Source organism: Pseudokineococcus sp. 1T1Z-3, assembly GCF_037482365.1.
In the GTDB taxonomy this organism is placed as follows: domain Bacteria; phylum Actinomycetota; class Actinomycetes; order Actinomycetales; family Quadrisphaeraceae; genus Pseudokineococcus.
Genome location: NZ_JBBHZF010000004.1, coordinates 104998 through 162668, shown reverse-complemented (window position 1 = coordinate 162668; position 57671 = coordinate 104998). Strand labels below are relative to the sequence as shown.

47 protein-coding genes and 1 tRNA gene (1 of these 48 running past the window's edge) are annotated in these 57671 nt (G+C 76.5%); 31 read left to right on the top strand and 17 right to left on the bottom strand.

What is annotated here, in order from left to right:
- Window positions 1-586, top strand: partial view of a hypothetical protein gene (locus tag WDV86_RS02685; protein WP_339566045.1) — the 3' portion only. Its footprint begins 191 nt before the window's first position; 586 of the gene's 777 nt are visible here — the last part of the coding sequence; the start codon falls outside the window, past its left edge; it ends in the stop codon at window positions 584-586.
- A 159-nt stretch (window positions 587-745) separates the two neighbouring features.
- Entirely contained in the window at window positions 746-1006 is a 261-nt protein-coding gene (locus WDV86_RS02680) for a hypothetical protein (RefSeq protein WP_339566044.1), read from the top strand.
- A 55-nt stretch (window positions 1007-1061) separates the two neighbouring features.
- Here WDV86_RS02680 and WDV86_RS02675 read toward each other — a convergent pair whose 3' ends face one another.
- Window positions 1062-1280: a hypothetical protein gene (locus WDV86_RS02675; protein ID WP_339566043.1), complete on the bottom strand. Its 219-nt coding sequence runs from the start codon at window positions 1278-1280 to the stop codon at window positions 1062-1064.
- Window positions 1184-1480: a HEAT repeat domain-containing protein gene (locus tag WDV86_RS16190; RefSeq protein WP_445262915.1), complete on the bottom strand. Its 297-nt coding sequence runs from the start codon at window positions 1478-1480 to the stop codon at window positions 1184-1186. The genes WDV86_RS02675 and WDV86_RS16190 overlap by 97 nt, the downstream gene beginning before the upstream one ends.
- Before the next feature lie 494 nt (window positions 1481-1974).
- Between WDV86_RS16190 and WDV86_RS02670 the strand changes: the two genes are divergently transcribed.
- The 7 genes from WDV86_RS02670 to WDV86_RS02640 all read left to right on the top strand — a co-directional run bounded on the left by WDV86_RS02670 (window position 1975) and on the right by WDV86_RS02640 (window position 9567).
- The gene (locus tag WDV86_RS02670) at window positions 1975-3177 is read left to right on the top strand and encodes a glycosyltransferase (protein ID WP_339566042.1); all 1203 of its coding nucleotides are present in this window, start codon (window positions 1975-1977) and stop codon (window positions 3175-3177) included.
- 251 nt (window positions 3178-3428) lie between these two features.
- Window positions 3429-5501 (top strand): flagellar biosynthesis protein FlhA, encoded by a 2073-nt coding sequence (gene flhA, locus WDV86_RS02665; protein WP_339566041.1) that lies wholly within the window; start codon window positions 3429-3431, stop codon window positions 5499-5501.
- 4 nt (window positions 5502-5505) lie between these two features.
- The gene (locus WDV86_RS02660; RefSeq protein WP_339566040.1) at window positions 5506-7395 is read left to right on the top strand and encodes a hypothetical protein; all 1890 of its coding nucleotides are present in this window, start codon (window positions 5506-5508) and stop codon (window positions 7393-7395) included.
- Window positions 7392-7694, top strand: coding sequence for a hypothetical protein (locus tag WDV86_RS02655; RefSeq protein ID WP_339566039.1), 303 nt, complete (start codon window positions 7392-7394; stop codon window positions 7692-7694). The genes WDV86_RS02660 and WDV86_RS02655 overlap by 4 nt, the downstream gene beginning before the upstream one ends.
- A 62-nt stretch (window positions 7695-7756) precedes the next feature.
- Window positions 7757-8050 (top strand): carbon storage regulator CsrA, encoded by a 294-nt coding sequence (gene csrA, locus WDV86_RS02650; protein ID WP_339566038.1) that lies wholly within the window; start codon window positions 7757-7759, stop codon window positions 8048-8050.
- A gap of 69 nt (window positions 8051-8119) precedes the next feature.
- Window positions 8120-8878 (top strand): hypothetical protein, encoded by a 759-nt coding sequence (locus WDV86_RS02645; RefSeq protein ID WP_339566037.1) that lies wholly within the window; start codon window positions 8120-8122, stop codon window positions 8876-8878.
- Window positions 8875-9567, top strand: a complete 693-nt coding sequence (locus WDV86_RS02640) for a DUF4166 domain-containing protein (protein ID WP_339566036.1) — start codon at window positions 8875-8877, stop codon at window positions 9565-9567. Before WDV86_RS02645 ends, WDV86_RS02640 begins: the two co-directional genes overlap by 4 nt.
- An 85-nt stretch (window positions 9568-9652) precedes the next feature.
- Here the strand turns inward: WDV86_RS02640 and WDV86_RS02635 are convergent, their stop codons facing one another.
- Complete coding sequence (locus tag WDV86_RS02635; protein ID WP_339566035.1) at window positions 9653-10699, bottom strand: NAD(P)-dependent alcohol dehydrogenase; 1047 nt, start codon at window positions 10697-10699, stop codon at window positions 9653-9655.
- 271 nt (window positions 10700-10970) lie between these two features.
- Between WDV86_RS02635 and WDV86_RS02630 the strand changes: the two genes are divergently transcribed.
- A complete protein-coding gene (locus WDV86_RS02630; protein WP_339566034.1) occupies window positions 10971-11207 on the top strand; it encodes a hypothetical protein in 237 nt (78 codons plus the stop codon).
- 56 nt (window positions 11208-11263) lie between these two features.
- On the opposite strand, the gene WDV86_RS02625 is transcribed toward WDV86_RS02630, so the two are convergent.
- A complete protein-coding gene (locus WDV86_RS02625) occupies window positions 11264-11854 on the bottom strand; it encodes a molybdenum cofactor biosysynthesis protein (protein WP_445262914.1) in 591 nt (196 codons plus the stop codon).
- A gap of 164 nt (window positions 11855-12018) precedes the next feature.
- Here WDV86_RS02625 and WDV86_RS02620 point away from each other — a divergent pair, with 164 nt between their 5' ends.
- The 4 genes from WDV86_RS02620 (at window position 12019) to galE (ending at window position 15953) form a co-directional block, all read left to right on the top strand.
- Window positions 12019-12342, top strand: coding sequence for a hypothetical protein (locus WDV86_RS02620; protein ID WP_339566032.1), 324 nt, complete (start codon window positions 12019-12021; stop codon window positions 12340-12342).
- 152 nt (window positions 12343-12494) lie between these two features.
- On the top strand, window positions 12495-13046 hold the full coding sequence (locus WDV86_RS02615) for a hypothetical protein (RefSeq protein ID WP_339566031.1): 552 nt from the start codon (window positions 12495-12497) through the stop codon (window positions 13044-13046).
- The gene (locus WDV86_RS02610) at window positions 13043-14827 is read left to right on the top strand and encodes a hypothetical protein (protein WP_339566030.1); all 1785 of its coding nucleotides are present in this window, start codon (window positions 13043-13045) and stop codon (window positions 14825-14827) included. The genes WDV86_RS02615 and WDV86_RS02610 overlap by 4 nt, the downstream gene beginning before the upstream one ends.
- A gap of 160 nt (window positions 14828-14987) precedes the next feature.
- Complete coding sequence (galE, locus tag WDV86_RS02605; RefSeq protein WP_339566029.1) at window positions 14988-15953, top strand: UDP-glucose 4-epimerase GalE; 966 nt, start codon at window positions 14988-14990, stop codon at window positions 15951-15953.
- Window positions 15954-15974: 21 nt separating this feature from the next.
- Here the strand turns inward: galE and WDV86_RS02600 are convergent, their stop codons facing one another.
- Window positions 15975-16358 (bottom strand): phage holin family protein, encoded by a 384-nt coding sequence (locus WDV86_RS02600; protein WP_339566028.1) that lies wholly within the window; start codon window positions 16356-16358, stop codon window positions 15975-15977.
- Window positions 16359-16392: 34 nt separating this feature from the next.
- Between WDV86_RS02600 and WDV86_RS02595 the strand changes: the two genes are divergently transcribed.
- From WDV86_RS02595 to WDV86_RS02555, 9 genes are all read left to right on the top strand, one after another.
- Window positions 16393-17598, top strand: coding sequence for a histidinol-phosphate transaminase (locus tag WDV86_RS02595; RefSeq protein ID WP_339566027.1), 1206 nt, complete (start codon window positions 16393-16395; stop codon window positions 17596-17598).
- A gap of 142 nt (window positions 17599-17740) precedes the next feature.
- Entirely contained in the window at window positions 17741-18943 is a 1203-nt protein-coding gene (gene pdhA / locus WDV86_RS02590) for a pyruvate dehydrogenase (acetyl-transferring) E1 component subunit alpha (RefSeq protein ID WP_339566026.1), read from the top strand.
- Window positions 18940-19950 carry an alpha-ketoacid dehydrogenase subunit beta gene (locus WDV86_RS02585; RefSeq protein WP_339566025.1) on the top strand — a complete coding sequence of 337 codons (1011 nt, stop codon included), beginning with the start codon at window positions 18940-18942 and terminating at the stop codon, window positions 19948-19950. The genes pdhA and WDV86_RS02585 overlap by 4 nt, the downstream gene beginning before the upstream one ends.
- A gap of 67 nt (window positions 19951-20017) precedes the next feature.
- Window positions 20018-21382 carry a dihydrolipoamide acetyltransferase family protein gene (locus WDV86_RS02580; RefSeq protein WP_339566024.1) on the top strand — a complete coding sequence of 455 codons (1365 nt, stop codon included), beginning with the start codon at window positions 20018-20020 and terminating at the stop codon, window positions 21380-21382.
- A 25-nt stretch (window positions 21383-21407) separates the two neighbouring features.
- On the top strand, window positions 21408-22208 hold the full coding sequence (locus WDV86_RS02575; protein ID WP_339566023.1) for a nitrilase-related carbon-nitrogen hydrolase: 801 nt from the start codon (window positions 21408-21410) through the stop codon (window positions 22206-22208).
- A 223-nt stretch (window positions 22209-22431) separates the two neighbouring features.
- Window positions 22432-24525, top strand: coding sequence for a cytochrome c oxidase assembly protein (locus tag WDV86_RS02570; protein ID WP_339566022.1), 2094 nt, complete (start codon window positions 22432-22434; stop codon window positions 24523-24525).
- Window positions 24526-24636: 111 nt separating this feature from the next.
- Window positions 24637-26772 carry a S9 family peptidase gene (locus WDV86_RS02565; protein ID WP_339566021.1) on the top strand — a complete coding sequence of 712 codons (2136 nt, stop codon included), beginning with the start codon at window positions 24637-24639 and terminating at the stop codon, window positions 26770-26772.
- Between the two features lie 255 nt (window positions 26773-27027).
- Window positions 27028-29025 carry a thioredoxin-like domain-containing protein gene (locus WDV86_RS02560; protein ID WP_339566020.1) on the top strand — a complete coding sequence of 666 codons (1998 nt, stop codon included), beginning with the start codon at window positions 27028-27030 and terminating at the stop codon, window positions 29023-29025.
- On the top strand, window positions 29022-29960 hold the full coding sequence (locus tag WDV86_RS02555; protein ID WP_339566019.1) for a PfkB family carbohydrate kinase: 939 nt from the start codon (window positions 29022-29024) through the stop codon (window positions 29958-29960). The genes WDV86_RS02560 and WDV86_RS02555 overlap by 4 nt, the downstream gene beginning before the upstream one ends.
- Window positions 29961-29968: 8 nt before the next feature.
- On the opposite strand, the gene WDV86_RS02550 is transcribed toward WDV86_RS02555, so the two are convergent.
- Window positions 29969-30262 (bottom strand): hypothetical protein, encoded by a 294-nt coding sequence (locus WDV86_RS02550; RefSeq protein WP_339566018.1) that lies wholly within the window; start codon window positions 30260-30262, stop codon window positions 29969-29971.
- A 106-nt stretch (window positions 30263-30368) separates the two neighbouring features.
- On the opposite strand from WDV86_RS02550, the gene WDV86_RS02545 reads away from it, so the two are divergent.
- On the top strand, window positions 30369-31394 hold the full coding sequence (locus tag WDV86_RS02545) for an iron-siderophore ABC transporter substrate-binding protein (RefSeq protein WP_339566017.1): 1026 nt from the start codon (window positions 30369-30371) through the stop codon (window positions 31392-31394).
- Between the two features lie 31 nt (window positions 31395-31425).
- On the opposite strand, the gene WDV86_RS02540 is transcribed toward WDV86_RS02545, so the two are convergent.
- On the bottom strand, window positions 31426-32478 hold the full coding sequence (locus WDV86_RS02540; RefSeq protein ID WP_339566016.1) for a DNA polymerase domain-containing protein: 1053 nt from the start codon (window positions 32476-32478) through the stop codon (window positions 31426-31428).
- Window positions 32479-32775: 297 nt separating this feature from the next.
- Here WDV86_RS02540 and WDV86_RS02535 point away from each other — a divergent pair, with 297 nt between their 5' ends.
- The gene (locus WDV86_RS02535; protein WP_339566015.1) at window positions 32776-36987 is read left to right on the top strand and encodes an ExeM/NucH family extracellular endonuclease; all 4212 of its coding nucleotides are present in this window, start codon (window positions 32776-32778) and stop codon (window positions 36985-36987) included.
- Window positions 36988-37112: 125 nt separating this feature from the next.
- On the opposite strand, the gene WDV86_RS02530 is transcribed toward WDV86_RS02535, so the two are convergent.
- The 6 genes from WDV86_RS02530 to WDV86_RS02505 form a co-directional block, all read right to left on the bottom strand.
- A complete protein-coding gene (locus tag WDV86_RS02530; protein ID WP_339566014.1) occupies window positions 37113-37940 on the bottom strand; it encodes an ABC transporter permease subunit in 828 nt (275 codons plus the stop codon).
- Entirely contained in the window at window positions 37937-38884 is a 948-nt protein-coding gene (locus WDV86_RS02525) for an ABC transporter ATP-binding protein (RefSeq protein WP_339566013.1), read from the bottom strand. Before WDV86_RS02525 ends, WDV86_RS02530 begins: the two co-directional genes overlap by 4 nt.
- Window positions 38881-39564: a TetR family transcriptional regulator gene (locus WDV86_RS02520; protein WP_339566012.1), complete on the bottom strand. Its 684-nt coding sequence runs from the start codon at window positions 39562-39564 to the stop codon at window positions 38881-38883. The genes WDV86_RS02525 and WDV86_RS02520 overlap by 4 nt, the downstream gene beginning before the upstream one ends.
- 83 nt (window positions 39565-39647) lie before the next feature.
- Window positions 39648-40604 carry an ROK family protein gene (locus tag WDV86_RS02515; protein WP_339566011.1) on the bottom strand — a complete coding sequence of 319 codons (957 nt, stop codon included), beginning with the start codon at window positions 40602-40604 and terminating at the stop codon, window positions 39648-39650.
- Window positions 40605-40613: 9 nt separating this feature from the next.
- Window positions 40614-41759 (bottom strand): LacI family DNA-binding transcriptional regulator, encoded by a 1146-nt coding sequence (locus tag WDV86_RS02510; RefSeq protein ID WP_339566010.1) that lies wholly within the window; start codon window positions 41757-41759, stop codon window positions 40614-40616.
- A gap of 82 nt (window positions 41760-41841) precedes the next feature.
- Window positions 41842-42363: a hypothetical protein gene (locus tag WDV86_RS02505; protein ID WP_339566009.1), complete on the bottom strand. Its 522-nt coding sequence runs from the start codon at window positions 42361-42363 to the stop codon at window positions 41842-41844.
- A 224-nt stretch (window positions 42364-42587) separates the two neighbouring features.
- On the opposite strand from WDV86_RS02505, the gene WDV86_RS02500 reads away from it, so the two are divergent.
- A complete protein-coding gene (locus tag WDV86_RS02500; protein ID WP_339566008.1) occupies window positions 42588-42818 on the top strand; it encodes a DUF6458 family protein in 231 nt (76 codons plus the stop codon).
- 31 nt (window positions 42819-42849) lie between these two features.
- Here the strand turns inward: WDV86_RS02500 and recD are convergent, their stop codons facing one another.
- Genes recD through recC form a run of 3 tightly spaced genes read right to left on the bottom strand, consistent with a single transcriptional unit; the run spans window position 42850 to window position 52051 of the window.
- A complete protein-coding gene (recD, locus tag WDV86_RS02495; RefSeq protein ID WP_339566007.1) occupies window positions 42850-44838 on the bottom strand; it encodes an exodeoxyribonuclease V subunit alpha in 1989 nt (662 codons plus the stop codon).
- Window positions 44835-48536, bottom strand: coding sequence for a UvrD-helicase domain-containing protein (locus tag WDV86_RS02490; RefSeq protein WP_339566006.1), 3702 nt, complete (start codon window positions 48534-48536; stop codon window positions 44835-44837). The genes recD and WDV86_RS02490 overlap by 4 nt, the downstream gene beginning before the upstream one ends.
- On the bottom strand, window positions 48533-52051 hold the full coding sequence (gene recC, locus WDV86_RS02485; RefSeq protein ID WP_339566005.1) for an exodeoxyribonuclease V subunit gamma: 3519 nt from the start codon (window positions 52049-52051) through the stop codon (window positions 48533-48535). Before recC ends, WDV86_RS02490 begins: the two co-directional genes overlap by 4 nt.
- A 167-nt stretch (window positions 52052-52218) precedes the next feature.
- Here recC and WDV86_RS02480 point away from each other — a divergent pair, with 167 nt between their 5' ends.
- The 4 genes from WDV86_RS02480 (at window position 52219) to WDV86_RS02465 (ending at window position 56684) form a co-directional block, all read left to right on the top strand.
- Window positions 52219-54012, top strand: a complete 1794-nt coding sequence (locus WDV86_RS02480; protein WP_339566004.1) for an NAD(P)/FAD-dependent oxidoreductase — start codon at window positions 52219-52221, stop codon at window positions 54010-54012.
- A gap of 192 nt (window positions 54013-54204) precedes the next feature.
- Complete coding sequence (locus WDV86_RS02475; protein WP_339566003.1) at window positions 54205-55104, top strand: GTP-binding protein LepA; 900 nt, start codon at window positions 54205-54207, stop codon at window positions 55102-55104.
- 96 nt (window positions 55105-55200) lie between these two features.
- Entirely contained in the window at window positions 55201-56091 is an 891-nt protein-coding gene (locus tag WDV86_RS02470; RefSeq protein WP_339566002.1) for a hypothetical protein, read from the top strand.
- Window positions 56088-56684, top strand: coding sequence for a GntR family transcriptional regulator (locus WDV86_RS02465; protein ID WP_339566001.1), 597 nt, complete (start codon window positions 56088-56090; stop codon window positions 56682-56684). Before WDV86_RS02470 ends, WDV86_RS02465 begins: the two co-directional genes overlap by 4 nt.
- Here the strand turns inward: WDV86_RS02465 and WDV86_RS02460 are convergent.
- A tRNA-Gly gene (locus WDV86_RS02460) sits at window positions 56676-56746 on the bottom strand. The two genes, WDV86_RS02465 and WDV86_RS02460, sit on opposite strands and share 9 nt — an antisense overlap.
- 155 nt (window positions 56747-56901) lie before the next feature.
- On the opposite strand from WDV86_RS02460, the gene dcd reads away from it, so the two are divergent.
- A complete protein-coding gene (gene dcd / locus WDV86_RS02455) occupies window positions 56902-57477 on the top strand; it encodes a dCTP deaminase (protein ID WP_339566000.1) in 576 nt (191 codons plus the stop codon).
- Window positions 57478-57671 lie beyond the last annotated feature (194 nt).

Below are 57671 nucleotides of genomic sequence, written 5' to 3'. Positions count from 1 at the left end.
GACCCGCGCCACCACGAGACCAGCTCCCACGGCACTTGGTGACGTCCGCGCCCTGCTCGAGCTCGCGCTGGCCGTTCCCGGACGCCACCACGACGACGCCGTCGTCGCGGCCGCAGTCGCCATCTGCCGCCCCTGCCCCGGCGCCGACGTCGGGGACCTGCTCGCCGGCCTTCTCCCCGGGGTGCCCGTGGTGGGCGTGGATGCCCTCGACGTCATGGCCCGCGGCGCCGTCGTCGTCGGCGACGTCCTCGTGACCTTGGACGCCGGTATCGACGACCACGGAGACCCGCTGGTGCACTCGGCTCTCTACGACGACCTCGGCGTGCGCCTGCGCGATCCCCGCACCGACACGGTGAACGAGCTGGCCGCCCTCGTCCGCGAAGACACCCGCCTCGGCTGCCCCGCCAGCACGGGCATCAACCACGTCCTCGGTGACGCCGCCACCACGGTCGCCGCCCGCTTGTACGGCGCCCGCATCACCGGTGGCCCCTACGTCGGCGACCGCATCACGTCCTCAGCACCGCACCACCCCGACCCCGCAGCGGCCGTCGCAGCCGCCGCGGCCCGCCTCTCATGGCCACGCTGACCGCAGCTGCTCATCCCACAGCCGATCGCTGGCCGGCCAGCGCCCCGCTGACAAGCCCTCGTGACAGCAAGCCGACCTGCCGATGGACGAGACAGGGCCCGCCTCACGTGCAGTGCCAGCTGCGGGAGCGCACCCGATGACCGAAAGAAGGGACGGAGGATGCTCTACCACCACGTCGCGATCACGACCAAAGACTTGGAGTGCGAGGGTGGCGAGGCGCTGCTACACGCCAACTCGATCGCTCAGGTGGTCGGCGACCTCCGCGTGCTCGGCTTCGCCGACGTGCGCAGGAACAAGGTCACCAAGGTCCCGTCGGCCTCCTTCGCCCTGACGAGCCCCGACGCGGCTGCCCTCGACCGTGGACAGGTGCTCTACCGGTCGAATGCCGAAGGAAGCGTCTGGCAGGTCTTCGAGCGCTGACCCAGGGCTTCATACGCCAGGGATGTCTCCTGGTTACCCGGGCAGCCGACCCCGGTCACCAGAAGTGCCACCACCGTCGAGGACGGGATGCCGCCATGGCGGCATCGCGCGCCCACTCCTCGAGCGCCCAGAGCGCTCCTGCGCCGACGAGGGGGTCGGAGTCGTCAACCAACGACGTCAACTTCTCACCAGCTCCGCCCTCGACGCCGTAGGCGTACTCGATGGCGCCAACGATCCAGTAGGCCGCCCCGTCCTTGTCATCTCGGCCAAGCACCCCAGCAGCAGGCGCAGCCCCGCCTCTCCGCCAGTGGAGGCCAGCTCTTCGGCCACCTCCTGGGTGACCGACGTGTCGTCGGGGTCATCGACCAGCCGCCGAGGGGCCTGCTCGATCTCGCGATCGCCAATGCCAGCTACGAGAAGACGACCGGCCGCGGCGCGGACTTGGCAGTCGTCGGACCTGCTGGCCCTCAGCACGCTCGCGCCGACCGCGGCCAAGGCTTCCTGAGAGCTCACCCGGCGATCGTGGGGCTCGCGCGTGGAGCCCGCAGCACTCGCCCGTCCCACACACCGACCCTCAACCGGCGACGGCGCTGGTCACAGCACCGCCAGGACGTCGCCTCGCAAGCTGGGTCCCGGTAGCCCTGTCCGGAGACCTGTCCCGGTCAACGTGCGCCATGTGAAGCAGCGAAGGTGGCGATGCTCGACGTCCACAGCCGCGACGCGCGCCTCACCGTCAGTCCGGCACCAGCAGAGACACCGACGACGAGACAGCGTCGCCCGGTCGCCCTGAGGATCGTGACAAGACCACGAGACTCCGGTGCTGTCACGACCGCGAGACGCCGCAGATCAGGCACTTGGCCATGTGACAGGTCCGACGAGTCCCTACATCGTGCACGGGGCATGACGAGACCCCGCGGCAGGCAGGTCGCGGCCCGGTCCTCGCCCATGGGCGCGCCATGATGGGCGGCGTGCGGATCGCGCTGGTCTCCGAGGTCTGGGCCCCCGAGGTCGACGGGCTCGTCACGCGGCTGGAGAGCACCGTCCGTGAGCTGCGTGCGAGCGGCCACGACGTCCTCGTCGTCGCCCCCACGCGGGGCACGTCCGTGCCGGGGGTGCTCGAGACCCGGACCCGCGGGCTCAGCCTGTCCTTCCTCTACGGCGGGCGCCGGTGGGCGCTGCCGGACGGCGTCGTCCTCCGAGCGCTGCGGGCGTTCCGCCCCGACGTCGTCCACGTCGTCAACCCGGTGCTCATGGGCATCGTCGCGGCGCGGTGGGCCGGGCCCCGCCACCCGTTGGTCGTCAGCTACCACACCGACGTGGCCACCTACGCCGGTCACTACCACCTCGGTGCGTTCGAGGGGGCCGTCCACGCGATGATGCGCGCGGCCCACCGCCCCGCCGACGTCCGGCTCGCGACGTCGGTGGTCGGGCGGGAGCACCTGCGAGAGATCGGCATCGACGACGTCGGCCTCTGGGCGCGGGGGGTGGACACCCGCGCCTTCCGCCCTGGTCGCGACGGGTCGGCGCTGCGGGCGCGGCTGGGCGCCGCCCCGGCCGATGACCCCACCGGCGAGCGCGGCGGGGCGCGGACGGGCCCGCCGCTGGCCCTGCACGTCGGCCGCATCGCCACCGAGAAGGGGTGCGAGCGGCTGGTGCCGCTGGCGAGCGCAGACCCGCCGGTGCGCCTCGTGATGGTGGGCGAGGGCCCCGACCGCACGCGCCTGCAGCGTCTGCTCACCGGGCAGCGCGCCGTCTTCACCGGGCTGCTGCGGGGGGAGGTGCTGGCCGACACCTATGCCGCCGCCGACGTCCTCGTCTTCGCCTCGACGACCGACACGCTCGGCCTGGTGTTGCTGGAGGCCGCCGCGAGCGGGCTGCCCGTCGTCGCCCTCGACGGCCCGACGTCCCGGCAGACCCTCGCGGGGTACGGGCCCGTGACCTACGTCGACCCGTCCGCCCCGCCGGAGGCGTGGAACCGCGCCGTCGTCGCGGCCGCGCAGGCCGAGCGGGCCGCCGTGCTCGCCCGGGGCGGCGGCGCGGCGGGCCTGGCCGCCGTCCGGTCCGCCGCGTCCCGTCCCGCCGACGACTGGGCCGCCGCCACCAAGGCCCTCGTCGTCGACGCCTACGAGGAAGCCGTGCGGCTCGCGGCCGGGCGGCTCGGGCGGTCCTGACCCGCCAGCGGTGCGCAGATCTGACCGTGCACGGTCAGGTCTGCGCACCACCTCGCCCTCGGGCACCGGCCGGCCGCAGCACGAGATCGCCGCACCTGAGGCGCGACACGCCGGGGCGACCCGTCCGGCTCAAGGTCCTCACCCGTGCTGCCGACAACGCAGGAGCCAGGACGGCACTCCAGGGCGGACGGACCCGCACCTCGTGATCGCAGCACGCACCGGCTCACACCTGAGACCGGGGGAAGGACGACGTGGGCCGCATCTCCCGCCTGGCCGTCCCCGCCGGCGTCGTCGGCATCGTCCTGCTGCTCGTCGTGCCCGTGCCGGCGCCGCTCATCGACCTGCTCATCGCGACGAACATCGCCGCGGCGCTCGTCGTGCTCCTCACGGCGATGTACGTCAAGCGGCCGCTGGACTTCTCGATCTTCCCCGCGCTGCTGCTCGTGCTGACGCTCTTCCGCCTCGGCCTCAACGTGGCCTCGACGCGGCTGGTGCTCGCGGACGCCCACGCGGGCAAGGTGATCCAGGCGTTCGGCGAGTTCGTCATCTCCGGCTCGCTCGTCATCGGCCTCGTGATCTTCGTGATCCTCGTGATCATCCAGTTCGTCGTCATCACCAACGGCGCCGGCCGCGTCGCCGAGGTGGGAGCGCGCTTCACCCTCGACGCGATGCCCGGCAAGCAGATGGCCATCGACGCCGACCTCAACGCCGGCCTCATCGACGAGGCCACGGCGCGCCAGCGACGCGCGGACGTCACCGCCGAGGCCGACTTCTACGGCGCCATGGACGGTGGCTCGAAGTTCGTCAAGGGCGACGCCATCGCCGGCATCATCATCACCGTCATCAACCTCGTCGGCGGCTTCGTCATCGGCATGGTGCAGAAGGGGATGTCGGCCGGGGAGTCGCTGCAGACGTACAGCCTCCTGACGGTCGGCGACGGTCTCACCTCGCAGATCCCGGCGCTGCTGCTCGCGGTCGCCACTGGCCTCATCGTCACCCGCGCCACGTCGCAGGGAGACATGGGCTCCGACGCCGCGACGCAGCTGCTGCGCCAGCGACCGGCCCTGCTCATCGCGGGGGCCGGGCTCATCGCCATCGCCCTCGTGCCCGGCATGCCCAAGCTGCCCTTCATGCTCCTCGGCGCCCTCGTCCTCCTCGCCGGCCAGCGCGCCGGGAAGCGGGACGCGGCCGCGGCCCTCGCCGAGGCGGCGACGCCGGACCCGGCCGAGGGACCGAGCCCGGACAGCCCGCAGGGGCTGCTGACCCAGATGCGCGTCGACCCGCTCGAGGTGGTGCTCGCCCCGGACCTCGTCGACCTCGTCGACACCGGGGCCGGCGGCGACCTGCTGGACCGCGTCCGCGGGCTGCGCCGCAAGACGGCGCTCGAGCTGGGGCTCGTCGTCCCGCCCGTGCGCACCCGGGACAGCATCGACCTGCCGATGTCCTCCTACGCCATCCGCATCTCCGGGGTCGAGGTCGGCCGCGGGCAGGCGCCCCCCGGGCGCGTCCTGGCCCTCGGCGACGACCTCGACCACCTGCCGGGGACGCCGACGAGCGAGCCCGTCTTCGGCCTCGCCGGCCGCTGGGTGCCCGCCGAGCTGCAGCACCAGGCCGAGATGACGGGTGCGACGGTCGTCGACCGGGCGTCGGTGCTCGTCACCCACCTCGCCGAGGTCGTCCGGACCCACGCCGCCCGCCTGCTCTCCCGCGAGGACGTGCGCGCCCTCGTCGACGCCGTCAAGGTCGACGACCCGGCCGTCGTGGAGGAGCTCGTGCCCGGCGTCATGACGCTCGGGGAGGTGCAGCGCGTGCTGCGCGCCCTGCTCGAGGAGGGGGTCGCCATCCGCGACCTGCCGAGGATCTTCGAGGCGCTGTCGACCCGCGGCCGTGGCGGCGCCGACCTCGACGCGCTCGTCGAGGCGGCCCGCGGCGCGCTCGGGCCCGCCATCGCGGCGGCCGCAGCGCGCGACGGCGTCCTGCGGGTCATCACGCTCGACCCGATGCTGGAGCACCAGCTCGCCGAGGCGGTGCGCCCCGGCGAGGAGGGCGCGACCCTGGCACTGGACCCGCGCCGCGCCGAGACCGTCGTCGAGCAGGCGGACGCGGCGCTGCGGGCGGCCGAGGACCTCGGCTGGTCGCCCGTGCTCGTGTGCGCACCGGCGCTGCGAGCGCCGCTGCGCCGGCTCGTGGGGCTGGCCGTGCCGCGCCTGCCCGTCCTGTCCTACGCGGAAGCCGGTGGCGCAGGCGCCTCCGGCCCGCGCATCGAGACCGTCGGGAGCGTGAGCGGCGCCGCCGCCGTCCCGGCCGGCGCACTGGGAGCGTGAGGCGATGACGACCGTGGTCCTCGAGGGGGACGGGCTGGAGGAGCTGCTCGACCGCGTGAGCAGCGAGCACGGCCCGGGCGCCCGCGTCCTGCGCGCCGAGAAGGTGCGGGTCGGCGGGGTGGCGGGCTTCTTCGCCAAGGAGCGCTTCGAGGTCGTCGTCGAGCTCGACGACGACGACGCGGAGGCGCCCGCACCCGCGACAGAGTCGCCGCCGCCCCCTGTGGGACCTGCCCGGCCCACCCTGGGCCCGGCCATCCCGGCCATCCCGGCCAGCCAGACCACCCGCAGCCCGGCTGGCCCGACCAGCCCGGACCTGCACGACCACGACCAGGAGAGGCCCGGCCACACGGTCGGCGAGGAGGACGACGTGCTCGGACGACGCGGGGCCACCCCCACCCTGACCAGCCCCGACCCCGAGGGGGAGCAGCGGCGCGAGGAGCTGCTGGGCGAGATCTTCGACTCGCCCATCGCCCACACGCTGGTGCGCGCCAAGGTGCTCGACGACAGCGGCCGGGTGCGCGTGCCCCACCAGTCGGCGCGCCGGCCGAGCCAGGAGAGCACGGGGCTCAGCGCCCTGCTCGCGGCCGCCGACCTCGCGGAGTCCACGTCGGAGCAGCCCGCCCCGCCCACCCAGCCTGCCCAGCCCGCTGAGGCCGCCGCGGGCACCGCCGCGAAGCCCGGCCCGCGGCACGCCCGGCCGAGTGGCCCGCGCGAGCCGAGCCGCCCCCTGTCCACCGAGAGCGCGGCCTTCGCCGTCGTCCTCGACGCCGTGCGGGACGCGGCGCAGCCCGACGTCGGGCCGGACGCGCCGTCGGTGCTGGCGGACGTCGTCCCCCAGCTGTCCCTGCAGGCGCACGAGGAGCTCGCGAGCGCCGCAGCCGGGGAGCCCGTGCCGGCCGGAGCCGCCGTCGCCGAGCTCATGGGCCTGCTGGCCGCGCGGCACGCGGAGGCGGCGCTCGACCAGCGCGCCGCGGCCACCGGCCCCGTCGGTGCGGAGACGGCCGACGAGGTGCCCGCCGGCCCCGTGCCCGCCGGTGGTGCGGAGCGCCCGGCGGAGCAGGAGCCCGCCGTCGAGGAGCGGTGGGCGGCCGAGCACGAGGAGGACCGGTGGGCGCAGCACGAGCCGACGCCCGTCCACCCGCAGGCCGTCCACCCGCAGGCCCCTTCCGCGCAGGCCGCTCAGCCGCAGCCGTCGCAGGCCGGTGACGCCGTGCGCCAGCGCGCCGCCGCGGCCGGTCTGCCCGACTTCCTGCTGGACCGGCTGCCCGCCGGCGCGAGCGACCGTGACCTGCGGGACCTGCTCCTCCAGCTGCCGGCAGCGCCGGCGCTGCCCGACCGCGAGGGCGACCTCGTCGTCGTCGTCGGCGCGGCCCGGGACGCGCTCGGGGTGGCCCGCTCCCTCGCGACCCGGATGGGCCTCGGCCCCGAGGGCGTCGTCGTCGCCGCGCGCCCGGGCGGTGGGGTCGCCCGCCGCGAGGTCGTCCGTGACGCCGCCGCGGCCCGGCGTGCCGCCGCGACCGTTCGGCTCGGCGACGCCCCCGGCATCGTCGTCGTGCAGGCCGACTGCGACCCCGAGGACGTCCGCTGGGCGCGCGACGTCGTCTCGGCGCTGCAGGGCGACCAGGTGCACGCGGTCGTCGACGCCACGCGCAAGCTGGCCGACACCGACCGCTGGTTCGACTTCGTGCTGGTCGAGGACCCCGACGCCGTCCACGTGGTGCGCGCCGCCGGCAGCGCCGACGCGGGCAGCGTGCTCGGGCTGGGGCTGCCGGTCGCCGCGGTCGACGACGGCCGCAGCGACGCCGACACGTGGACGGACCTGCTCCTGCGCGAGCTGCCCGACGCCCCGGCGGGCTCGACCTCGCGGACCCGTCGCCGCCGCCCGACGCCGTGAGCGTCGGCGTCGTCGCAGGGCTCGCCGTCCTGCTCTCCCTGCCCGGCGTCGTCGGCCTGCTCACCGGCTCGACGTCGCCCTTCGAGGCGGCGGTCCGCCTGCTCGCGGCGCTCGTCGCGGCCATGGTCGTCGAGGGGGTGCTGCGCTTCCTGTTCACGGCGAGGGCGGAGCCCTCGCCGGCGCGGGGGGACGGGCCTGCCCGGCCGGGCTCCGCGCCGGGCGTGCCGCGCCAGCGGTCGGCCTCGGCGCAGCCGTTGCCGGAGCCGCTCGCCGAGCGGCTGGACACCCCGGGCGGCTGACGCACCTCCGGTCTGGGGACCGCTCCCCCTGACGGTGACGCAGACGCACCTATGATCACTGCGTGCTGGTCCTGACCCGCCGTGCGGGAGAGAGCATCGTCATCGGCGACGACGTCGTCGTGACGGTCGTCGAGGTCCGCGGCGAGGTCGTGCGCCTCGGCATCGCGGCGCCCCGCAGCGTCCAGGTGCACCGCGAGGAGGTCTACCGCGCCGTCGTCGAGGCCAACCGCACCGCCGCCGCCGTCACCGACGACGCCGTCGCCGCCCTGGCCGCCGGACTGGGGACGGCGAGGCGTCCGTCCGCCGAGGGCGAGGGCGAGGGCACCGACCCGGCCGACCCTCCGGCCCTCCGCTGACCTCGAGCGTGCTGGGCGAGAGCTGAGGTCGGACCGGTGCGGCGCCGCCCCGTGCACGTCGAGACGGCCGTGCGTCTGCCGTCCGGCCCGGACGGGGCTGAGGTCGTGGACCGCCTCTGGACTCTGACGCAGGACCCGGTGCAGCACGCGCGCTGGGACCTGCGCTTCTCGAGCATCGCACCGGTCGCGCTCGCGACGGGGGCTCCCGCCCAGCCGGACGACGCCGGCACCGGGGCGGGCCCGGCGACGACGCAGCGGTTCACCTACCTCCTCGAGCTGCCGCACCCCCGGCTGCCGCTGCTGCGCGTCAGCGGCGAGGGGGCCAGCACGTCCGCCCGCCGCGACGCCTCGGGCCGCGGCACGTCGGCGCTGCGGTGGACCGTCGCCGGCGCCCTCAGCCCGCTGGGGCCCGGCGCCGGGTGGTGGCGGTACGTCCCGCAGCACGGCCGCGTCCTCTTCCGCACCGGCTACGACTACGCGCCGGGATGGGGCCGCGTCGGCCCGCTGCTCGACCCCTGGCTGGTCCGACCGCTCGTGGGCTGGGCGACGGCGTGGAGCTTCGACCGGCTCCGGCTGTGGGTCGAGCGGGACCTCGACCCGGCCGTGGCGCGGGACCGGTCGCTCGCCCTGCTGCTCGCACGCGTGGTGCTCACCCTCGGCGGCGCCGGTGCGGCGCTGCGCGGGCGCCCTCTCCTCGGCGTCGCCGTCGCGCTCCTCGCGCTCGCCGCGCCTCCGCCGGCGGCCGTCCCCGCCGCGCGGCGCTGCCGGCGTCGCCCTCGGGGCCGGCATGAGCCGCCGTCGTCGCCCGCCCGTCCGGAGGTCCCGTGAGCGTGGTCCTGGAAGCCCTCGGCGCGGAGGCCGACCGGCTGCACCCGCAGCTGCGGCGTCGCTTCGGCGCCTCGACGGCCGCCGGCTACTCCTGCGTGGGACGCGGTGTGATGGACCGGGTCTGGCACGGGCCCGGGTGGACGGCGCCCTTCCTGCGGATCGGCTCCTGGCGCAGCATCCTCGTCCCCTCGGCGGGGACGGACGTGCCCTTCACGGTGGAGGACCACGCCTACGTCGACAGCCTGGGCCGCGAGTCGCTGAGCGTCCTGCGCACCTTCGAGGTAGCCCCGGGCCGGCGTGAGCGCTTCGACGCGACGCTCGTGGCGGGCGACCCCGCGCCCGACGGCTCCCGGACGGTGCTGGACTACCTCGGCAGCCACCAGCACCTCGCGGTCGACCTGCACCCGTCGGTGCGCTCGGACGGGGCGCTCCTCATCCGCTCGGGAGCCCAGCGCTTCTACGAGCGGAGGGTCGGCTTCCGCTTCCCCCTGGCGCTGTCCGGGACGGCGCAGCTGGTCGAGCGCTACGACGACGAGCGGGAGCGCTTCGTCATCTCCGTGCACGTCTCCAACCGCCGCCTCGGCCCTGTCTTCGGCTACGACGGCACCTTCACGTGCACCTACCCCGAGGTGGTGGGCGATGCCGTCCTCCCCTCGGTGCTGCCGCGGCGGGAGGAGCGCCGCCGCTGAGGCGCTCCGCCGCCGGCACGCAGACGCCCCTGCCCGCGACGTGGGTGTCGCGGGCAGGGGCGGCCTCGGCCGGCGCCGGCGTCCCTCAGCCGGCCAGGCGCGCGGTGTCGATGACGAAGCGGTAGCGGACGTCGCTGGCCACGACCCGCTCGTAGGCCTCGTCGATCTGGTCGCCGCCGACCACCTCGACCTCGGCGCCGATGCCGTGCTCGCCGCAGAAGTCGAGCATCTCCTGCGTCTGCCGGATGCCGCCGATCTTCGAGCCCGCGAGGGTCTTCCGGCCGAGGATGAGCGAGAAGGCCGAGACCTGCAGCGGCTCGGTGGGGGCGCCCACGTTGACGAGCGCGCCGTCCCGCTTGAGCAGGCCGAGGTAGGAGTCCATGTCCGTCGTCGCCGAGATGGTGCTGATGACGAGGTCGAACTGCCCGGCGAGCTCCTCGAAGGTGCCCTCGTCGCCGGTCGCGTAGTAGTGGTCGGCGCCCAGGCGCAGCCCGTCCTCCTGCTTCTTCAGCGACTGCGACAGCACGGTGACGTCCGCGCCCATCGCCGAGGCGATCTTGACGCCGACGTGCCCGAGCCCGCCGAGGCCGACGATCGCGACCTTCGTCCCCGGCCCGGCGCCCCAGTGCTTGAGCGGGCTGTAGAGCGTGATGCCGGCGCACAGCAGCGGCGCGGCGACGTCGAGGCCGATGCCGTCGGGGATCCGCAGGACGTAGTTCTCGTCGACGACGATCTTCTCGCTGTAGCCGCCGTCGGTGGGGCGGCCGTCCTTGCCGACGGCGTTGTAGGTGCCGGTCTCCCCGACGAGGCAGTACTGCTCCTCGCCGGCGCGGCAGTTCTCGCACTCGCGGCAGGAGTCGACGAAGCAGCCGACGCCGACGCGGTCGCCGACGGCGTACCTGGTGACGTCGGAGCCGACCTCGCTGACGACACCCGCGATCTCGTGCCCCGGGACGAGCGGGTAGTGCGACTCGCCCCACTCGCCGCGGGCGGTGTGGATGTCGGAGTGGCAGATGCCGGCGTAGGCGATGTCGATGAGGACCTCGGCGGGCCCGACGTCGCGGCGCTCGATGGTGGTGGCCTCGAAGGGCTCGCCGGGACCGGCGGTGGAGCGGGCGTTCACGGTCAGCACGGAGCTTCTCCTCGATCGGTCGTCGTGCGATGCCGGCCCCAGGTTGCCCCGGCGCCTCGCTCTCGGCACCCGGGCGCCCGTGCACGCCGCACCGCGGCTACGCCGTCGCGACGCGGCGGCGACGAGGTGTCCAAGCGGGTGACACTCGGTAGCCCTTTGGGGTCAAGACCCCCGGTCTCGGCCGTGGGCGACGACTCAGCGTGCTCGGATGGTGGAGCGCCGTCACCGACGGCCGTGACGGTCGGAGCACTGCGACGGGTGGAGGTGAGCCGTGCGCCCCTCGAAGGACGACGAGCCGCCGGGCGAGAGCGCCGGCGAGCACGACCGCGACGAGCGCGAGCGCGACGGCGGCGAGCACGAGGGCGAGCGCGACGAGCAGGACGCCGCCGCCCCCGACGCCGAGCAGGAGCAGGAGGCGCCGGAAGGGCGTCCGCGACGGCGCCGTCGTCAGGACAGCCCGCCGCGCGCGCCCGGGCCCGCGCCGCGCCCTGGTCGGCGACCTCGGTAGGTCCCACCGGCCGGGCGCCGGGGGCTCGTGCCCGCCGTCCGTCGCGGGCGCGAGGGTCAGGGCAGGCGACCCCGCCGCAGGACGGGAGCCCCGGCGACGGCGTCGACCGGCTCGGCCGTCCACAGCCTCGCCGGCCCGACGACGAGGGCCCCCGACGTCGTCGGCACGCACCGCAGCCCACCGCGCCCGCGGAGCGCGGCATGGGCCCCGGGGGCCAGCACGGCGTCCATCCAGGCGCACGGCGCGGCCGGCCGGCGTCCGGACAGGCGCACCACGTCACCGCCGGACGTGCGGCAGTCCAGCGCGAGGTCACGTCCGACCAGGGCGTCGACGGGCACCCCGCGCAGGACGACGTTGCGCCGGGCCCGCCGCGGGTCCAGCCCGCCGAGCGGCCCACCCGCGTCGGCCAGCCCGAGGTCTCGCGCCACGGCCTCGACGGCCTCGACGGCGAGCAGGGTCACCGCGGCGTCCATGTGCGCGGCGCGCCCGAAGAAGCGGTCGCCGGCGATGCCCTTGCCGGCGACGACGTCGACCCGCTCGAGGGCGGGTGACGGCGGGTGCGGCGCGCCGTCCCGGGGCCGGCCGAAGTAGTGGTGCTCGGGCGAGGCCAGGAGCAGGAGCACCTCGACCTCGGCGCAGGCGGGCAGGTCGGCCAGCACGGCGTCGGCGCTGGTGTCGGCGGTGGTGTCGGGCTCGCTCACCCCTCCATGGTCGGCCGGCCGTGACCGGTCGGCGCAGCGGCCGTCCGGGACGCCGACGTGGTGCGTCCCGGTGGGCCGGCTCGCGGCCACGAGCATGCTTCAGTGGAGCCATGAGCTCCCGTGGCCCGGCCTCGCGTGGCCCCTCCTCCCGTGACCCACTGGTCGGTGGCCCGATCTTCGGCCGGGGGGACGGCGCGAAGGTGGGGCTCGCGCCACCGCTGCGCCTGGAGGGTGTCCTGGAGCAGGGCGTCGAGAAGGACGCCGTCGTGCTGCGGGTCGAGCCGGGCCGCACCTACCTCGTCGGTCGCCAGTGCGCGCACCTGCTCGGCCACCGGGTGCGGGTGCTCGGCGCCGAGCGCCTCGGGGTCATGACGACCGCGCAGCAGGGGCCCCCGCTCGTCGTGCAGGAGCTGGAGGACCTCGGCCCGGCGTGAGCGGCTGGCCCCGCCGGGGGACGCCGGCGCCCACAGGCGCCCTCGGGGTCTGCTCGTCCCCAGGCGTCCGCAGCGCTGCCCGACGTCGCCCGCAGCGCTCCTAGCGTCCGTCGCCGTGGGGCCCGCCGGGTGCCCCGGCGAGGAGGGGTGCCATGCCCGCGGCTCTGGGCACGACGGCGGTCGAGGTGGCGGCCCGGGCGCGGGCGAGCGCCCGCGAGGTGGAGGACGTCGTCGCCCTCCTGCTGCTGCCCGCTGCGGGAGCCGCCGCAGCCGCTGGGGTCTCGATCCGGCGCACCGCCGCCGCGGCCGACGACGCGGCCGCCGAGGTGCTCGGGCGCGCCGGCGGCCTGGGGGCGGCGACCGCGCAGGCGTGGCGCTCCGGCGCGGCCGACGCCTACCGCGCCCGGCTCGAGGAGCTCGTGCGGCGGGTGCGCGCGGACGCCTCGGCGGTCGAGGACGTCGCGACGTCCCTGCGCCGGCACGCCGCGGCGGTGGAGGCGCGCGCGGCGGCCCTGCAGGCGGCGGCGACCACGGCCCTCGCCCTGGCCGGGGAGGCGGCGAGCCAGGGCGCCGACGCGCGCGTGGGAGAGAGGTTCGCTCGCGAGAGCGCCGCCCTGGCCCGAGCCGCCCGGGACGCCGTGGGCGACGCCGTCCCGGGCGGGATCCCGGGTCTGAGGGGCCTGGTGCGGGGGCCGGGGTGGTGAGCGCGTCGAGGGGGTCCTCCGCAGTCCTGCTCGACGAGACGCGCTTCGTGCTCGACCAGGTGCTCGGGGCGGGCCGGGCCGTCGGCGCCGGCCTCGACGTCCGCGGCGGCGCCGGGGGCCTCGTCGTCAGCGGCACCGCGATGACCGAGGCCGCCACCGTCCTCGCGCGCACGGGCGGTGGGCTGCTCGACCGCGGGGCGCCCCTGGCGCTCGCCGCGACCGCGGGCGGCCCGGTCGCCGCAGCCCTCGACCCGGCCGGGCTGGCCGAGGCGCAGGTCGCCGCGACGCTCGCGCTCGCCCGGCTCGGGGACAGCGCGCAGGAGTGCCTGCGCCTCGCGGCGCTCCTGCGGGCGGCCGGCGCGGCGTACGCCTCCGCCGAGGAGGTCGCCGCCTCCGCCGCCGCGGGCGCGCGGGACGCCGTGGCGGGCACGGCCGGGCACGCGGTCGGCGCGCTGGCCCGCCGACCCGAGGTCGTCCTGGGCGGTGGCGCCGTCGTCCTGGGCGCCGTCACCGGGGCCGGTCTCGTGTGGCTCGTCGTGCGGGGCGGCGGCCTCGTCGCCGCCGTCGGCGACGGTCTCGTGGCCGACCTCGCCGACGGACGCCTGGACGCGGGCGAGCGCGCCGGCCTGGTGGCCGACGTCCGCGGGCTGCCGGGCACCGGCCTGGACCTGCTCCGCGGTGACCTCGCGACGGTCGGCGGGAGCGCCCTCGACGAGCTCTCCACGGCGGCGGCGCTGCACCCGGAGGCGCTCGAGCTGGTCATCGGCGGCCTCCCGGCGGCCGTCCGCGGCGCGGTCGGCGCCCCACCCGGCGCCCTGGCGCGCCGGCTCGGCGGGGAGGCCCAGCCGCACGTCCAGGTCGGCGACGACCGCCTGGCCTGGCCGCCGGCGGACGTGCCCGACCTCGCGGCGGGGCTCGCCGTCGTCCTCACCCAGGACGGCGCGCTGCGGCCCACCGACGTCCGCGTCCGGCGCGAGGACGACGCGGCGACGATGGCCGACCTGGCGGGCCAGCTGGAGCCGGCGACCGGCACGGAGGGCCTGCTGGCCCTGGCGACGCCGCTCGCCGGCGGCGGCGCGCTGAGCCCCGGAGGAAGGGCCACGAGCGAGTCGGCCGTCGTCGTCCAGCGCGTCGTCGACGCCGGCGGCACGACCCGCTTCGTGGTCGTCGTCCCGCCGACGCAGACGACGGGGTCCATGACCTCGCCCGAGACGACCAACCCCGCCGACCTCGGCAGCGACCTGCGGGCGGTCGGCCATGTGCCGTCCGCCGCCTCGCGCTCCGTCGTCCTGGCCCTGCAGGAGGCGGGGGCCCGGCCGCAGGACCAGGTGCTGCTCGTCGGCTACAGCCAGGGCGGCATCGTCGCCGCGCAGCTGGCCGCCGACCCGGCGCTGCGCGAGGTCGCCCGCGTCGACGCCGTGCTCACCGCCGGCGCCCCCGTGGGCGGCTTCGACCTGCCCGACGACGTCGCGGTGCTGTCGCTGGAGCACGAGGAGGACTGGATCCGCGCGACCGACGGCGAGGCCAACCCGGCGACCCCCGCGCGGACGACGGTCTCGCGCGACCTCACGGCGACCGGTGACCTCGACCTCGCCGACCTGCGGGCCGACGGCATGGCCGCTCACGACCTCGACCTCTACCGGGAGACCGCCGCGCTCGTCGACGCCTCGGACGACCCGTCGCTCGTCGCCTACTCCGAGCGCGTGGCGCCCTACCTGGCCGCGCCGGGCACGAGCGTGACGACCCAGGTGTACCGGGCCGAGCGGGTGCCCCCGCGATGAGCGCCGCGAGCGGCCCGGACGCCGCGCTCCCCGCTGGCAGGATGCCGGGCGGGCCGTCGCCGGCGGCCCGCGCCGGCTCAGGTACGCACGGACGCACGGACGCACGGACGAGCCGGGCACGGACGCGCCCCCGGGCGCTGGTCAGGGCGGGAGCAGGGGCATGAGCTGGTTGGTCACAGGGGGCGCCGGCTACATCGGCGCGCACGTCGTCGACGCCTTCCGCGCGGCGGGCCTGCCCTGCGTCGTGCTCGACGACCTGTCCAGCGGGGTCGCCGGCTTCGTGCCCGACGACGTGCCGTTCGTCCGGGCCGACCTCCTCGACGAGGCCGCCCTCGGGCGGGCGCTGCGCGAGCACGAGGTGGGTGGCGTCGTCCACCTCGCCGGCTTCAAGTACGCCGGGGTCTCGGTGCAGCGGCCGCTGCACACCTACACCCAGAACGTCACCGCGATGGTCGGCCTGCTGCGGGCGATGGAGGCCGCCGGCGCCGACAAGCTGGTCTTCTCCTCCAGCGCCGCGGTCTACGGGACGCCGCCGGGGGACGTCGTCACCGAGGCGACGCCCACCAGCCCGGAGTCCCCCTACGGGGAGAGCAAGCTCGTCGGGGAGTGGCTGGTGCGCTCGGCGCAGCGCGCGTCGTCGCTACGTGGGACGTCGCTGCGCTACTTCAACGTCGTGGGCTCTGGGCGGCCCGAGCTCTACGACGCCAGCCCGCACAACCTCTTCCCGCTCGTGCTCTCGGCGCTCGCCGCCGGGCGGACGCCGCGGATCAACGGCACCGACTACCCCACGCCCGACGGCACGTGCGTGCGTGACTACGTGCACGTGGCCGACCTCGCCCGCAGCCACGTCGCGGCGGCCCGGCGGCTGGACGCGGGCGAGCCCGTCGAGCCCGTCTACAACCTCGGCAGCGGCGACGGCGTCTCCGTGCGCGAGATCATGGACGCCGTCGCCCGGGTGACCGGCGTCGACTTCACCCCCGAGGAGGCGCCGCGCCGTCCCGGGGACCCCGCCCGCATCGTCGCCCGCGGCGACCTGGCCGCCCGCGACCTGGACTGGGCCATGCGCCACACCCTCGACGACATGGTCGCCGGCGCCTGGGCCGCCCAGCAGCGCGTCCCGGCCTGAGCCGCCGGCTCCTGCCGGGCGTCAGCCGCGGCCGCGGCCCCCGGTGACGGCGTCGACGAACAGTCCGACGACGCTGATGACGAGCGCCCCGAGCACCGCCCACCAGAAGCCGTCGACCTCGAAGGACAGCGGCGTCAGGTCGGCCAGCCAGGCGGCCAGCATGAGCATCAGCGCGTTGATGACCAGGTGGACCAGCCCGAGCGTCAGGACGTACAGCGGCAGCGCCAGCAGCTGCACGACCGGCTTGACGACGGCGTTGACGAGGCCGAAGACGGCGCCGACGACGAGGTAGGTGAGCACCTGGGAGCCGAGCCCCTCGTCGCCGGGGATGCCGATCCCGGGGACGAGCAGGCTCGCGACCCACAGCGCGAGGGCGTTGACCACGACGGTGACGAGGACGCGCACCCCGTCAGCGTGGCAGGCCCCTAGTCTCCCCGTCATGTCCGCGCCCAGCGCCTCAGCCCCCGGCCCGACCACGGCGGCCGGCGGCGCCCCAGCGCCCAGCACCCAGTTCGACGCCGCGCAGGAGCCGGGTTCGCCCTCGCCGGCGCCGGGCGACGGCCCCGCCGTCGCGGGGCCCCGGCTGCGGGCCGCGCTCGCCGACGTCCCCGCCTACGTCGCGGGCCGCAAGGCCGTGGCGCCCGAGGGGGTGACGCCGTACAAGCTGGCGAGCAACGAGAACCCCTACCCGCCGCTGCCGTCGGTGCTGGAGGTGCTCGCCGACGCCGCCCGCGAGGTCAACCGGTACCCGGACATGATGTCGACCGACCTCGTGGCGGCCGTGGCGGCGCACGCGGGCGTCCCCGTCGAGCACGTGGTCACCGGCCCGGGCAGCGTGGGCGTGCTGCAGCAGGTGCTGACGGCGACCTCGGGCGACGGCGACGAGGTCGTCCACGCGTGGCGCTCCTTCGAGGCCTACCCGATCGTCGTGCGGGTCAGCGGCGCGCGCTCGGTCATGGTGCCCCTGCTCCCCGACGGCCGGCACGACCTCGCGGCGATGGCCGCGGCGGTCACCGAGCGGACCCGCCTGGTCCTGGTGTGCAGCCCCAACAACCCCACCGGCCCGGTCGTCGGCGCCCGCGAGATGGAGGACTTCCTCGCCGCGGTGCCGAGCGACGTCGTCGTGGTGCTGGACGAGGCCTACCGGGAGTTCGTCCGGCCCGGGGCAGGGACGCCCGAGGCCGTCGCCCTGCACCTGGCGCACCCCAACCTCGTCGTCCTGCGGACCTTCTCGAAGGCCTACGGCCTCGCGGGGCTCCGCGTCGGGTACGGGCTCGCGCACCCGGCGATCGCCGACGGGCTGCGCAAGACCGCGATTCCCTTCGGCGTCAGCAGCCTCGCGCAGGCGGCGGCCGTCGCCTCGCTGGCGGCCGAGGAGGAGCTGCTGGAGCGGGTGCAGGCTCTGGTCGCCGAGCGGGAGCGCGTCACGGCGGCGCTGGCGGAGCAGGGCTGGGACCTGCCGGTCACCGAGGGCAACTTCGTGTGGATGCCGGTGGGCGAGCGTGCCGGCGAGCTCGCGGAGGCGTGCGCGGCGGTCGGCCTGTCGGTGCGGCCCTTCGCCGGAGAGGGCGTGCGCGTCAGCATCGCCGAGCGCGAGGCCGACGACCGCTTCCTCGGCGTGGCGGCGGACTTCCGTCGGTCGTGAGCGCCGGTGACGCCCGGTGACCGCGGTGCGGTGTCGGCGGCGAGCGCCTCGGGGCGGGTAGCGTTCCCGTCCAGTCGCCGGGCACGCGTCAGGGCTCCCGCGCTGCACCCGGCCCCTCGCGGGGCCGTCGAAGGAGGTCCTCGTGACGCCGACGACGACTCCGCCGGGCGTCACCCCGGCCCCCACCGCTCTCTTCTCCTCGCCCGTGCCGCCCCTCCGGACGGTGCAGCTGCTCACCCCCGACGGGCGCCGCGCGGACGACGGCGAGGACCCCGAGGTCGTCGCCCTGGCCGCGGCGCTGACCCGCGACGACCTGCGCGGCCTGCACCGCGACATGGTCCTGGCCCGGCGCGTGGACACCGAGGCGACGGCGCTGCAGCGCCAGGGCGAGCTCGGCCTGTGGCCCAGCCTGCTGGGCCAGGAGGCCGCCCAGGTCGGCGCGGCGCGCGCCTCGGCGCCGCAGGACCGGCTGTTCCCGACCTACCGCGAGCACGCGCTCGCGCTCACCCGCGGCGTCGACCCCCTGCAGGTCCTGTCCCTCTTCCGCGGCGTCGACCACGGCGGGTGGGACCCCCAGACCTCGGGCGTGAACCCGTACACGCTCGTCATCGGCAGCCAGACCCTGCACGCCACGGGCTACGCCATGGGCGTCCAGCGCGACGGCGCCGTCGGGACGGGCGACGCCGGGCGCGACACCGCCGTCCTCGCCTGCTTCGGCGACGGCGCGAGCAGCCAGGGCGACGTCAACGAGGCCTTCGTCTTCGCCGCCACCTACCAGGCACCCGTCGTCTTCTTCTGCCAGAACAACCAGTGGGCCATCTCGGTGCCGTCGGACCGGCAGACCCGCGTGCCGATCGCCCAGCGCGCCAGCGGCTTCGGCTTCCCCGGCGTGCGCGTGGACGGCAACGACGTCCTGGCCTGCTACGCCGTCGTCCGCCTGGCGCTGGAGCGGGCGCGCTCCGGGCAGGGCCCGACGCTCGTGGAGGCCTTCACCTACCGGATGGGCGCGCACACGACCTCTGACGACCCGAGCCGCTACCGGCCCGCCGTCGAGGTCGACCAGTGGCGCGCCCGCGACCCGATCGCGCGGCTCGAGGCGCACCTGCGGCGCGACCACGGCGTCGACGACGAGGCCTTCGCGGAGGTGGCCCGGGAGGGCGACGCGCTCGCGGCCCGCCTGCGCCGCGGGGTCGCCGAGATGCCCGACCCGGCGCCGGGCGCCATGTTCGACCACGCCTACAGCGAGCCCCACGCCCAGGTGGAGGCCGAGCGCGCCTGGTACGAGGCCTACGTGGCTGGCCTGCAGGACGAGCCGGTCACCGGCGCGCAGAGGGGGCGGGCATGAGGTCGACGACGCCGGACGGCACGCCCGACCGGGTGCAGCGGCTGACCATCTCGAAGGCGATCAACCTGGGGCTGCGGGCGGCCCTCGACACCGACCCGGGGGTCCTGGTCCTCGGTGAGGACGTCGGTGCGCTCGGCGGGGTCTTCCGCGTCACCGAGGGCCTGGCCAAGGACTTCGGCGAGGACCGCGTCGTCGACACCCCGCTCGCCGAGGCGGGCATCGTCGGCACGGCCATCGGCCTGGCGATGCGTGGCTACCGGCCGGTCTGCGAGATCCAGTTCGACGGCTTCGTCTTCCCCGCCTACGACCAGATCGTCACCCAGCTCGCCAAGATGACGGCCCGCACGCGTGGCGCGACACCCATGCCGGTCGTCATCCGCATCCCCGCCGGCGGCGGGATCGGCGCGGTCGAGCACCACAGCGAGTCCCCCGAGACGCTCTTCGCGCACGTGCCGGGCCTGCGGTGCGTGAGCATCTCCAACCCCGTCGACGCCTACTGGATGACCCGGCAGGCCATCGCCTCGCCCGACCCGGTCGTCGTCTTCGAGCCGAAGCGGCACTACTGGGACAAGGCCGAGGTGGACCTCGACGCGACGCCGTACCCGCTGCACGCCGCCCGCGTCGTGCGGGCCGGCACCGACGTCACGGTCGTGGCGCACGGGCCGAGCGTGCCGCTGGCGCTGCGGGCGGCCGACGCGGCGGCGGAGGAGGGCAGGAGCCTGGAGGTCGTCGACCTGCGCAGCATCTCCCCGCTGGACCTCGCCCCGGTCGAGGAGTCGGTGCGCCGCACCGGCCGGCTCGTCGTCGTGCACGAGGCGCCGACCTTCCTCGGCATCGGCGCCGAGGTGGCCGCCCGGGTGTCGCACTCCTGCTTCTACTCCCTCGAGGCGCCGGTGCAGCGGGTGGGCGGCTTCGCCGTGCCCTACCCCGCGGCCCGCCTGGAGGGGGAGTACCTGCCCGACGCCGACCGCGTGCTCGAGGCGGTCGACCGGGTGCTCGACGCCTGACCGTCGTCGCCCACGCCCCGCACGACCCGACCAGGCGCCCCGCGCCGCAGACCTCAGGAGGCCCCGCGTGGCGGTGCAGCAGTTCCGGCTCCCCGACGTGGGGGAGGGGCTCACCGAGGCGGAGGTCGTCGCCTGGCGGGTCGCGGTGGGCGACCGCGTCGACGTCAACGCCGTGCTGGTCGAGATCGAGACGGCCAAGTCGCTCGTCGAGCTGCCCTCGCCCTTCGCCGGGGTGGTGAGCGAGCTGCTCGTCGACGAGGGGCTGACGGTCGAGGTCGGCACGCCGATCGTCGCGGTCCAGGTGGCCGGGACGGACGAGGGGCGCCTGGAGGACGAGGGCGGCGGCGACGACGGCGAGCGCCACGACAACCTCGTGGGTTACGGGCCGGGACGCCGCGCCTCGCGCCGCCGCCGGACGACGGCGGTCGTCGCCGCGCCCGAGGTGGACGCCCAGACGTCGCCCCAGACGCCGCCCGAGCCGCAGACCAGCGCCGACCGGGCACCGGCGGCTGCCCAGGCCCGCGGCGCGGGGGGTCCTGGCGCGCCCAGCCGGCCGCTCGCGGCCCCGCCGGTGCGCAAGCTGGCCCGTGAGCGGGGCGTCGACCTCGCCGCGGTCACCGCGACCGGGCCTCGGGGCAACGTCACCCGCCGCGACGTCCTGGCGCACGAGGGGTCTCCCGCCCCGGCCGGCCGACCGGCCGGGGACGTCGGGAGCGGGCCGCGCGAGGCGGGCGGAGAGGTCAGGGTGCCCGTCAAGGGCGTGCGCCGGGCCATGGCCGAGGCGATGGTGCGCAGCACCACCGAGGCGCCCCAGGCGACCCTCTTCCACACCCTCGACGTCAGCCGCACGATGAAGCTCGTCCGGCGGCTGAAGGAGGACGCGGGCTTCGCCGACGTCCGCGTCTCGCCGCTGCTGGTCGCGGCCCGCGCCGTCGTCCTCGCGCTCGGGCGCACGCCGGAGATGGGTGCACGCTGGGATGCGGACGCCGGCGAGCTGGTCGTGCCGTCCGCCGTCCACCTGGGCATCGCCGCGGCCACGCCGCGGGGCCTGCTCGTCCCGGTGGTCCGGGACGCCCACGCCCTCGGCCTGCACGACCTCGCGGCGGCCATCACCGAGCTGGCGACGACGGCGCGCGAGGGCCGCACGCCGCCGTCGGCACTCTCGGGCGGCACCTTCACCATCACGAACTTCGGGGCGCTCGGCATCGAGACGGGCGCGCCGATCCTCAACCCCGGGGAGACGGGCATCCTCGGCGTCGGCGCGGTGAGCCGCCGGCCGTGGGTGCACCGAGGGCGCGTGCAGCCCCGCTGGGCGGCGACCCTCTGCCTGACCGTCGACCACCGCGTCGTCGACGGCGCCCAGGCCGGCCGCTTCCTGGCCGACGTCGCGGCCGTCCTCGAGCGGCCGGTGCAGGCGCTCGCGTGGTCGTGAGCGACGTCGCGGCGGTGCCCTCGGCGTGAGGCTGCACCTGCTGCAGGTCGCCTACGGCGACGACGAGCCGGTGGCGGTGCGCCGGGACCGGGTGGCCGCGCTCGTCGCGGCGCAGCAGGGAGCCGACCTCGTCGTCCTGCCCGAGCTGTGGGCCCACGGCGGCTTCGCGTCGTCCACGTGGTCGCAGCGGGCCGAGCCTCTTGACGGGCCGACCGTGCGGGCGCTCGCCGACGCCGCCCGCGCGTGCGGCGCGCTCGTCCACGGCGGGTCGGTGGTCGAGCGGGCCGTCGGCCCGGACGGTGCGGACCAGCTCTCCAACACGGCCGTGGTGCTGGGCCCCGACGGCGGCCTGCTGGCGCGCTACCGGAAGGTGCACCGCTTCGGCCACGGCCGCGGGGAGTCCGAGCTCCTCGCCGCGGGCGAGGAGGTCGTCGTCGCCGACCTGCCCCTGCGCGACGGGTCGCGGCTGGCGACCGGGCTCGCCACCTGCTACGACCTGCGCTTCCCCGAGCTCTTCCGGCTGCTCGTCGACCGCGGGGCCCGCCTCGTCGTGCTGCCGGCGGCCTGGCCGGCCGCGCGCGTCGAGGCGTGGCGCCTCCTCGTGCGTGCCCGCGCGCTGGAGGACCAGCTGCTCGTGGCCGCCTGCGGCACGGCAGGCGCGCACGCCCGCACGCCGATGGCCGGCGCGAGCGCCGTCGTCGGGCCGGACGGCGTCGTCCTCGCCGAGGCGGGCGAGCGCGAGCAGGTGCTCGTCGTCGACGTCGACCCGGGCGTCGTCGAGCACGCCCGGGCCGCCTTCCCGGTGCTGGCGGACCGGCGGCTCTGAGGGTGGAGGCGGCGCCGAGGGGGCCTGAGGCCGGGAAGGCGGCGGGGGGCTCCGGGGCGCTGCCGGTGGCCTGCCCTCTTCACCTCCGCCCGTGCCAGCGCGGCGAGGGCGTCGGCCGGCGCGAGCAGGGACGACCCCGTTCGACGGCATGGGGGCATGACGTCGAGCCGGCGACGTCCCGGGGGCGGACCGGGGCGTCGGAGGTTCCTCCTACCCTGGTGACGTGAGCACCGGGACGGCGCCCAGGGCGCGGCGCGACGGGGCGCCCGAGCGCCCGCAGCGCGGCGCTGCACCGTCGCACGGCGCGTCCGGCCATCGGCCCCCCAGGTCCGCCGGCGCGCCGACCTGGTGGGTCGCCGTGCTCGCGCTCACGCCGCTCGCGGTGGTCGCCGGCCTGGTCTGGGCCCTCGCGACGGGTGGGGCGGCGGCGCCCGGGCTCGTCGGCGACCCGGGGCCGGGCGTCCGCTACGGGCTGCCCGTGGCCCTGGTCGTCCGGGACCTCGCGCTGGCGCTGACGCTCGGGGCGCTGCTGCTGGCCGCCGCCGTCGTGCCCGCGCGGGCACCGTCGTGGTCCCTCGCCGCCCGCGTCGCGGCCGCCGCCTCCGGCGTCTGGACGCTGGCGAGCCTCGCGGTGCTCGTGCTGACGGCCGGCAGCCTGTCGGGCACGGCCGTCACCGACCCCACCTTCGGCAGCCAGCTGGCCGTCGTCGCCACCCAGATCACGCAGGGGCAGGCGCTGCTCGTCTCCGCCGCGGTCGTGGCGCTCGTCGCGACCGCGGCCGTCGGCGTCCGCAGCCCGGCCGGGGCGGGGTGGACCTTCGCCCTCGCGTGCCTCGCGCTCGTCCCGCTCGCCCTCAACGCCCACTCGACGGGCACGAGCGGCCACGAGACGGCCGTCAGCTCCTGGGGCCTGCACGTGCTCGGCGTCTCCGTGTGGTGCGGAGGGCTCATGGCGCTCGTGCTGGTGGCCCGCCGGACGGGGCCCGAGCTGCCCGTGGTCGCCCGGCGCTTCTCCACCCTGGCGCTCGTCGGCCTCGTGCTCGTCGTCACCTCCGGGGTCGCCAACGCCTCGCTGCGGGTCGAGGGCCTCGGGGACCTCGTCGGCACGCCCTACGGGCTGCTCGTGCTGGCCAAGACCGGCGCCAGCGTGCTGCTCGGGGCGGCCGGGTACGTCCACCGGCGCCGGCTGCTGGCCGGGATCGACGCGCGGACGGCGGCGGGCGCAGGCGTCCGCGGACCGTTCTGGCGCCTCGTCGGGGGGGAGGTGGTGCTCCTCGGGGCCGTCTTCGGCGTCGCGGCGGCCCTCTCCCTGACCCGCCCGCCGGTCCCGCAGGAGCTCCCGCCCCTGCCCACCCCGGCCGAGATCCTCACCGGTGAGGCGCTGCCCGAGCCCTTCTCGCCGGCGAGCCTGGTGACGCAGTGGCAGCCCGACGTGCTGTGGGTGGCCATCGCGCTGGGCGTGGCCATCGCCTACGGCCGCGGGGTGGTGCGGCTGCGGCGTCGCGGCGACCGGTGGCCGGTGGGCCGCACCGTGTCGACGGCGCTCGGCCTGCTCGTCCTCGTCTACATCACGAGCGGTGCCCCGGCGGCCTACGGACGCACGGTCTTCAGCGCGCACATGGTCCAGCACATGGTGCTGAGCATGGGCGTGCCCGCGCTGCTCGTGCTGGGGGCGCCGATCACCCTGGCGCTGCGGTCGCTGCCACGGCGCAAGGACGGCTCGCGGGGCCCGCGCGAGTGGCTCGTGGTGCTCACCGAGTCGGCGTGGCTGCGCCTGGTCTCCCACCCCGTCGTGGCGGCGGTCCTCTTCGCAGGCAGCCTCGTCGTCTTCTACTACTCGCCGCTGTTCGAGCTGGCCCTCGCGACCCACGTCGGCCACGAGCTGATGATGGTCCACTTCCTCGCGGTCGGGTACCTGTTCGCGAACACGCTCGTCGGTGTCGACCCGGGTCCGAACCGGCCCACCTACCCGTTGCGGGTGGTCCTGCTGCTCGCGACGATGGCCTTCCACGCCTTCTTCGGCATCTGGATCATGTCGAGCGAGGCCCTGCTGGCCAACAGCTGGTTCTCCTCGACCGGGTGGGGCATCGACGCCCTGGCCGACCAGCGCACCGGCGGTGGTCTCGCCTGGGGGATCGGGGAGATCCCCACCGTCCTGCTCCTCGTCGTCGTCGCGGTGCAGTGGGCCCGCAGCGACGAGCGTGAGCAGCGCCGCACCGACCGCGCCGCCGACCGGGACGGCGACGCCGAGCTCACCGCCTACAACGCCATGCTCGCCGAGCGCCGCGACCGCGCCACCCGTCCCGACCGCCGCTGACCCGCTCCTGCCCCCGCGCCCCCGCCGGCAGCCCGACGACGTCCTGCCGGAGCTCTGGCCGGTCGGGGCGTCGGTAGGTGACGCCGACGAGGGCGTGATAGCACGGGAGGTATGACCACCGCCGCGGACCAGCCCGCCGCTCGCGACCCCCTCGCCGACCTCGACGCCTACGTCGCCCAGCCTCGGGTGACGGGTCTGGCCCTCAGCCCGGACGGCCGGCGTCTGGCGCTCGCCGTGGCCGGGCTCGACGCCGAGGGCACCGGGTACGCGACGAGCCTGTGGGAGTCGTCGGTCGAGGGAGGCGCCTGCCGGCGCCTCACGCGCGGGACGACAGGCGAGGCCGCGCCGTTCTGGACGCCGCAGGGCGACCTGCTCTTCACCGCCAAGCGCCCTGAGCCGGCCCCGCCGAAGGGTCCCTTCGGCCCCGGCCCGGACGAGGACGACGCCACCCCCGGGAAGGGCGGCGACGACAGGCCCGCGCTCTGGTGCCTGCCCGGTGGTGCAGGAGAGCCCCGGCTCGTGGCCTCCCGCCCCGGCGGCCTCACCGTCTCGGCGGTCGCCCGCGGCACCGGAGCCCTGCTGGGCACCTCCCCGACGATGCCGTCCACGCCGCAGGACGGCGACGACGCCGAGGTGATCGCCGCCCGCAAGGACGCCGGCGTGACGGCCGTCCTCCACGACGCCTCCCCGGTGCGCTTCTGGGACCACGACCTCGGGCCGGCGCGCGCCCGGCTCGTCGCCGCCGACGCCCTGGGCGAGGCTGCGCCGGTCGCCGGTGGCCCCGACCCGCGCTACGCCGTCCGCGACCTCACGGGTCACGTCGGGGCGGCGCTGGAGCGGGCGGAGTGGGACCTCTCCGACGACGGCCGCACCGCCGTCGGCACCTGGACCGTGCCGCGGGCGCACGGCCACCAGTCGTTCCAGCTCGTCGCCGTCGACGTCCCGAGCGGGCGCCGCGTCGTCCTGCTCGACGACCCCGACCTCAACCACGGCAGCGCGGTCGTGTCGCCGGACGGCGGGAGCGTCGCGCTGGTCGCCTCGAGCCTGTCGACGCCTGACCGGGCGCCTCGCCGCTGGCTCGCCGTCGTCGACCTGCACCGTGACGACGCCGGCGCCGTCACCGGGGCGGGGGAGCGGCGCGACGTGACCGCCGGCTGGGACCGCTGGCCCTCGTCGGTGGCCTGGACCCGGGACGGCGGCTCGCTCGTCGTCGGCGCCGACGAGGCCGGTGCCGGTCCGCTCTTCGTCGTCGACGCCGCGTCCGGCGACGTCCGTCGGCTCACCGGGGACCACGCCTCCTACGGGGGCGCCGCGGTGTCCCCGGACGGGTGGGTCTACGCCCTGCGCTCGGCCTACGACGCCGCGCCTGCGCCTGTCCGGGTGCGTCTCGACGACGGCACCGTGGAGGAGCTGCCCTCGCCCGTCGCGCCGCTGGTCCTGCCGGGCCGGCTGGAGGAGGTGCACGCGACCGCGGAGGACGGGACGCCGATCCGCAGCTACCTGTGCCTGCCGGAGGACGCCAGCGCCGAGGCGCCTGCGCCGCTGCTGCTCTGGGTGCACGGCGGGCCGCTCAACTCGTGGAACGCCTGGTCGTGGCGTTGGAACCCGTGGTTGATGGTCTCCCGCGGGTACGCCGTCCTGCTGCCGGATCCTGCGCTGTCCACCGGTTACGGCCAGGACTTCGTGCAACGGGGCTGGGGCGCCTGGGGCGCCGCGCCCTACACCGACCTCATGGCGGCCACCGACGCGGCCGAGGCACGGGAGGACGTCGACGCCACCCGTACCGCGGCGATGGGCGGCTCCTTCGGCGGGTACATGGCCAACTGGATCGCGGGGCACACCGACCGCTTCGACGCCGTCGTCACGCACGCGAGCATCTGGGCCCTCGACCAGTTCGGCGCCACGACCGACGCCGCGTTCTTCTGGAACCGCGAGATGACCCCGCAGATGGCGCAGAAGAACAGCCCGCACCTGTTCGCCGACCAGATCAGGACGCCGATGCTCGTCGTCCACGGCGACAAGGACTACCGGGTGCCGATCGGCGAGGGCCTGCGGCTGTGGTGGGACCTCGTCTCGCGCAGCGACGCCGAGGACGGGTCGACGCCGCACCGGTTCCTGTACTTCCCGGCGGAGAACCACTGGGTCATGGCTCCGGGCGGTGCCGTCGCCTGGTACCAGACCGTGCTGGCCTTCCTCGACCAGCACGTCCTCGGCAAGGCCTGGGTGCAGCCCGACCGGCTCGGTTGACGCGACCCGGCCACCGCACTCGACGCCGCACCAGACGCCTGCCCGCGACGCGTCGTCGTGGTGCCCGCGGGCGGCCCCCTCACGCGCGATGTCTGACCTTGTCGCGTGGAGGGATCGAGTCTGAACATCCGCGATGTGTGACCTTGTCGCGACGACGGCGTCTGGGATCGGCGCGTCAAGGTCACACATCGCGGGGATGGGCGCGTCGAGGTCGCGTCGTGGAGGAGGGAGGTGGAGGAGCGCGTGGTTCGACATGTGCGCACAGGCACGCGCACGAGCGCGCGGACGCGAGCGCCCGAGCTCGTCGGGCGCCGCTGGGTCGGGACTGACGGCGCTGCGCTGCGCCTCGCCGACCTGCGGGGCCGCTTCGTGCTGCTCGACTTCTGGACGAGCTGCTGCGTCAACTGCCTGCACGTCCTCGACGAGCTCCGGCCGCTCGAGCAGCGCTGGGCGGCAGAGCTGGTCGTCGTCGGCGTGCACTCGCCGAAGTTCCCCCACGAGGCCGAGCCGGGCGTCCTCGACGACGCCGTCCGGCGCTACGAGGTGCACCATCCCGTCCTCGACGACGCCGACCTGACGACGTGGGGCGCCTACGCCGCGCGCGCCTGGCCGACGCTGGTGCTCGTCGACCCGACCGGGTACGTCGTGGCGTCCCTGTCGGGCGAGGGGCACGCGCACGGGCTCGACGCGCTGCTCACCGAGCTCGTCCCCGAGCACGACGCCCGCGGCACCCTCGTCCGTGGTGGGCGGCTGTTCACCCCGCTGCCGGAGGAGGCGCCGGACGACGGGCTCCGCTTCCCGAGCAGCGCCCTGGTGCTCCCCGAGCACCTCGGTGGCGGCGTCCTCGTCACCGACACCGGCCACCACCGCCTGGCCGTCCTCGACGACGACCAGCGGGTGGTGCGCAGCATCGGCTCCGGGGTGCGCGGCCTCGCCGACGGCGACGGCGGGGCAGCGGCTCTCGCCGAGCCGCAGGGGCTCTGCCTGCTGCCCGACGACGTCGCCGCGCGGCTGGGCGCCGACGTCGTCGTCGCCGACAGCGCCAACCACGCCGTCCGCGGGGTCCGGCTGGCGCGGGGTGACCAGGAGGTCGACCACGTCGTCACCCTCGCCGGCACCGGCCGCCAGCTGCGCCGCCGCGAGGGCGGGGGAGCTGCGCTGGCGCAGGACCTCTCGACCCCGTGGGACGTGGCCTGGTGGGACGACCAGCTCGTCGTCGCGATGGCCGGCCTGCACCAGCTCTGGGCCCTCGACCTCGCGCCCGACCCGGCCGACGGCGTCGTCCGCGTCCTCGCCGGCACGAGCGCCGAGGGCCTGCGGGACGGCGACGCCGAGCAGGCGTGGTTCGCCCAGACCTCACGCCTCGTCCCGTCCGCCGACGGCGCGGTGCTGTGGGTGGTCGACGCCGAGACCTCCGCGCTGCGCCGCCTCACCCGTACCGGCGCCCCCGACCGGTCGGTGCCCACGGTCACCGACACCCGCCTGGCCAACGCGGCGCCCGTCGCGAGCCCCGGCTACCGGGTCGAGACCGTCGTCGGCTCAGGCCTCTTCGACTTCGGCGACCGTGACGGCGCCGCCGGCGAGGCGCTGCTGCAGCACCCGCTGGGCGCCGCCGTCCTGCCTGACGGCTCGGTGGCCGTCGCCGACACCTACAACGGCGCCGTCCGCCGCTACGACCCCTCGGCCCCGCCTGGCGCGCCGGCCGTCACCACGCTCGCCGCCGACCTCGCCGAGCCGACCGGCCTCGCCGTGGTCGGCGAGGGGGCGGACGCCGAGCTGCTCGTCGTCGAGTCCCGCGCCCACCGCCTGCTGCGGCTGCCGCTGCCGGCGGCGCTGCAGGCCGGGCGGGTGAGCGGGACCGCCGCGGGGCGGGTCGAGCGGCCACCGCAGCCGCTGGCGCCCGGTGCTGTCCGGCTGCGCGTCCGCTTCACCCCGCCCGCCGGCCAGCACCTCGACGACCGGTACGGCTCGCCCGTGCGCGTCCTCGTGTCCGCGACCCCGCCGGGGCTGCTCGCCGAGGGCGGCGGCACGGCGACGGACCTGGAGCGGCTGCTCGTGCTCGACGGTGCTGCCGGTGCCACCGGGGTCCTCCACGTCTCGGCCCAGGCCGCGGCGTGCGACGCCGGCGAGGACGGCACCCCCGCCGAGCACGCGGCCTGCCACCTCTACCAGCAGGACTGGGGTCTGCCCGTCGTCCTCGCCGCCGACGCCTCCGACACGCTCGACCTCGACCTGCGCGGCGTCATCTCGTGACGGGCGACGCCGCGGCCGGGTCCGTGCTCGTCGTCGGCAGCATCCACGTCGACGTCGTCCTGCAGGTACCGACCCTGCCCGTCGAGGGCCAGACGGTGCTCGCGGACGCCCGCACGCAGGGGCACGGCGGCAAGGGCGCCAACCAGGCGGTCGCCGCAGCGGCGCGCGCCCGGACGCCCGGGCAGACCTCCGTCGCCATGGTGGGCGCCGTCGGCGACGAGCCCGCCGGTCGCGAGGCGCTGGACGAGCTGGCCCGCTGCGGGGTGGACACCTCCGGCGTCGCCGTCGTGCCCGGCAGCACGGCGCGGGCCTTCGTGGTCGTGGACGCCGCGGGGAGCAACCTCATCGTCGTGGACCCTGCGGTCGCCGTGCGCGTGGACCCGGCGGTCGTCGCCGGCCACGTCCGCGAGCGGCGACCGGCCGTGGTGCTGGTCCAGCGCGAGCTGCCGGCTCCCGCCGTGGCCGCGGCTCTGGAGGCGGCGCGCGAGGTCGGGGCGACGACGGTCCTCAACGCGGCCCCGGCCGAGGCGGCGGGCGGCAGCGGGGTGCCGTGGGGCGCGGTCGACGTGCTCGTGGTCAACGCAGCCGAGGCCGCGGCGCTGCTGGAGGAACGGGAGCCGACGACGGGTGAGGAGTCGCTCGCGCTGGCACGGCGTCTGCTGGGTCTCGGCGTCGGCCGCGTCGTCGTGACCCTCGGCGCAGGGGGCGTCGTCGCCGTCGAGGGCGAGGACGTCCGGCCCCTGGTGGTGGCGGCGCACCCGACGACCGTCGTGGACACCACCGGAGCGGGCGACGCCTTCTGCGGAGGGCTCGTGGCGGCCCTCGCGACCGGTACGGCCTTCGAGGCGGCGGTGCGGGAGGGCCTGGAGGCAGGCGCGGCGGCGGTCGCGACCCCGGGTGCGCGCCTCGCCCACGCCGCCGCCTCGTCCGACTGAGCCCGGCGTCAGAAGCCGGCGCGGCGGGGACCGCCGGGGCCGGCGCCGAAGCCGCCGCCCATGAGCCCGCGCAGCTGCTCCTGCGCCTGGGCGGCCATCGCGGCCATCTGGTCGCCCTGCGCCTGCTGGCCGGCGAGGGCCTGCTCGTGGTGGCCCTCGCAGAGACCGGTGCCGTCGAGCAGCACCCCGGCGGGCGTCCGACGACGGGCGCCCAGGCAGGGGGAGCACCACCCGAGCGGGCTCGGGACGTCGGGCAGGACCTCCCCGGTCGTCTCCTGCCGCCCGGGCACGTCGGTGCTCATGCACCGACGGTACGTCGGGTCCCGCCAGCACCGCCCTGGAGGAGACGGCCCCGACGAGTGAGGTTAGGCTCTCCTGGCCTCCGACCCCAAGAGACTCGAGGACCCCGTGCGCCCGTCCCGCCTCGCCCCGGCCGCCCTGCTGGCCGCCGCCCTGCTCCTGACCGCCTGCGGCTCCAACGGCACGACCGACCCGACGTCCGACGGCTCGGCAGGCACCGGGGCGTCGTCGGGTGCCGGTACCTCTGCCGCCGACGCGGGGGCCTTCCCCGTCACCGTCGACACCGCCTTCGGCGAGGTGACCATCGACGAGGAGCCCCAGCGTGTCGTCGCCCTCGGCTGGTCCGACGCCGAGACGGCGCTCGCGCTCGGCGTCGAGCCGGTCGGGGCCAGCGACTGGCTCGCCTTCGGCGGCGACGGCGTCGGCCCGTGGGCGCAGGACCTCTACGCCACGTCGCCCGAGATCATCAGCACGCTGGAGCCCGAGCTCGAGGCCATCGCCGCGCTGCAGCCCGACCTGATCCTCGACACCCGCTCCGACGGGACCCAGGAGCGCTACGAGGCCCTGAGCCGGATCGCGACGACCGTCGGCATCCCCGAGGGCGCCGAGGCCTACGCGACGACGTGGCAGGAGCAGCTCGAGCTCGTCGGCGAGGCCCTCGGGCGCAGCGACGAGGCAGACGACCTGGAGGACGAGGTCGAGGCCACCATCGACGCCGCCGAGGAGGCCAACCCCCAGTTCGACGGCACGACCGTGGCGGTCGGCGCCCGCAGCGGCCAGGAGTGGGGCGCCTACACCGAGGGCGACGCCCGCGTGCAGCTCATGGAGCAGCTCGGCTTCGAGCAGAGCCCGCAGGTCGCCGAGCTCGGTGACGACAGCTTCTACGTGCCCGTCTCCGAGGAGCGGCTCGACCTCCTCGACGCCGACCTCACCGTCGTCTTCCCGATCTTCGTCGACGCGGCGACCATCACCGACGACCCGCTGTACCAGGCCATCCCGTCGGTGCAAGACGGTCGGGCCGTCGTCCTGGAGGACACGCTGAGCAACGCCTTCTCCAGCCTCAGCGTCCTCGGCACCCGGTACGCCGTCGAGAACATCACGCCGCTGCTCGCCGAGGCCGTGCCGGCGAGCTAGGGCAGGAGGCCGCCGGCACGGGGCGGCGCCGCTACCGCCCCGTGTCCCGGCTCGGCTGCACGCGCTTGGGCTCGCCCGGCATCTTGGGGTGGTTGGGCGGGTAGGGCATCTCCCCCTGGCCGGCGGCCTCGTCGCGGTCGGCCATGTCCAGCAGGACGTCGAGGGAGTGGGCGACGTCGTCGAGGGCGGCCATGGGGTCGCCGCGCTCGGCCAGCAGTCCCGGGACGGTCGCGATGGTGCAGTCGTCGGGGTGCACGTCGGCGAGCTCGGCCCACGTGACCGGTGTCGAGACGGTCGCGCGCGGCGTCCGGCGCACCGAGTAGGCGCTGGCGATGGTGTGGTCGCGGGCGTTCTGGTTGTAGTCGACGAAGATCGCGGACGTCCGCTGCTCCTTCCACCACGCCGTCGTCACCTGGTCGGGGGCCCGACGCTCGACCTCTCGGGCCAGCGCGATGGCGGCCCGGCGGACCTCCCGGATCTCCCACCGCGGCTCGAGGCGGACGTAGACGTGCACGCCGCGCCCGCCCGAGGTCTTCGGGTAGCCGGCGAGGCCGAGCTCGGCCAGCAGCGGCTGGACGACGTCGAGCGCCACCCGCCGTGCCTCCTCGAAGCCGGTGCCCGGCTGCGGGTCGAGGTCGACGCGCAGCTCGTCGGGGAGCTCGACGTGGTCGGCCCGCGTCGGCCACGGGTGGAAGGTCACGCACGACATCTGCACCGCCCACAGGACGGGCGCCGCGGCGTCCACCCGCAGGGCGTCGGCGTGCCGGCCCGAGGGGAAGGTGACCCGCACGCGGCGCAGGTGCTCCGGGGCCTTCGCCGGCACCCGCTTCTGGTAGACCTCCTCGCCGTCCACGCCGTCGGGGAAGCGCTGCAGGTACGTGGGCCGGTCGCGCAGCGCCCGCACGAGCGGTCCGACGCCGTCCACGGCGCCGTCGGCCGCCGACGAGGCGACCGCCAGGTAGTAGTCGACGAGGTGGCGCTTGGTGCCGCCCTCCTCGCCGAGGGCCGGGAACATCACCCGGCCCGGGCTGGTGAGGCGCACGGGCACGCCGTCGACGTCGAGCTCCTCGGCCTGCGTCGGCACGTCGCCTCCTGGGTCATGACTCCACGTGAGCGTGGTCACGCCGAGTCTCAGCCGGTCGGGTGAAACCGGGTCGTCTTCCCTCGCGTCACGACCCGGTCCCCCGGATCGGGCGGATCGGACCCATGCTGTTCACCCGGTCGGGGCAGTCTCCACGGCGTCCGACCTGCTCGCCACAACGAGACGCCCGACCCGCCAGCCCTGCCCGACCCGCCCACCCCCGGGGCACCACGACGTGACCCGGGAGCGGGGTCGCCCACCGCCGGTGGGCGACGACGCCGTCGACACCGGAGGACCTCCGTGCCACGAGCTCCACACCCCGCAGCGCCCCCGCCGGCGGCTGCTCCTTGGCGCAGCGCCGCGCGCCCCGCCGCCCGCGGCCTCGCCGCAGCCACCGCCGTCGTCGTCGGAGGGACGCTGCTCGCGACACCCGCCGCCGCGGTCGAGCCCCCCGAGGGCAGCCCCTTCATCAGCGAGTTCCACTACGACAACGTGGGCGCCGACGAGGGCGAGCGCGTCGAGGTGCAGGCCGAGCCCGGCACCGACCTCACGGGCTGGACGGTCGTCGGGGTCAACGGCAACGGCGGGGCGACCTACGGGCCCAAGACCCTCTCCGGCGTCGTCGGGGACTCCGGGGTCGTCGTCGTCGACTTCCCCGGCCTGCAGAACGGCGCGCCCGACGGCATCGCGCTCCTGGACGCGAGCGGCGCACTCGTGCAGTTCCTCTCCTACGAGGGCACCTTCACCACCACCCTCGCCGGCCAGGAGGTCACCTCGACCGACGTCGGCGTGACGCAGGGCAGCGACACCCCCGTCGGCGCCTCGATCGAGCTGGTTGACGGCGAGTGGGTCGCCACCGACACCAACAGCTTCGGCGTCCGCAACGACGAGGCGGTCCCCGAGCCGGAGCCGGAGCCCGAGCCGGACCCCGCGCAGTGCGTCGAGGAGGGCCTCACACCCATCACCACGGTGCAGGGCACCGGCGCCAAGAGCCCGCTGGTCGGGGAGACCGTCACGGTGGCCGGCGTCGTCACGACCTCGCCCGAGGGTCTCGGCACCGTCTACGTCCAGGACCCCACGGCGCGACCGGGCGTCCGCTCGACCGCCGTCAACGTCTTCGGCCCCGGGACCTCCGGGCTCGCCGTCGGCGACAGCGTCCAGGTCACGGGCGAGGTCGGCGAGTTCTTCGGCCTGACCCAGGTCACCGCCGACAGCATCGCGCTGTGCGCCCGCGACGTCGCGCTGCCGCGGCCCTTCGTCCTGGACCGCATGGCGGCGCCCGACTCGGTGCGCGAGCAGGTCGAGGGCATGCTCCTCGAGGTCCCCGAGGGGATGACCGCGACCGTCACCGAGGTCTACAACCTCAACCGTTTCGGCGAGATCGCCCTCACCTCCCGCGACGAGCCGCTGCGGACGGCGACCGACGTCGTCGCCCCCGGCGAGGAGGCCATCGCCTACGAGCAGGCCAACGCCGAGAGCGCGCTGCTGCTGGACGACGGCCGCAGCACCAACCTGTCCGGCGCCGGCCAGGCCCCCAGCTACGGCTCGGCCGACGACCCGGTCCGGGTCGGGGACCAGCTGGCGTCGCTCGGCGACCGCTCGTACGTCCTCGACTACCGCTTCGGCGCCTGGCGCCTGCAGCCGACGACGCCCGTCACGGCGGAGACGACTGACAAGGCGACCTTCGACGACGCCAACCCGCGCACCGACGCCCCGCAGGACGTCGGCGGTGACGTCCAGATGGCCAGCTTCAACGTCCTCAACTACTTCACGACCTTCGGCGGCCGGGCCCGCGGCGCCGACGGGCCCGAGGGCCTCGCGCGCCAGGAAGCCAAGATCGTCTCGGCGATCAACGCCCTCGGCGCCGAGGTCGTCGGCATCCAGGAGATCGAGAACGGCGCCGCCCTCGGCGAGGACCGCGACGAGGCGCTCGCCACGCTCGTCGACGCCCTCAACGCCGCGGCCGGCGAGGGCACGTGGGCCTTCGTCCCCTCCCCGGCCGACCTGCCGCCGGTCGAGGACCAGGACGTCATCCGCAACGCCTTCATCTACCAGCCGGCCGCGGTGTCGCCGGTCGGGGAGTCGGTGGTCGACGACGACGAGGAGTGGGTGGGCCGCGCCCGCCAGCCCCTCGCCCAGGTCTTCGAGGCCGGCGGCACCCAGTTCATGGCCGTGAACAACCACTTCAAGTCCAAGGGGTCGGTCGCGAGCCCGCCGCGCGAGGGCGACGAGGACTCCGGTGACGGGCAGGGCGCCAGCAACGCGACCCGCGTCGCGGAGGCCGAGCGGCTCGTCGCCTTCGTCGAGGAGATCGAGGACGCCCCCGAGGACGTCTTCCTGCTCGGCGACTTCAACAGCTACACCATGGAGGACCCGCTGGCCGTCCTCGCCGAGGCGGGGTACGTGGACCTCGGGTCGGCCTACGACGCGGGCCAGACCTACGTGTTCTCCGGACGCAGCGGCAGCCTGGACCACGTCTTCGCCTCGGCCTCGGCCGCGCAGGAGCTGGTGACGGGCGCCGACGTGTGGGACATCAACGCCGTCGAGTCCTACGCCTACCAGTACGACGGCTACCTGCCCTACTTCTCCCCCGACCCCTACCGGGCCTCCGACCACGACCCGGTCGTCGTCGGGCTGGCCACGGGGGCCGCGCAGGAGGGCGACGCGGTCCTGCAGCTGCTCGGCATCAACGACTTCCACGGCCGCCTCGGTGACGCCGTCGCCCTGGGGGGCACGGTCGAGCAGCAGCGCGAGCGCGAGGACGTCGGCGACACCCTGCTGCTGTCGGCGGGGGACAACATCGGCGCCTCGCCGTTCGTCTCCTCGATCCAGCAGGACGAGCCGACGATCGAGGTGCTCGACGAGCTGGGGCTGCAGACCAGCGCCGTCGGCAACCACGAGTTCGACCGGGGCATCGAGGACCTGCTGGAGCGGGTCGGCGTCAACGGGGAGAGCGGCCTGGCCGACTTCCCGATCCTCGGGGCCAACGTCTACGACGAGTCCGGCGACGTGCTGCTGCCGGAGTACTCCCTGCACGAGGTCGACGGCGTGAGCGTCGGCGTCATCGGGGTCGTCACCGAGCAGACGGCGTCGCTGGTCTCCCCGGCGGGCATCGAGGGCGTCGTCTTCGGCGACATCACCGAGGCGGCCAACCGCGTCGTCGGCGAGCTGACCGACGGGGTCGGGGACGAGGCCGACGTCATCGTCCTGTCCGCGCACGAGGGCGCGCCGGACGGCGAGGGCACGAGCTCTCTGGAGGAGCAGCTGGCGCTCGACAACGCCTTCACCGACATGGTCGAGGGCGTGAGCCCTGAGGTCGACGCCATCTTCACCGGGCACACGCACCAGACCTACGCGTGGCAGGTGCCGGTGCCCGGCACCGACCGGACCCGTCCGGTCGTCCAGGGCGGCGCCTACGCCGACAACCTCTCCCGCATCACCCTCACGGTGGACCGCGAGAGCGGTGAGGTGACCGCCTCGACGGTGGAGAACCTCGAGCTGACCGACGTGCCCGAGGAGGAGCTGGTCGCGACCTACCCGAGGGTCGCGGCGATCGCCGAGACGGTCGCGGCGGCCGAGGCGGTGGCCGACGAGATCGGCAGCGAGGTGCTGGGGTCGTTGACGGCCGACATCACCCGGGCCTTCGACGCCGGGGGCCGCGAGGACCGCGGCTCCTACAGCTCCCTCGGCGGGCTGGTCGCGGACTCCTACGTCTACGGCAGCACGCTGACGCCGGTGGAGGAGGCCGACTTCGGCGTCGTCAACCCCGGCGGCCTGCGGGCGGACCTGCTCTTCGGCGAGGACGGCGTCATCACCCTGGCCGAGGCGAACACCGTGACGCCGTTCGCCAACGACCTGGTGATCGTGCCGCTGACGGGTGCGCAGGTCGTGACGATGCTGGAGCAGCAGTGGCAGCCCGAGGGCTCCTCACGCCCGTTCCTGGCGCTCGGTCCGTCGGAGGAGCTGACGTGGAGCTACGACCCGGACGCGCCCGCGGGGGAGCGGATCCTCGTCGACACGATCCGCGTCAGCGGGGAGCTGCTGGACCTGGACGCGACCTACCGGGTCGCGACCAACAGCTTCCTGGCCTCCGGCGGTGACAACTTCACCGTGTTCGCCGAGTCCGACAGCGAGATCACGGGCCTGATCGACTTCGACGCCTTCGCCCAGTTCATCCGGGAGTTCAGCCCGCTGTCCCCGGAGGACTACACCGACCGCGTCACCGTCGGTGAGGCCCCCGAGGAGCCGAGCGGGCCGCAGGTCACCCTCGCCTCCACCGAGGTGACCCGCGGCGAGCGGGTGCGCGTCGACGTCACCGGCTTCCAGGGCTTCGAGGCCGTCACGCTCGAGGCGGAGGGCATCCGCCTCGGTCGGGTCCGCACCGACGCCGACGGCGCGGGCAGCACCGTCGTGCGGGTGCCAGGGCGCATCCCGCCGGGCACGTACACCGCGACGGCGACCGGTGCCGTCTCGGGCCAGCAGGTGCAGCAGGAGATCACCGTCCTGCCGTGACCTGAGGCCGGACCGACGCACGACCGACGGGGCCCCCGCAGCCGACCCGGCTGCGGGGGCTCCGTGCGTGCGAGGCCACGTGCCTCCGGCACGTCCACGACGACGTACCGGCGCAGGGGCGGTGCTCAGACGAGCAGGTCGCGCCGCTCGACCGCGAGGAGTCCGAGCGCTCCGGCGACGACGGCGAGCCCAGCCAGGGCCGCGAGCCCGGCCGGGTCCCAGCCGGTGAGCAGCGGCTCGCCGCCGAGGTACCACGACCAGGGCGACAGCTGCGTGAGCCACGACGCGCCCTCGACGAGCGAGCCGAGGGCGTCGGCGACGAAGGAGACGACGGCGAGCCCGGCCGCTGCGGCCAGCGCCGCCGCCCGCCGTCCGGTCGCAGCGCCGACGGCGAGCGCCACCGTGCCCAGGGCGCCCGCCAGCAGCAGCAGCCCAGCACCTCCCGCGAGCACGTGCCCGGCGTCGACGTCCATCGCGGCCGCGCTGGCTGCCAGGAGCACCGTCGCGGTGAGGGCGGCGACCACCACCGTCACCACGGCCCACAGCGCAGCCGCCCGCTCGAGGTAGGTGCGGCGCCGGCTGACCGGGCCGGCGAGCTCCAGCTCGAGCGTGCCGTCCTCCTCGCCGCCGGCCAGCAGCTGGGCGCCACTCCCGATGGCGAGCACCAGCAGCAGGGCCGGGGCGAGGACGCCGTAGACCGTGGCGGACAGGTAGCCGCCGGCCGTGGCGACGGCGTCGAGCCCCATCGCCTCGACGACACCGGCCGGCATCGCCTCGACGTAGTCGGCGAGGGCGTCGTCCTCGCCCAGCGACGGCCAGAAGGCGATGTAGACGGCCGCGACGGTGGCGACGGCGACCGACCACAGCGCCACCGCGCGCCGGCGCTCGCGCAGCACCGGGCGCGCGACCGCCCCGACGGGCGCGGTCCCGAGGGCGGGTGCCGTGCCGCTCATGCGCGGACCCCCCTCGCGTCGTCCCCGACCCGGTAGGCGTCCAGGAAGAGCTCCTCCAGCTCGCGGTCCTGCGCCGACCACCGCGTGACCCGGTAGCGGGCGGCGGCCCGCAGCAGCGGGTCGGGGTCGCCGTGCAGCAGGCAGGTCACCCGGGTCCCGGCGTCGGTGGTGGAGACGGCGAGGCCGGTGACGCCCGGCAGGCCCGTGAGGCCCTCGCGCACCTTCCCGTCGTCGGCCTCGGGGCCCGTGAGCACCAGCTCGACGTGCTGGCCGGCGCGCCGCCGCAGGCTAGCGACGTCGCCCGCGTCGACGACGCGCCCCGCGCGCACGAGGGCCACCCGGTCCGCCACGTCCTCGACCTCGCCCAGGACGTGGGAGGAGAGGAAGACGGTGGCGCCGCGGTCACGGGCCTCGCGCACCAGGGCGAGGAACTCTCGCTGCAGGAGCGGGTCGAGGCCCGAGGTGGGCTCGTCGAGCACGAGCAGCTCAGGCTCGGCCGCGAAGGCGTGCACCAGCCCGACCTTCTGCCGGTTGCCCTTGGAGAGGCTGCGGACCGGCCGGCGCAGGTCCAGGCCGAGCCGCTCGGCGAGCGGTGCGAGGGCGTCCTCGCCCGCTCCGCGGCGCAACCGGGCGAGCCGGGTCAGCACCGCGCCGGCCGAGCCGGTGCGCGGCAGCGCCAGCTCGCCGGGCAGGTAGCCGATGCGAGAGCGCAGCGCCGCCCCGCCCTCGCGTGGGCTCTCGCCGAGCACCCGGAGATCCCCGGACGTCGGGCGCAGCAGGTCCAGGAGCAGCCGGATGGTGGTCGACTTCCCGGCCCCGTTCGGTCCGAGGAAGCCGAGGACCTCCCCCCGCTCCACGCGCAGGTCGAGACCGTCGAGAGCCCGGTGGCTGCCGTAGTCCTTGACGAGGTCGCGGGCGACCACCGCAGCTGACTTCTCGCTCATCGTCCTTCCCCCCGGTGCGGCGTCTCCTGGTCCGGCGTCTCCTGGTCCGGTGCCGTCCGCTCGGCGTCCAGCGCCGCGAACGCCGCGCGTACCTGCTGGTAGGAGGGCTCGGTGATGACGCCGCGGGTGAGCACCTCGGTGGCGGGCAGCGTGTAGCCGCCCGTCGACCGGGGGTCGCCGAGGAGGTCCGTGCCGAGCAGTCGGCTGACGTGCTCGTGCAGCACGAGGCTGCCCAGCGACCAGATCGTCAGCACCACGGCCCGCTCGCGGGGGAAGTCGGTGGGACGGACGACGCCGGTCCCGACGCCGGCCTCGGTGTAGACCTGCGCGTCGGCGACCATCTCGTCCACGAGGTCGGCGACCTGCGGCGCCCCGTCGAGGAGCGTGCGGGCCAGGTACCTCAGCAGCGGCGGCCCGTCGCCCGACGCCCGCAGCGCCGCCAGCGGGTCCGCCCCCGCGCCGACCGACGCCGTCTTGCGTGCCCGGACGGTGGCGGCGACGTGCTCGTCGCAGGCCGTGCGCAGGGCGTCCTTGGAGCCGAAGTGGTGCATCACGAGCGCCGTCGAGACGCCCGCCCGCGCCGCGACCGCGCGCACCGGCGTCGCCGCGACGCCGGCCTCGGCGAAGAGCTCCAGCGCCGCGTCCCGGATGCGCTCGCGGGCGGTGCGCTCGTCGGCCATGTTCCATGCTGACCGTACGTTCAGTCAGTGTCAACGGGCTGGCCTGCCTCCGAGAGCGGAGAGGTCCCCGGCCGGGCGGCGCGTCAGCCGGCGATGACTGACGCCCGGGCGAGAGCCGCCGCGCCGACGACCCCGGCGTCGTCGCCGAGGGAGGAGACGACGAAGGCCAGCTCGGGGCTGGGCCGCAGCATCCGGGGGCGCGCCGCCGCCTCGACCCGGTCGGCGAGGTCCTGCCCCAGCTTCTCGGGCAGCCCGCCGCCCAGGACGACGAGGTCGACGTCGAGGAGGTTGACCGCCGAGCCGACCGCCACGCCCAGGTGCTCGACGGCCGTGTCGAGGAGCTCGGTGGCGACCGGGTCACCCTCCTCCAGCGCCCGCGCCCAGACCTTCGAGGTCGGCCGGGGCTTGTCCTCGTCCGCCATGATCTCGAACAGCTCCGTCTCCCGGCCGCTGTCCTGCAGCGAGGCGGCGACGCCGGCCATGGAGCGCCGGCCGGCGTAGGCCTCGACGCACCCGCGACGCCCGCAGCCGCACAGCGCGCCGCCGGGCAGGACGAGCACGTGGCCGACCTCGCCGGCCGAGCCGCGCGAGCCCTCGTACGGACGCCCGTCGAGGATGAGCCCGCCGCCGATGCCCGTGCCGATCCACAGCCCGAGGACGTCCCGGTGCCCGTGGGCGACGCCGGCGACCCACTCACCGAGCAGTCCCACGTTGGCGTCGTTGCCGAGGGTGACCGGTGGGTCGAGCCGCTCGGCGAGGCCGCCGACCAGGTCGACGTCGTCGCCCCACCCGGAGAGGTTCGGCACGGTGAGCACCTGGCCGGCGTGCACGACGCCCGGGATGCCGACGCCGACCGCGACGGGGTCCCCGCCGACGTCCTCGACCATCGCCGCGATGGTGTCGAGGACGGCGTCCGGCCCCTCGGTCGGCGTCGGCCGCTTCGCGCGCTCGTGGACCTGGTGGTCGTCGCCGACCAGGCCGACCTGGATGTTGGTGCCCCCGACGTCGACCCCGGCCACCGGCGCGTTGATGTCGCTCATCACGTACACCTAGCAGCGATCGGACCTGTGCGCGGTCTCGGGCGGCGACGGTGGCGAAGTGGTGCGCAGATGTGACCGTGCACGGTCACATCTGCGCACCACTGCCCGGGTGCCGGTCGGCCGCGGGGCGGCGAGAGCCGCGGGGGCCCGGGCCGTCGAGCCCCGGACGACGAGGCGGGGCCGCAGCAGCAGCTCGCCGCGCACGCCGGGCTCGCCGCGCATCTCGGCGAGCAGGGCGCGCGCGGCAGCGGTGCCGACGGCCGCCAGGTCCTGCGCGACGGTCGTCAGGGGCGGGTCGGTCAGGTCGAGCAGCGGGCCGTCGTCGTACCCGACGACCGAGACGTCCTCGGGGACCCGCAGGCCGCGCGCGCGGACGGCGCGCACCGCGCCGAGCGCCATGACGTCGGAGGCGCAGACCAGGCCCGTGACGCCGCGGTCGAGCAGGGCGCGCGCCGCCGCCGCGCCGCCCTCGAGCCGGTACTGGGTGCTGATGACGAGGGAGTCGACGTCGCCCGGGGCCACCACCCCGGGCAGGTGCCGCCGCACGGCGTCGTGGAAGGCCGCCACCTTGCGCAGCGACGGCACGTACCGGGGCGGACCCACCGCCAGCCCTACCCGCTCGTGGCCCAGGCCCACGAGGTGCTCGACCGCGAGGTCGACGCCGGCGGCGTCGTCGGTGGAGACGAAGGGTGCGTCGACGTCGGCCGTCCAGCCGTTGACGAAGACGGCCGGCAGGCCCCGCTCGAGCATCTGCCGGTACGGCTGGTGGTCGGCCTCGGTGTTGGCGTGCACCCCGGAGCAGAAGACCACCCCTGAGGCCCTCTGCTGCAGCAGGACCCGCACGAAGTCCTGCTCGTGCACGCCGCCCGGCACGAGGGAGCAGACGACCGGGGTGTACCCGGCCTCGGCCAACCCGGTCTGGACCGCGAGCGCGAGGCCGGGGAACACCGGGTTGCTCAGCTCGGGGACGACGACGCCGACGAGCCCCGCGGCCGTGGGCGGCAGGAAGCGGTCGGCGTAGCCGAGGACGTCGAGGACGGCGCGGACCTTCTCGCGGGTGGCCGGTGAGACCCCCGGCTTCTCGTTGATGACACGGCTGACCGTCGCCTCGCTCACGCCGGCCCGCACCGCGACGTCGGCCAACCTCGTCCTCACGACGGCGATCGTAGGGCGGGAGTGCCGCCGGATCCGCAAGGGCTTGCTGGCACTGCAAGCAGGTTGCGCTGTCCTGTGCTCCTCAGGTCTGCGTCGTCTCCGCGGCCTCGGCGTCCTCCGTCGCCTCGGGCACGCTCCCGGTGCCGGGGGCCGCCTCTGCTCCTGGCCCGGCCTGGGTGCCGGGCGGGGCCATGCCCTCGGGCGGTGGTCCGGGCGGGGCGCCCATCGGGGCGGTTCCGGGCACCTGGGCGGTGCCGTCGGCCGCGCCGTCCGTCGTCGCCGACGTCGAGGTCACGGCGGTCGGTCCGTCCGGTGCCGCGACGGCGGCCCCGATGCCGATGCCGCCGAGCAGCCCGACGACGAGCGCGCTGCACGCCGCCAGCACGGGCGCGAGGCCCGGTCGGCGCCGACGCCGCGACGGCGTCTCGACGGGCGAGGCGGCCGTCGTCACCGCAGGCCCGGCGGGCGAGGCCTCGGGGGAGGGGGCGGCCTCGCCCGCCGTCGCCGCCCTGTCGTCACGGGCAGGGTCGACGTCACGGGCGGCCTCGACGTCACGGGTGGGGTCGTCGTCACGGGTGGGCTGGGGCCAGGGGTGGGCGCTCATCGTCTCTCCTCGGGTGCGGCCGGTCTCTCCGGCTGGTCGAGCTGAGCGTCGGCAGCCCGGCTGTGCCGGCGCTGTGGCGTCGCCGTGGGCCGGCGAGGAGCGCGGTGCGCCCCGCTCCGGCCGGTCGGCTGGCGAGGCGGGGCCTCCGGCGACACGATGACTGACGACCGGTCGCCGGCCAGGTGGCCCAGCGCACGTCGCAGACGCGACGGGACGGAGACGACATGAGCGGCATCGGGGCCGGCATCTTCCTGCTCGTGGCAGGCGGCATCCTCGGCTTCGCGGTCGACGCCGACGTCGTCAGCGGCATCAACCTCAACATCGTCGGCTTCGTCTGCATCGCCGCAGGAGCGCTCGCGCTCGTCATCGGCATGATTCAGATGTTCACCACGCAGAAGCGCACCGACCGCGTCGAGTACGTCGACGAGCGCCGCGACTACCCCGACCACCGCTGAGCCAGAGCTCCCGCGCCGCATCACCGCCGGCTCAGGTGACGCGCAGCCGCTCCCGCAGCCCCGACGCCCGGGCCGCCGGTCGGTCGACCGCCGCCAGCAGGGCCTCGGCGTCCCCCACCACCCGGACGCGGTGCCTCGCACGCGTCACGGCGGTGTAGAGGGTCTCCCGCGTCAGCAGGGGTGACCCTGCCGGCGGCAGCACAAGGGTCACGGCGTCGAGCTGGCTGCCCTGGCTGCGGTGCACCGTCATGGCGTGCAGGGGACGGACCGAGGGCAGCCGGGCGAGCGGCAGCCGGCGCGGCGAGCCCGCCGTCCCGACCGCCGCCGAGAGGCCGCCCTCCCCGTCATCGACGAGGACGGCGACGTCGCCGTTCATGAGGCCGCTGGGCTGGTCGTTGACCGTGACGAGCAGGGGCTCGCCGACGTGGTGCCCGTCGGGACGTCGTTCCCGGGCCGTGCCGGTGGCTGCTCCCGTCCACCGCTCGGCCAGCTCGGTCCACCGGCGCAGCCCGCGAGGACCCGTGCGGTGGGCCGTCAGCAGCCGGTGCCGGTCCAGGGCGGCGAGAGCGCTCCCGCCGTCGCCGCGCCGCGCCGCCGCGACGAGGTCGCGCGCGGCGCCGACGACGTCCTCGTGCACGCCGCCGAGCCGCGCCTCGGGCACCAGGTCGGTGCCCACCTCCACCAGCTCCAGGCCGTCCTCCCCGGCGCGCAGGAGGGCGAGCGCCTCCTCCTCGCGCCCCTCGCGCACCGCCGCGGCGAGCCGGTCGACGGCGCCGCCGCTCGCGAAGCGCCGAGCCGTGGTGAGGACGCTGACGCCGTCACGGACGCTGACCGGCCGGTCCGGCGTCGGGGCGGGCTCGCGGCCGGCGACCGCCCCGTCGGCCTGCGGACGCGGACCGGGCATGACGTCGGCCAGCGCCGCGGCCAGCCGCGGCGAGCGGTCGCCCAGGTGCTCGCGGTCGACGACGTCGCCGAGCACGGCACCGGCCTCCACCGAGGCCAGCTGGTCGGGGTCGCCGACGAGCACGAGCCGCGTGCCCGGCCGCAGGGCCTCCAGCAGCCGGGCCATCAGCGTGAGCGAGACCATCGAGCTCTCGTCGACGACGACGACCTCCAGCGCCAGCCGGTCGTGCCGGTCGTGGCGGAACCGGCTCTGGGTGCCGGGGCGCCACCCGAGCAGGCGGTGCAGCGTCGTCGCCGCGAGGTCGGCGACCCGGGCCTGGTCCTCCGGCTGCAGGTCCTGCGCCGAGGAGCGGACCGCCTCGGTGAGCCGGGCCGCGGCCCGACCGGTGGGGGCGGCGAGGGCCACGCGCCAGGTGGGGTGCTGCTCGCGCAGCAGCGCCACGACCCTCGAGACCGTGGTCGTCTTGCCCGTCCCCGGTCCGCCGGCCAGCACGCTGACGCGGCTCAGCACGCAGCAAGCGGCGGCGGCTCGTTGGTCGGCGTCCTCCTCGCGGGGGAAGAGCCGCGCGAGCCCGGCCCGCAGGAGGTCGGCGTCCACGTCGTCCGGCACGTCGGCGGCGCGGGCCGTGAGCTCGCGCGCCACGAGCTCCTCCTGGTCCCAGTACCGCCCGAGCCACACGCGCGAGCCCTGCACCCGCAGCGGCCCGCCGGCCAGCGGGCTGCGGGCCACGCGCTCGGCCCAGTCCTCGCCCGGCCAGTCCAGGTCGTCGGCGCCCGTGCCCGCTCCCGCGGAGGCGCTCCCGGCTGGAGCCGCCCCGGTGCCTCCCGCCCCTGAGGTCCCGGGCGCTCCCGCGACGTCCGCGAGGTCCTCGTCGCCGGGCTCGGCGTCCGCGCTCGTGGTCTCGCGGGCGGTCGCGAGGTCCAGGACGACGGAGCCCTGCCGGGTGGAGCGGACGACGAGGGCGGCGGCCAGCCGGACGGCGTCGTCCTCCTCCCCGGCGAGCGCGGTCAGGCGGGTCGCGACGTGGACGTCGGCCGCGCTCAGCAGCCCGGCGCGGTTGGCCTCGCGCAGCAGCCCCGTGGCCCGCAGGGCGAGGTCGGCGGCGTGGGCGCTCACGGGCGCCCAGCCAGCAGGTCCGAGGCGGCCAGCACCAGGGACGGTGGTGTCGCCCAGGCGGCGACGCCGGGCGGGGAGCCGTCGGCGCAGCGCACGTCCGGCCCGACCATGCCGCGGACGAAGAGGTAGAGGCTGCCACCGAGGTGCCGCGCCGGGTCGTATCCGGGCAGCCGCCACCGCAGGAACCGGTGCAGCGCCACCTGGTACAGCAGTGACTGCAGGGGGTAGTGCGCCGCGACCATCGCGTCCTCCAGGGCCTGCGGCCGGTAGTCCCACGCCGTGAGCGGCGTGTCCGGGACCCCGAGGCGATTGGTCTTGTAGTCGACGACGAGGTAGCGGTGCCCAGCGCTGCCGCCGGCGCCCGCCACCCCGGCGGTGCTGGTGCCGCTGGCGGTGCAAGGGACCCGCAGCACCGCGTCGACGCTCCCGGAGAGGTACCCGCGCAGCTCGGCCGGCCCGAGGTCGGCCAGCGCGTCGGCGTACCCCGCCAGCGGCCCGCCCGGGCAGTGCTCCCGCCAGAGCGGCACCAACCCGGAGAGCAGCGGACGGGCGTCGGTCGGGTCGTCCCCACCGGCCAGCGGCAGCTCGAAGTCCAGCTCGGGCAGCCGGTCGGCCGCGGCGACGTCGGCGAGCGCGAGCTCCCCCGCGAGCGGTCCGAGCGGGGTCGCCAGGGCCAGGGCGAGGGCCGCGACGAGGCCGTCGACGTCGGTGGCCGTGCCGGTGACGGCCGCCTGCTCGGCGACGAGAGCCCGCAGGGCCGGGTCGCCCGCCGGCGGCGAGGTGCCCGACGCCGTGCGGCCCTCGGCGGCGGGGGCGCTCGTGAGGTCGGCGGGGTCCAGCTCCTCCAGCACGGCGTGGACGAGCAGCCCGAAGCGGGTGCCGGCTCCCAGGCCGTCCCAGTGCGTCGGGACCTCGCGCAACCCGGCGTCGGGCGCCCCGGCGCCCTCGTCGGGCCCCCCGGCGCGCCCGCGCGGCGCGGCGCCGCCGAGCTCGTCGTCCTCGACGACCGCCTCCGGCTCGCTGACCCGCCCGCTCCCCGAGCCGTGCGCCCCCGCGCCGTGGACGGCGTCGTGCGCCGCGGCGGTCAGCGCGCTGTAGGACGTCCGCCGCCAGGCGTCGTCGAGGTCGCGGTCGAGCGTCGCGACGGCGAGGGGACGCCGCTCCCGCGGCGGTGAGGACCAGTGCGCGGCCGGTGCTTCCAGCGGCGCCGGCTCCACGACGAGCGCGCCGTCCGTGCCGGCGGCCCGGGCGGCCATCGCGGCGAAGGCGTCGGCGTCGGGCGGGACGGCGACGAGCGTCGAGGGCGTGCCGCCCGGCTCGTCCGCGAGCGCGGGGCGGCCCAGCAGCAGCCGGTGCAGGGGAGCGCCCTCGGTGTTCGTCGACCCCGCCCACCACACGAGCAGGTGGCTCGAGGCGCGGGTGAGGGCGACGTAGGCGAGCCGCAGCTCCTCGTCCGCGTCCTCCTGCTGCTGCTCGCGGACGTGCTCGCGCCACCCCGGCGAGCCGCGGCCGCCGACGTCGCGGCACCGCCGCCCCGCATCGTCGTGCACGACCGCCGTGGAGGGCTCCCGCCCGGGCCACCGGTCCCACGCGAAGGGCACGAGGACGGCGGGGAACTCCAGCCCCTTGCTCGCGTGGACGGTGAGCACCTGCACGGCGGCGGCGTCGGACTCCAGCCGGCGGCTGCGCTCCAGGCCACCGTCGCGGCCCGCGTCCTCGCGGCGCTCGCGCAGCCACGCGAGCAGGGCGCTGAGCCCCAGGCCCTCCCGCAGGGACTCCTCGTGCAGCACCTGCCCGACGTGGCGCAGGTCGGTGACCCGCCGCTCGCCGCCGACCTGGCCGAGCAGCCGCGCCGCCAGGGGCGTGCTCTCGCCGCCGGCCCGACGTCTCGGCCAGGAGACGGCCTCCTGCAGCGCGCCGACCCCGCGGTCGTCCAGCACCCGGGCCCAGCGGCGGACGTCCTGGGCCAGGTCGTCGACGACGGCGTCGCCCCCCGCGTCCAGCGCCGCGAGGTCGAGCCCCCCGAAGGGGGTGAGAGCCAGCCGGCGCACGCGGGTGGTGCGGTGCGGCTGCTCCAGCGCCTCCAGGAGCACCTGCCAGTCGGCCGCGGCAGGGGTGCCGAAGACGCTGGTGCGTCCTGCGACGACGACGGGCACGCCGGCGTCCTCCAGCGCCGAGCGGACCAGCTGTGCCTGCTGGTTCGTGCGGACGAGGACGGCGACCTCCCGGGGCTCCAGCCGCCGCCCGGTCCTGGTGCCACCACCGGCGTCGTCGCCGGCACGGTCGTCGTCGTCCTCCGGGGCGCTGCGGCCTCCCGCGGGCGGCGCGAGGCTGCGCACCGGCCCGTCGAGCAGCTCGACGACGCGCGCCCGGACGTCGGCGACGACCCGCGCACGGGCCCCGGCGACGCGCGCGGTGCCGTCCGGGCCGAGGGGCAGGTCGCGGCGGGAGACGACGCGCAGCCGCACCGGCGGGGCGCCGTCGAGGCGCCGCTCGCCGTGCCGGGCGTCGAGCGGGCGGACCCGGATGCGGGGGTCGCCGAGGGCCGCACCGCCGAGGACGGCGTCCAGGCCCCGCAGCACGGCGGCGTCGGTGCGGTGGTTGACCGTGAGCGTCCGCACGTCCTGCGCCCGCGACGCCGCGTCGAGGTAGGCGTGCACGTCGGCGCCGCGGAAGCCGTAGACCGCCTGCTTGGGGTCGCCGACGAGCACGAGCGCCCGGGGGACGCACGCGGTCGGCCCGCCTTCCGCAGCGGGGCCGTCACCCAGGCCCAGGGGGCCGGGCGCCGCGCCGGAGGTGGCCGGCCCGTCGTCGTGGAAGGCGGCGCGCAGCACCCGCCACTGCACCGGGTCGGTGTCCTGGAACTCGTCGACGAGCACCACCCGGTAGCGCCGGCGCATGCGCTCGCGGGCCACCGGACCGTTCTGCGGGTGCTCCAGGGTGTGCGCCAGGCGCAGCAGGAGCTGGTCGTGGCCGAGGCGGCCGGCGCGGCGCAGCCTCCGGTCCAGCTCGCTGCGGACGACTCCGGCCACCTTCGCCCGCAGCGCCGGCACCTCGGGCACGTCCTCGTCCGTCGGGTCCGGCAGCAGCCTCGACGCCGGGTCGGCCGCCACGGTGCGGACGAGCTCGCGGAAGTCCTCCGCGCCCAGCTCCGGCGCCTCGGCGCCGGGCACGCCCCACTTGCGCAGGTACAGGTCGACGGCGACCTCCTCGACGACGTCGGAGAGGTCCTCGACGAGCTCGGTGCGCGGGTCGTGGTCGGCGACCGCACCGAGCGTCGTCAGCACGCGCTGGCAGAAGCCGTGCGTCGTCGTCACCGTCGCCGCGTCGAAGGAGGCGAGCGCGTCGGACAGGCGGCGGTGGCGCAGCGCCACGTCCTGCGCGCCGCCGCGGCGCAGCAGGGCGAGCAGCTCGTCCGGCGAGTCCGTGCCGCCGTCGCCCGGGCCCGGCGCGAGCGCGTCCCGGGCCTCGACGAGCCGCGCCCGCACCCGCTCGCGCAGCTCGCGGGTGGACTCGCGGCTGAAGCTCATGACCAGGAGGTCCTCGACCGGCAGCCCGGCGTCGGCGACGTAGCGCGCGACGAGCGCCGCGATCGTCCACGTCTTGCCCGTCCCGGCGCTCGCCTCGAGCAGGGTCGTGCCGACCGGCAGCGCGTCCCCGACCCGGAAGGGCCGCGGGTCGACGGCGTCGGCGCTCACCGGGCGTCACCCCCGGGCGCCCCGCCCGGGCTGCTGCCGGCGCCGCCGCCGGCCTCGGCGTCGAGGACCCTGTCCCAGAGCCGGCGGGCGAGGGCGCCGAAGCGGTCCGCCTCGTCCGGCGCCCAGCCGGTGCCGCTCTCCTGCGGCCACGGCGGCTGCGCCCACAGCCGCTCGGGCGGCGCGCCCGCGCCGTGCAGCAGCACGTGCTCCTCCTCGGCGTCCTCGCCGGGGAAGCGCCCGCCGCTCCACTCCTGGGCGGCGGCACGCCGGGCGACCTCGACGCTGCGCCCCTGCCGCCGGCCGGCGGCGTAGGCGAAGCCGGCCCTCAGCGGCAGCGGCAGCGGGGCGCGCAGCCCGGCGCGGTGCAGCGCGACGAGCTCGCCGAGCGCCGTCCGCGCCTCGTCGGCCTGCAGCGGTCCGACGACGACGCGCTCGCCGTCCCGCCCCACGGTGACGGCGCGCCACGGCCGCCCAGGTGCTCCGGCCGAGAGGGCGAGCAGGTCGACCCAGCCCTCCAGGTGCTGCTTGGCGCCGATGCGGGACGCCGTCACCCGCAGCACCACGTCCCCGCGGACGCCGGCCACGGTGCCGACGAGCCGGGTCCCGCCCAGGTCGGCCTCGACGTCCACGGGCCTCGCCCCGACCTCCCGCTCCCGGGCCGAGGCGAGGACGACCCTCTCGGCCTGCTGGCCGGCGTCCTGCAGCAGCCGCTCACCCAGGGGGCCCGGTGGCAGCTCTCCGCGGGCGAGCTCGACGGCGCGCAGCAGCGCCACGTCGTCCCCGGCGACCCGGCGGTCCAGCAGCCGCTGGCGCACCGCCCACTGCGCGAGCGCGTCGAGGTCCACGGGCAAGGCGTCCTCGGGCTCCTCCTCCGGCCGGGTCACGGCGACCTCGAGCCGTTGCCGCAGGAAAGCCCTCGCCGGGTGCAGCAGCATCCGGTGCAGGTCGCCCAGCGCCAGCTCGCCCGGCGCCCCCGGCTCGCCGGCCTCGCCCCGGCGGTCGTGCCCCCCGCCGCGGGCCGGCAGCGGCGCCGCCAGCAGCGGGGGAGCGGGGCGGCGCGGCGCGGCGGCGGCGCGGGCGGCCTCCAGCGCGGCGGCGTCAAAGCTGGCCGGGCGGGGCGCCGGCGCACCACCGACGCCCTGACGGGAGCTCTCGAAGAGGCGGGGGTCGAAGGGCTGCAGCGGGTGCCGGGTCGTGACCACGTCGCGCACCCGGCGCGGACCGACGCCCTCGACCGTCGCCGTGCGGTCGAGGGCGTCGAGCAGCTCCTCGACCGGCACGGCCGGGGGGACGTCGCGCCCGGAGCGCTCGTCGGCGCCGGTCAGCACGAGGACGAGATGGTCCTGGGTCGCGGCGATCGCGTCGAGCAGCAGCTGGCGGTCCTCGCTGCGGGGGTCGTGCTCGCCGGTCCACGGCTCGCGGGCCAGGAGGTCGTCGCCGTCACGGGCGCTGCGGCGGGGGAAGGCGCCGTCGTCGAGCCCGAGCAGGACGACGACCCGGCTCGGCACGGAGCGCATCGGCACGAGCGTGCAGACGGTCAGGGCCCCGGTGCGGAAGCCGGCGCGGGTCGGCCGGCCCGCGAGCAGGTCGTCGAGCAGGACGCGGACGTCGGCCAGCCCGAGGGTGACGTCGCTGCCGGCCGCGTCCTCGGCGACGGCGGCGAGCTCGCGGTGCAGCTGCGCCGGCTGCCACGACCCGTCGGGGTCGGGGGCGGCGAGCCCGAGCACGACGTCCTCCAGCCCCGCGGCCCAGGTGGCGACGTCGCGGCGGCCCTCCAGGAGCCGGACGGCGGCGTCGAGGCGGTCCACCAGCTCGGCGAGGCGGCCGGCGAGGTCGAGGTCGGCGCTGTCGACGTCGTCGAGCGGTGCCACGCCGGCGAGCAGGCCGCCCGGGCTGGCGCCCCCTGCGGCCGTGCCCGTCCCGGGCGCGGGGTGCAGCTCGACGGCCGCGCCGAGCAGCAGCCGGTCCAGCCCGGCGCGCCAGGTGCCCTGGTGCAGCCCGCGCAGGCCCCAGGCGGCACGGTGCTCGGCGTCCAGCCCCCAGCGGACGCCCGTGCCGACGGTCCACTCCCGCAGCCGCTCCAGGTCCTCCTCGGTCAGGCCGAAGCGGCGGCGCACCGCGGGGTGCGCGGCCAGGTCGAGCACGGCCGAGGCCTCGACCCGGGACCCGCCGAGCGGCAGGAGCAGCGCGAGCACCTGCAGCAGCGGGTTGGTGCGCCGCGGGGCGCGGTCGGCGACGCGCACGCGCAGCCGGGCCGCCGGGTGCGCGCTCGCGGCGACGTCGTCCTCCTCGGCCCCCGCGCCGAAGGCGGCGGCGACGAGCGGGGCGTAGGCCTCCACGTCAGGGCACATGACGAGCACGTCGCGGGGCTCCAGCGTCGGGTCGTCGGCCAGCAGGCCGACGACGACCTCGCGCAGCACCTCGACCTGCCGGGCCCGCCCGTGGCAGGAGTGCACCTGCACGCTGCGGTCGTCGGCCGCCAGCGGCGGCGGGTCGGCGGGGACCTCGTCGCGGGCGAGCCCCTCCTGCAGACGGCGGAGCAGCGTCGGCGGGCCGGGACGCACCGCCGGCGCCAGGTGCTCGTCGCGGACGACGACGGGGGTGGGTGCCTCGGCGAGGCTGCGGCCGAGCAGCTGCTGCAGCTCCAGCAGGTCGCGGCCGAGCGAGCCGAGCAGCGGGTCGGCGAGCCCGCGGCGCACCGTGTCCTCGCTGCGCCGGCTCGTGACCGGCGCGGCGGCGACGGCCTCCCACAGCGCCGGGCTGGCGTGGTGGAGCCACAGGTGCACCTCGCGCCGGGCCGCGAGCGCGAGCAGCACGGCCAGGCGGGCGGGGGACAGGCGTGTGGCGCCGTAGACCGACAGCCGCTCGGGCAGGTCCGCCGTCTCCGGCGCTGCGACGAGCGCCCGGCACGCGCCCTCGAGCAGCTCCGCCGGAGAGGGCCCGAGCCGCTCGCGCAGCCGCCGCCACAGCCGGGGCTGCCAGGCCAGGTCCTCGGGCAGGTGTACGCCGGTGCCGTCGGTGTCCGGCCTCCCGTCGCCGCCCTCGGCCCACTCGCACAGCATCGCCGGGCGGGCCCGCCCGTAGCTGGCGAGGAGCCCAGCGACGCGGCGCGCGGACGCGAGCCGCCGTCCGTGCTCGTCGGAGGCGACCGCCAGCAGGGGCCCCTCGGCGTCGGGCTCGGCCATCACGTCGAGCAGCGCCCACACCGAGCGTCCGGGCGCCCACCGCTCGACGGCGTCCGCGTGCTCCGGCGAGACCGCCGCGACGGCGTCGTCCAGCATCCGCCCGGGGCGGGGCAGGTCGACCCGCGCGCAGACGCCGTCGGGTGGGCCGCCGCCCTGCGCGCCGAGCCGGTGGGAGAGCCGCTGGGTGAGCCACCGCTCGACCCCCTGGGCCGGGACGGCGACGACGTCGCGAGTGAACGGGTCCGCGGGCGGCACGGCCAGGACGTCGGCCAGCCCCGCGACGAGCGCGTCGGCGCTCTCGCTGCGGTGCACGACCAGCGCCAACTCCACCCCCGGTGCTCGGCTGCCCGCGGGCCGTCCGGACCGCGCGAGCGCAGGCTAGGAGAGACCACCGACGGCAGGGGCACCGCCTCCGGGCCGGCAGCCCTCGCCTCGTCCCGGGCGCGCCGTGACGACGTCTGAGACCGTCGACCTCCGACCGAGAGCAAGGAGCGCACGTGGTCACCAGCCCCAGCACCGCCGCCGGCACAGGCGCGGGCACGCAGGAGCGGGTGCACGTCGAGGAGGACCGCGACGGGCTCGCCGCGGGCCAGTCGTCGTCGGCGCCTCTCGTCGTGCTCGTCGCGGAGGAGTTCGGCGCGCCGCTGCGCGAGACCTTCCGCCGGTACGAGCGGGAGTACGACGTCCGCCCGGTGTCGACCGCCGCCGACGCCGACGCCGAGCTCGCCCGGGCGCTGGCCGAGGGCGTCCGCGTCGCCCTGGTCGTCACCGACGCCCGGCTCCCTGACGCCGAGGACCCCGAGGACGTCGTCGCCGTGCTGCAGCGCTGGCGCGCCACCGTGCCCACGGCCCGGCTGATGGTCGCGGCGAACCACCGCCTCTTCGTGGCCTCGAGCCCCCAGCTGCGGACGTCGCACGCCCGGGGGGAGATGGACGCGCTGGTGCTGCTGCCCCGGGGCCGGCGCGACGAGGAGTTCCACGGCGCCGTGAGCGACCTGCTCTCGGACTGGGGCTCCAAGGACGCGGAGGCGGAGGTCGTGACGGTCCGCGTCGTCGGCGGTGCCGACGACGCCGTCGTGCTCGGCATCCGCGACTTCTGCTACCGGATGGGCATGCCGGCGTCGGTCCACGCGCCCGACTCCGCCGTCGGCCACCAGGTGCGCGAGCTCGCCCGCGCGAACGGCGTCGACGACTCCCCCGAGAGCGGCCGGCCGCTCGTGGCGGCCATGGAGCGCCCGCCGGTGGCGGCGACGTCGGTGCGCGACTTCGCCGCGCTGGTCTACGGGTCGCCGTCGCGGCTGGAGGCCCGCGGCGTGGCCGACCTGTGCGTCGTCGGCGCCGGGCCGGCCGGGCTGGCGGCCGCCGTGTACGGCGCCTCGGAGGGGCTCGCGACGGTGGTGGTCGAGGCGGAGGCCGTCGGCGGGCAGGCGGGCACCAGCTCGATGATCCGCAACTACCTCGGCTTCCCGCGCGGCGTCTCGGGCATGCGCCTCGCGCAGCGGGCCCGCAACCAGGCGCTCGGCTTCGGGGCGGAGCTCGTCACCGGGTGGCAGGCGGAGGGGCTGCGTCTCGGCGCGCCCGGCGAGCCGCACCGGGTGGTCACCGACGGCGGTGAGATCAGGGCCCGTGCGGTGGTCGTCGCGACGGGCGTGAGCTACCGCAGGTTGCGGGTGGAGCCGCTCGAGCAGCTGGTCAACCGGGGCGTCTTCTACGGCGCCGCGCTGAGCGCGGCCCGGGAGATGGAGGGCAAGGACGTCTTCGTCGTCGGCGGGGGCAACTCGGCCGGGCAGGCCGCCGTCCACCTGTCCCGCTTCGCCCGGTCCACGACGATCCTGGTCCGTCGCGAGGGGCTCGGGGCGAGCATGTCGCGGTACCTCGTCGACGAGGTCGAGGCGAGCCCCCGGATCACGGTCACGCCGCACACCGAGGTCGTCGACGGCGGCGGCGACCCGCGCCTGTCCTGGCTGCGCCTGCGAGACAGGCGTGACGGCTCCGAGCGTGAGGTGGGCGCGGACGGGCTGTTCCTCCTCTTGGGCGGTGACCCGCACTGCGACTGGCTGCCGGCCGACGTCGCCCGCGACGACCACGGGTTCCTGCGGACCGGTGGCGACGTCCCGGCCGACGCCTGGGTCGACGGGCGGCCGCCGGCCGGGCTGAGCACGAGCGTCGAGGGCGTCTTCGCCGTCGGGGACGTGCGGTCGGGCTCGATGAAGCGCGTCGCCTCGGCCAGCGGCGAGGGCTCGGCGGTCGTGTCCCTGGTGCACACCTGGCTGAGCACGGCGACGGGCTGAGAAGCCTGGGCTCTCACGGCCTGGGCTGTCGGGCACGGGTCGTCCGCCGGCTGGTCACGATCCGGACGGGTGAGCCGTCGTCGTACGGCAAGCCCACGCCGTGCCGGCGCCGAAGGAGGAGAGCGCGGCCGAGCAGGGCTGCGTCCCGGCGGCTCGTGCGCCTGGGCCGTTCGTCCGCGAGGAGCACCACCGATGTCCGCACCCACCGTGGACGCCGCCCGGATCGCCGAGCACGTGGACCGGCTCGCCGAGAAGCACCCGCCCATCGACCTGGGCACGGCCGACTTCTCGGTCCGGGACGCCCAGGGCGTCCGCGAGCGCTTCGGCGCCTCCCTCGACTACATGGCGCGCGTGGAGATGGAGGTCGAGCGCAACGTCCTCGAGCTTGCGCTCCTGCTGCCCGACGTCGGCGAGACCGACCGGCGCTTCTACGCCGACGTGTGGAGCCCGCAGGAGGAGCGGCATGGCGTGCTGCTCGACAAGCTCGCGCAGCGGCTCGGGATGCCGCCCGTCGAGGCCAACACCGGTGACGTCCCCGCCCGGGTCCGCGTCCTCGGCGCCCTCGCCCACCTGACGCCGGTGCACGAGGTCGTCCGCCTCCTGTACTACCTGACGGGGGCGGCGACCGAGAAGGCCGCGATGCTCGCCTACACCGCGATGAGCAAGGGGCTGGCGGACATGGGCGAGGACGCCGTCCGCCGCACCGTCGTCGACGCCATCAAGGTCCAGGAGCCCGGGCACTTCGCCTTCTACCGGCTGTCCGCGCAGGAGATGGTGCAGTCCGGCGCCCTGGCGCCGTGGCAGCTGCACCTGGCGCGGGTGCTGCGTTCCAAGGCGTACAGCCTCGTCGGCGCCACGACGGCGGAGCAGCGCACGGGCTTCGGTGGCGTCATCGTCGACCTGGGGCTGGACGAGGACATCGTGCGCAGCGCCCGGGAGGTCTCCCGTCTGGAGACCCAGCTGCTGTGGGCGCACCAGAAGGGGCTCGAGGTCCCCGGTTACGCGCTCAAGGCCTTCCGTGACGCCGCCGCCAGCTACCGCGAGCGCGCGGCCGGCGCGGCCGGCGCGGCCGCCGCGGTCGCCGTGGCCTGAGTGGCCGAGGGCTCAGCTGCAGATTTGTCTTAATGTCTTGACACATCAAGGCATCGAGGCGGATGCTTGGCACCTCGCCACCCTCCGGAGGTCCTCGTGTCAGGTCTCGTCATCTCCCTGCCCCTGGGCCTCCTCCTGGCTGCGCTCGTCGTCGGTCTGGCCCTCCGCGCCTCGGCGCGCCCACCGGTCCCGGCCGCCGACCACCCGCTCGTCCGCACGGCCGCGCGGCGAGCAGGCGCAGCTCGTGCGGCAGGTACGGCTCTCGGCGTCGTCGCGGCAGTCCTCCTGGCCTCGACGGGCACGCTCGGGCGCGGCCCGCTGCTGGCCCCGGCAGCGCTGGGGCTCGGTGTCCTCGCCGGTGTCCTCGTCGGCGAGGCCGTCGTCCGCCCCCGGACGACCGGTCGTCGCAGCGCGACCCTGACGACCCGCCGCCTGCGCGACGTCGTGCCGCGGCCGACGGCCGTGCTGGTCATCACCACCACGGCCTTCCTGCTGACGCTGCTGGCGGTCACGACCGCCGTCGCCTCGCCCGACGACCTAGGTCGGCCCGGGCGCTCCTTGACGGGCTCGTGCACGAGCACGACGACGTTCGGCGTCGGCCCCTGGCCGGGCTCCTACTACAGCGGGCCCTTGGCCGCGGCGGTGCTCGTCGGTCTGCTGGCCGCGGTGCTGGTGCTGCGCCGCGTCGCCGCCCGCCCCGCGGTCGGCGGTACGCCCGAGCTCGACGACGCAGACCACCAGCTGCGCGGCCGTGCCGGTGCTGCCGTCACTGCTGCCGTCGGAGTCCTCGTGAGCGCCTCGCTCGCGGGCGTCCTCGTCTTCGCCTCGATGGCGGCGAGCAGCCACGACTGCCCCAGCGGGCCGTGGCAGGTCTTCACCGCCGTGCTGCTCGTGGCCCTGCCTGTGTCGGTCGCGGTGCTCGGGTGGTGCGGTGCGGTCCTCCTCGTGCCGGGCGGCTCGGCGCGGCGCCCCCGGGTGCCGGCGTGAGCGACGCGCTGCGGGTCGTCGTCGCCGACGACGACCCCACGCCACCCTTCGAGCAGGTCCGTGCCCAGATCGCCGGGCTCATCACCGCCGGGCTGCTGCCGAGCGGAGCGCGACTGCCGCCGCTGCGCCAGCTCGCCGCCGACCTCGGTCTGGCCGTCGGCACGGTGGGTCGGGCCTACCGCGAGCTCGAGAGCGTCGGCCTCGTGGTGTCGCGGCGTGGTGGCGGCACGCGCGTGGCCGCACCCGCCGCACCCGCCGCCCCGAGCCGGACCGGCGCTCGGCTGGAGGCGCTGGCGTCACGGCTCGTCGCGGACGCCCGAGGGCTCGGCGCGGACGACGACGAGGTCGTCGAGGCCGTACGGGCGGCGTTGACGCGTCGTCCGGGCGAGGTCGACCCGGCGCACCCCTGCCGGGCGGAGGAGGCGAGGTCGCGCCCGTCCGCGGCCGACCGCTCGCGAGGGCTCGCCCTGGGGAGCGTGCCGGGCGCCGGCGCTCGTGCCGGGCACGTCGTGCCACCGGGGACGTCAGGTCGGGAGCACGACGACGAAGGCCCCGACCAGGTGGTCGGGGCCTTCGTGGTGCGGAGCGGGTGACGGGAATCGAACCCGCGCTATCAGCTTGGGAAGCTGAAGTTCTGCCACTGAACTACACCCGCACGTCGCCGCCAAAGGGCGGGCGGCAGCGAGCATACCGGCAGGTGCGGGGTGCGCCGGGACGCCCGGGGCCCGCCACGAGGGAGAGGTGCCCGCCTCCGAGGCGGCGACGCCGCGGCCGGCGGGCGGGGCCACGCGGGCCGCTACGGTGACCGCCGTGCTGCTCTCCGACCGCGACATCCGCGCCGAGCTCGCCGCCGGGCGCGTGGTCCTCGAGCCGCGCGACGAGGCGATGGTGCAGCCCTCCAGCGTCGACGTGCGCCTGGACCGGTTCTTCCGGCTGTTCGACAACCACAAGTACGCGGTCATCGACCCGGCGCAGGAGCAGCCCGACCTCACCCGCCTCGTCGAGGTCGGCGCGGACGAGCCCTTCGTCCTGCACCCCGGCGAGTTCGTGCTCGCCTCGACCTACGAGCTCGTCACGCTGCCCGACGACGTCGCGGCGCGACTCGAGGGCAAGTCCTCCCTCGGGCGGCTGGGTCTGCTGACGCACTCGACGGCCGGCTTCATCGACCCCGGCTTCTCCGGGCACGTGACGCTGGAGCTCTCCAACGTCGCGACGCTGCCCATCACGCTGTGGCCCGGCATGAAGATCGGCCAGCTGTGCTTCTTCCGGCTGTCCTCGGCGGCCGAGCACCCCTACGGCAGCGAGCGGCACGGCTCCCGCTACCAGGGTCAGCGCGGCCCCACGGCGAGCCGGTCCTCGCTGTCCTTCCACCGCGCGCAGGTCTGACGCAGCACGCCCCTGCGTGCGTCCCGTGACGACCAGGGAGACGGCGTTGACCGCGACCGCGCTCGAGGCCCTAGCGTCCGAGCGTGGTCATCGCGGCGCCGGTCCCCAGCCGTCCGCGGCGCTGGCCGGCGACGACGTCCGCCGACCGCGCCACTGTCTCGTACCGGGTCTGATGGAGGCTCTCATCGCCCGGG

Bases quoted from the DNA above. Each gene is read 5' to 3' on its own strand.
- WDV86_RS02680 (WP_339566044.1), top strand. From the start codon at position 746: ATGCTCTACCACCACGTCGCGATCACGACCAAAGACTTGGAGTGCGAG.
- WDV86_RS02660 (WP_339566040.1), top strand. From the start codon at position 5,506: ATGACGACCGTGGTCCTCGAGGGGGACGGGCTGGAGGAGCTGCTCGAC.
- WDV86_RS02620 (WP_339566032.1), top strand. From the start codon at position 12,019: ATGAGCTCCCGTGGCCCGGCCTCGCGTGGCCCCTCCTCCCGTGACCCA.
- WDV86_RS02615 (WP_339566031.1), top strand. From the start codon at position 12,495: ATGCCCGCGGCTCTGGGCACGACGGCGGTCGAGGTGGCGGCCCGGGCG.
- galE (WP_339566029.1), top strand. From the start codon at position 14,988: ATGAGCTGGTTGGTCACAGGGGGCGCCGGCTACATCGGCGCGCACGTC.
- WDV86_RS02595 (WP_339566027.1), top strand. From the start codon at position 16,393: ATGTCCGCGCCCAGCGCCTCAGCCCCCGGCCCGACCACGGCGGCCGGC.
- WDV86_RS02585 (WP_339566025.1), top strand. From the start codon at position 18,940: ATGAGGTCGACGACGCCGGACGGCACGCCCGACCGGGTGCAGCGGCTG.
- WDV86_RS02565 (WP_339566021.1), top strand. From the start codon at position 24,637: ATGACCACCGCCGCGGACCAGCCCGCCGCTCGCGACCCCCTCGCCGAC.
- WDV86_RS02550 (WP_339566018.1), bottom strand. From the start codon at position 30,262: ATGAGCACCGACGTGCCCGGGCGGCAGGAGACGACCGGGGAGGTCCTG.
- WDV86_RS02530 (WP_339566014.1), bottom strand. From the start codon at position 37,940: ATGAGCGGCACGGCACCCGCCCTCGGGACCGCGCCCGTCGGGGCGGTC.
- WDV86_RS02525 (WP_339566013.1), bottom strand. From the start codon at position 38,884: ATGAGCGAGAAGTCAGCTGCGGTGGTCGCCCGCGACCTCGTCAAGGAC.
- WDV86_RS02520 (WP_339566012.1), bottom strand. From the start codon at position 39,564: ATGGCCGACGAGCGCACCGCCCGCGAGCGCATCCGGGACGCGGCGCTG.
- WDV86_RS02515 (WP_339566011.1), bottom strand. From the start codon at position 40,604: ATGAGCGACATCAACGCGCCGGTGGCCGGGGTCGACGTCGGGGGCACC.
- WDV86_RS02505 (WP_339566009.1), bottom strand. From the start codon at position 42,363: ATGAGCGCCCACCCCTGGCCCCAGCCCACCCGTGACGACGACCCCACC.
- WDV86_RS02500 (WP_339566008.1), top strand. From the start codon at position 42,588: ATGAGCGGCATCGGGGCCGGCATCTTCCTGCTCGTGGCAGGCGGCATC.
- WDV86_RS02475 (WP_339566003.1), top strand. From the start codon at position 54,205: ATGTCCGCACCCACCGTGGACGCCGCCCGGATCGCCGAGCACGTGGAC.